The 49,507-nt window shown below is 68.9% G+C and carries 44 protein-coding genes and 1 tRNA gene (1 of these 45 only partly in view); 26 read left to right on the top strand and 19 right to left on the bottom strand.

All coding sequences use genetic code 11. The features are described from left to right. Positions 1-198: 198 nt before the first annotated feature. Entirely contained in the window at positions 199-1,092 is an 894-nt protein-coding gene (locus ACK4ZD_RS00970) for a DMT family transporter (protein WP_409657435.1), read from the bottom strand. A 42-nt stretch (positions 1,093-1,134) separates the two neighbouring features. Next, positions 1,135-1,443, bottom strand: coding sequence for a putative signal transducing protein (locus ACK4ZD_RS00965; protein WP_409657432.1), 309 nt, complete (start codon positions 1,441-1,443; stop codon positions 1,135-1,137). An 84-nt stretch (positions 1,444-1,527) separates the two neighbouring features. On the opposite strand from ACK4ZD_RS00965, the gene ACK4ZD_RS00960 reads away from it, so the two are divergent. Further along, positions 1,528-2,511 (top strand): quinone oxidoreductase family protein, encoded by a 984-nt coding sequence (locus ACK4ZD_RS00960; RefSeq protein WP_409657429.1) that lies wholly within the window; start codon positions 1,528-1,530, stop codon positions 2,509-2,511. Here the strand turns inward: ACK4ZD_RS00960 and ACK4ZD_RS00955 are convergent, their stop codons facing one another. The 9 genes from ACK4ZD_RS00955 to ACK4ZD_RS00915 form a co-directional block, all read right to left on the bottom strand. Further along, positions 2,512-3,318 carry a DUF2189 domain-containing protein gene (locus ACK4ZD_RS00955; RefSeq protein ID WP_409657426.1) on the bottom strand — a complete coding sequence of 269 codons (807 nt, stop codon included), beginning with the start codon at positions 3,316-3,318 and terminating at the stop codon, positions 2,512-2,514. A gap of 80 nt (positions 3,319-3,398) precedes the next feature. Continuing rightward, on the bottom strand, positions 3,399-3,899 hold the full coding sequence (gene lspA / locus ACK4ZD_RS00950) for a signal peptidase II (RefSeq protein WP_409657423.1): 501 nt from the start codon (positions 3,897-3,899) through the stop codon (positions 3,399-3,401). Continuing rightward, positions 3,899-6,778 (bottom strand): isoleucine--tRNA ligase, encoded by a 2,880-nt coding sequence (gene ileS / locus ACK4ZD_RS00945; protein WP_409657420.1) that lies wholly within the window; start codon positions 6,776-6,778, stop codon positions 3,899-3,901. The genes lspA and ileS overlap by 1 nt, the downstream gene beginning before the upstream one ends. Before the next feature lie 90 nt (positions 6,779-6,868). Further along, positions 6,869-7,867 (bottom strand): bifunctional riboflavin kinase/FAD synthetase, encoded by a 999-nt coding sequence (locus tag ACK4ZD_RS00940; protein ID WP_409657417.1) that lies wholly within the window; start codon positions 7,865-7,867, stop codon positions 6,869-6,871. Between the two features lie 9 nt (positions 7,868-7,876). Continuing rightward, positions 7,877-8,584 carry a pseudouridine synthase gene (locus ACK4ZD_RS00935; protein ID WP_409657414.1) on the bottom strand — a complete coding sequence of 236 codons (708 nt, stop codon included), beginning with the start codon at positions 8,582-8,584 and terminating at the stop codon, positions 7,877-7,879. A 66-nt stretch (positions 8,585-8,650) separates the two neighbouring features. Further along, entirely contained in the window at positions 8,651-9,793 is a 1,143-nt protein-coding gene (locus ACK4ZD_RS00930; RefSeq protein WP_409657411.1) for an acyl-CoA dehydrogenase family protein, read from the bottom strand. Position 9,794: 1 nt separating this feature from the next. Then, positions 9,795-10,991 (bottom strand): acyl-CoA dehydrogenase family protein, encoded by a 1,197-nt coding sequence (locus ACK4ZD_RS00925; protein ID WP_409657408.1) that lies wholly within the window; start codon positions 10,989-10,991, stop codon positions 9,795-9,797. Positions 10,992-11,124: 133 nt separating this feature from the next. Beyond that, complete coding sequence (locus ACK4ZD_RS00920) at positions 11,125-11,778, bottom strand: TIGR02281 family clan AA aspartic protease (RefSeq protein ID WP_409657405.1); 654 nt, start codon at positions 11,776-11,778, stop codon at positions 11,125-11,127. A gap of 6 nt (positions 11,779-11,784) precedes the next feature. Beyond that, positions 11,785-12,273 carry a YajQ family cyclic di-GMP-binding protein gene (locus tag ACK4ZD_RS00915; RefSeq protein WP_409657402.1) on the bottom strand — a complete coding sequence of 163 codons (489 nt, stop codon included), beginning with the start codon at positions 12,271-12,273 and terminating at the stop codon, positions 11,785-11,787. Between the two features lie 47 nt (positions 12,274-12,320). Between ACK4ZD_RS00915 and murB the strand changes: the two genes are divergently transcribed. Beyond that, positions 12,321-13,337, top strand: a complete 1,017-nt coding sequence (murB, locus tag ACK4ZD_RS00910) for a UDP-N-acetylmuramate dehydrogenase (RefSeq protein ID WP_409657399.1) — start codon at positions 12,321-12,323, stop codon at positions 13,335-13,337. A 127-nt stretch (positions 13,338-13,464) separates the two neighbouring features. Here the strand turns inward: murB and ACK4ZD_RS00905 are convergent, their stop codons facing one another. Next, positions 13,465-13,785, bottom strand: coding sequence for a pyrimidine/purine nucleoside phosphorylase (locus tag ACK4ZD_RS00905; protein WP_409657396.1), 321 nt, complete (start codon positions 13,783-13,785; stop codon positions 13,465-13,467). Between the two features lie 224 nt (positions 13,786-14,009). Next, a complete protein-coding gene (gene argG / locus ACK4ZD_RS00900; RefSeq protein WP_409657393.1) occupies positions 14,010-15,365 on the bottom strand; it encodes an argininosuccinate synthase in 1,356 nt (451 codons plus the stop codon). A 66-nt stretch (positions 15,366-15,431) separates the two neighbouring features. Between argG and ACK4ZD_RS00895 the strand changes: the two genes are divergently transcribed. From ACK4ZD_RS00895 to ACK4ZD_RS00860, 8 genes are all read left to right on the top strand, one after another. Then, complete coding sequence (locus ACK4ZD_RS00895; RefSeq protein WP_409657391.1) at positions 15,432-16,745, top strand: replication-associated recombination protein A; 1,314 nt, start codon at positions 15,432-15,434, stop codon at positions 16,743-16,745. 267 nt (positions 16,746-17,012) lie between these two features. Then, complete coding sequence (locus ACK4ZD_RS00890) at positions 17,013-17,942, top strand: branched-chain amino acid ABC transporter permease (RefSeq protein ID WP_409657388.1); 930 nt, start codon at positions 17,013-17,015, stop codon at positions 17,940-17,942. 18 nt (positions 17,943-17,960) lie between these two features. Continuing rightward, positions 17,961-19,049, top strand: a complete 1,089-nt coding sequence (locus ACK4ZD_RS00885; protein ID WP_409657384.1) for a branched-chain amino acid ABC transporter permease — start codon at positions 17,961-17,963, stop codon at positions 19,047-19,049. A 13-nt stretch (positions 19,050-19,062) separates the two neighbouring features. Next, positions 19,063-19,842 (top strand): ABC transporter ATP-binding protein, encoded by a 780-nt coding sequence (locus ACK4ZD_RS00880; RefSeq protein ID WP_409657381.1) that lies wholly within the window; start codon positions 19,063-19,065, stop codon positions 19,840-19,842. 26 nt (positions 19,843-19,868) lie between these two features. Beyond that, positions 19,869-20,582, top strand: coding sequence for an ABC transporter ATP-binding protein (locus tag ACK4ZD_RS00875; RefSeq protein ID WP_409657378.1), 714 nt, complete (start codon positions 19,869-19,871; stop codon positions 20,580-20,582). Between the two features lie 135 nt (positions 20,583-20,717). Further along, positions 20,718-21,920, top strand: a complete 1,203-nt coding sequence (locus ACK4ZD_RS00870; RefSeq protein ID WP_409657375.1) for an ABC transporter substrate-binding protein — start codon at positions 20,718-20,720, stop codon at positions 21,918-21,920. 100 nt (positions 21,921-22,020) lie between these two features. Further along, a complete protein-coding gene (locus tag ACK4ZD_RS00865) occupies positions 22,021-23,226 on the top strand; it encodes an ABC transporter substrate-binding protein (protein WP_409657372.1) in 1,206 nt (401 codons plus the stop codon). Between the two features lie 121 nt (positions 23,227-23,347). Further along, positions 23,348-24,358, top strand: coding sequence for a hypothetical protein (locus tag ACK4ZD_RS00860; protein ID WP_409657369.1), 1,011 nt, complete (start codon positions 23,348-23,350; stop codon positions 24,356-24,358). On the opposite strand, the gene ACK4ZD_RS00855 is transcribed toward ACK4ZD_RS00860, so the two are convergent. Then, entirely contained in the window at positions 24,337-25,698 is a 1,362-nt protein-coding gene (locus tag ACK4ZD_RS00855) for a spinster family MFS transporter (RefSeq protein WP_409657366.1), read from the bottom strand. The two genes, ACK4ZD_RS00860 and ACK4ZD_RS00855, sit on opposite strands and share 22 nt — an antisense overlap. A gap of 241 nt (positions 25,699-25,939) precedes the next feature. On the opposite strand from ACK4ZD_RS00855, the gene ACK4ZD_RS00850 reads away from it, so the two are divergent. Genes ACK4ZD_RS00850 through ACK4ZD_RS00835 form a run of 4 tightly spaced genes read left to right on the top strand, consistent with a single transcriptional unit; the run spans position 25,940 to position 31,181 of the window. Beyond that, complete coding sequence (locus tag ACK4ZD_RS00850) at positions 25,940-28,093, top strand: thiamine pyrophosphate-dependent enzyme (protein ID WP_409657362.1); 2,154 nt, start codon at positions 25,940-25,942, stop codon at positions 28,091-28,093. A gap of 53 nt (positions 28,094-28,146) precedes the next feature. Further along, positions 28,147-29,133, top strand: a complete 987-nt coding sequence (locus tag ACK4ZD_RS00845) for a Bug family tripartite tricarboxylate transporter substrate binding protein (protein ID WP_409657359.1) — start codon at positions 28,147-28,149, stop codon at positions 29,131-29,133. Positions 29,134-29,146: 13 nt separating this feature from the next. After that, a complete protein-coding gene (locus ACK4ZD_RS00840; RefSeq protein ID WP_409657356.1) occupies positions 29,147-30,748 on the top strand; it encodes an indolepyruvate oxidoreductase subunit beta family protein in 1,602 nt (533 codons plus the stop codon). 13 nt (positions 30,749-30,761) lie between these two features. Further along, positions 30,762-31,181: an acyl-CoA thioesterase gene (locus tag ACK4ZD_RS00835; protein WP_409657353.1), complete on the top strand. Its 420-nt coding sequence runs from the start codon at positions 30,762-30,764 to the stop codon at positions 31,179-31,181. A gap of 14 nt (positions 31,182-31,195) precedes the next feature. On the opposite strand, the gene ACK4ZD_RS00830 is transcribed toward ACK4ZD_RS00835, so the two are convergent. Further along, on the bottom strand, positions 31,196-32,878 hold the full coding sequence (locus tag ACK4ZD_RS00830) for a SulP family inorganic anion transporter (protein WP_409657351.1): 1,683 nt from the start codon (positions 32,876-32,878) through the stop codon (positions 31,196-31,198). A gap of 156 nt (positions 32,879-33,034) precedes the next feature. Between ACK4ZD_RS00830 and ACK4ZD_RS00825 the strand changes: the two genes are divergently transcribed. The 4 genes from ACK4ZD_RS00825 (at position 33,035) to ACK4ZD_RS00810 (ending at position 39,344) form a co-directional block, all read left to right on the top strand. Continuing rightward, the gene (locus tag ACK4ZD_RS00825) at positions 33,035-34,336 is read left to right on the top strand and encodes a glycerate kinase (protein ID WP_409657348.1); all 1,302 of its coding nucleotides are present in this window, start codon (positions 33,035-33,037) and stop codon (positions 34,334-34,336) included. A gap of 282 nt (positions 34,337-34,618) precedes the next feature. Beyond that, a complete protein-coding gene (locus ACK4ZD_RS00820) occupies positions 34,619-35,554 on the top strand; it encodes an ABC transporter ATP-binding protein (RefSeq protein WP_409657345.1) in 936 nt (311 codons plus the stop codon). Further along, positions 35,547-38,369 (top strand): Gldg family protein, encoded by a 2,823-nt coding sequence (locus ACK4ZD_RS00815; protein WP_409657342.1) that lies wholly within the window; start codon positions 35,547-35,549, stop codon positions 38,367-38,369. Before ACK4ZD_RS00820 ends, ACK4ZD_RS00815 begins: the two co-directional genes overlap by 8 nt. Positions 38,370-38,372: 3 nt before the next feature. Next, positions 38,373-39,344, top strand: a complete 972-nt coding sequence (locus ACK4ZD_RS00810; RefSeq protein ID WP_409657339.1) for a DUF4340 domain-containing protein — start codon at positions 38,373-38,375, stop codon at positions 39,342-39,344. A gap of 22 nt (positions 39,345-39,366) precedes the next feature. Here ACK4ZD_RS00810 and ACK4ZD_RS00805 read toward each other — a convergent pair whose 3' ends face one another. Together ACK4ZD_RS00805 and radC are read right to left on the bottom strand one after the other, a co-directional pair. Further along, positions 39,367-40,017: a Smr/MutS family protein gene (locus ACK4ZD_RS00805; RefSeq protein ID WP_409657336.1), complete on the bottom strand. Its 651-nt coding sequence runs from the start codon at positions 40,015-40,017 to the stop codon at positions 39,367-39,369. Beyond that, complete coding sequence (radC, locus tag ACK4ZD_RS00800) at positions 40,018-40,692, bottom strand: RadC family protein (RefSeq protein ID WP_409657333.1); 675 nt, start codon at positions 40,690-40,692, stop codon at positions 40,018-40,020. 97 nt (positions 40,693-40,789) lie between these two features. Here radC and ACK4ZD_RS00795 point away from each other — a divergent pair, with 97 nt between their 5' ends. The 6 genes from ACK4ZD_RS00795 (at position 40,790) to ACK4ZD_RS00770 (ending at position 44,663) form a co-directional block, all read left to right on the top strand. Continuing rightward, positions 40,790-41,233, top strand: coding sequence for a peptidylprolyl isomerase (locus tag ACK4ZD_RS00795; RefSeq protein ID WP_409657330.1), 444 nt, complete (start codon positions 40,790-40,792; stop codon positions 41,231-41,233). Next, positions 41,233-42,234 (top strand): 4-hydroxy-3-methylbut-2-enyl diphosphate reductase, encoded by a 1,002-nt coding sequence (gene ispH, locus ACK4ZD_RS00790; RefSeq protein ID WP_409657327.1) that lies wholly within the window; start codon positions 41,233-41,235, stop codon positions 42,232-42,234. The genes ACK4ZD_RS00795 and ispH overlap by 1 nt, the downstream gene beginning before the upstream one ends. A gap of 27 nt (positions 42,235-42,261) precedes the next feature. Beyond that, positions 42,262-43,557, top strand: a complete 1,296-nt coding sequence (gene serS / locus ACK4ZD_RS00785; protein ID WP_409657324.1) for a serine--tRNA ligase — start codon at positions 42,262-42,264, stop codon at positions 43,555-43,557. A 55-nt stretch (positions 43,558-43,612) separates the two neighbouring features. After that, positions 43,613-43,703: transfer RNA gene (locus ACK4ZD_RS00780), tRNA-Ser, on the top strand. 383 nt (positions 43,704-44,086) lie between these two features. Then, the gene (locus tag ACK4ZD_RS00775; RefSeq protein ID WP_409657321.1) at positions 44,087-44,308 is read left to right on the top strand and encodes a hypothetical protein; all 222 of its coding nucleotides are present in this window, start codon (positions 44,087-44,089) and stop codon (positions 44,306-44,308) included. Further along, entirely contained in the window at positions 44,274-44,663 is a 390-nt protein-coding gene (locus ACK4ZD_RS00770; protein ID WP_409657318.1) for a hypothetical protein, read from the top strand. Before ACK4ZD_RS00775 ends, ACK4ZD_RS00770 begins: the two co-directional genes overlap by 35 nt. Before the next feature lie 85 nt (positions 44,664-44,748). Here ACK4ZD_RS00770 and ACK4ZD_RS00765 read toward each other — a convergent pair whose 3' ends face one another. After that, complete coding sequence (locus ACK4ZD_RS00765; protein WP_409657315.1) at positions 44,749-44,937, bottom strand: PLDc N-terminal domain-containing protein; 189 nt, start codon at positions 44,935-44,937, stop codon at positions 44,749-44,751. A gap of 187 nt (positions 44,938-45,124) precedes the next feature. Here ACK4ZD_RS00765 and putA point away from each other — a divergent pair, with 187 nt between their 5' ends. Both putA and ACK4ZD_RS00755 read left to right on the top strand, forming a co-directional pair. Beyond that, positions 45,125-48,844, top strand: coding sequence for a trifunctional transcriptional regulator/proline dehydrogenase/L-glutamate gamma-semialdehyde dehydrogenase (gene putA / locus ACK4ZD_RS00760; protein WP_409657312.1), 3,720 nt, complete (start codon positions 45,125-45,127; stop codon positions 48,842-48,844). Between the two features lie 94 nt (positions 48,845-48,938). Next, positions 48,939-49,094, top strand: a complete 156-nt coding sequence (locus ACK4ZD_RS00755; RefSeq protein ID WP_409657309.1) for a hypothetical protein — start codon at positions 48,939-48,941, stop codon at positions 49,092-49,094. A gap of 6 nt (positions 49,095-49,100) precedes the next feature. On the opposite strand, the gene ACK4ZD_RS00750 is transcribed toward ACK4ZD_RS00755, so the two are convergent. Beyond that, a protein-coding gene (locus ACK4ZD_RS00750) for an aldo/keto reductase family oxidoreductase (protein WP_409657306.1) crosses the window boundary here: on the bottom strand, positions 49,101-49,507 show its end. The gene runs 478 nt beyond the window's last position; 407 of the gene's 885 nt are visible here — the last part of the coding sequence; the start codon falls outside the window, past its right edge; its stop codon occupies positions 49,101-49,103.

Here is a 49,507-nt window from a genome sequence, read left to right as displayed (position 1 = left end):
GCGGTGAACTTGCCGGCGGCGGTGAACCGGCTGTACAGCCCGGCGCTCAACGGCTTCGATGCACGCTGCTGCGCTTATGCGGTGACACACTCGGGCCGGAGCCGGCGCCTGCCTCAAACCGCAATGTCTGGGCTTAGCCGCTGGGGCGCTGAAGTCGGCGCGGATGACGACCGGGGCGTGCCAGCTAGCTGTCCCCGCTTACCGCCGCGACGACACCACGATGCCCGCAGCGATGAGCACGAAGGCCGCCCCGTGGAACCAGCGCGGCGGGTCGCCCAGCAAGGCGGCGGACATCACCGCCGCGAAGACGGGGGTGAGGTTGCCGAAGAAGGCAGCGATCGTGGGGCCGAGGGCTGCCACGCCCAGGCCCCAGCAGCGGTAGGCGATCAGCGAGGGGCCGATGGCCACATAGGCCAGCAGCACCAGCACCCAGCCGTTCCACGCGAGATGGGCGGACCCGGCCGCCCATTCGCCCAGCGCGGCACCACCCGCCCAGAGCAGGCCGATGGCCATCTGCGCCATCAGGAACTCGGCCCAGGGCCACTCACGCTCGCCGGGCCCGGGCCGAGCCAGCATCCAGCTGTAGAAGGCCCAGGCGATGACGGCCGCCAGCATGTAGAGATCGCCGGGCACCAGCCGCACTTGGCGCAGGGTGTCCCAGTCGCCACGCGACAGCACTAGCAGCACCCCGGCCAGGGAGAGCAGCGCGCCCAGCATTTGGGCGTGCCGCGCCCGCTCGCCATAGCACAAGGCTCCCACGGTCAGCATCCACACCGGCATGCTGGCGGCGATCAGCGTGACGTTGATCGGGCTGGAGGTGGTCAGCGCCAGGTACTGCAGCGCGTTGTAGCTGCCCATGCCCAGCAGGCCCAGCACCGCAAAACGCCTCCAGCGCGGCCACAGCGGGCTGCCCGCCTTCAGGATGCGCCAGCCCAGCGGCAGCAGGATCAGGGCGGCGATCGCCCAGCGCACGGCATTGAGCAGCAGGGGCGACACCGAGCCCACGGCCAGGCGGCCGGCCACGGCATTGCCGGCCCACAGCAGGGGCGGCAGGATGAGCCACAGCAGGGTCAGGGGGGTGATGCGGGCCATGGGGGACGGGACGCCCCGAGGCAGTCCGGGACAACGCAGGGATCAGGGACGCGGCATGTTAGCGCCACATCGCCAGCATTGCTCGAAGGGCCCGTCGATGCGCTCACCGCACGTGAGGCAGGTCCAGTGCAGCTCGTGCGGGTGCTGCAGGGCGTCGAGCAGTTCGCGGGCACGGGCCCATTGCTCTGGGTGCTCGATCCAGACCTCCGGCAGGCTCTGGTCCGGCGGGATCTCGCCGGTGATGCCGCTGGCGAAGTAGCGCTGCACGCTTGCCTGAACGCCGGCGCGCGTGAGCCAGTCCGCCCACAGCGTGGCGATGGTGACGTTGGGCGCCTGGGCGAGCCGTTTCATGAGCGGGATCATGCCCCCAGTCGTGCAAATCCGTCCATGCGGGCTTATGGTGTGGGGTGATCCCCCTGCACCGAGGAGAACGACATGCCCAAGGCCATCCAGATCCGGCAGTTCGGCGGCCCCGAACAGCTCCAGCTCGTCGACGTGGACGTCGGCGAACCCGGCCCCGGCGAGGTGCGCATCCGCCACCATGCCTGCGGCCTGAACTTCATCGACATCTACCAGCGCACAGGCCTGTATCAGGGGGCTTTGCCGCTCACGCTGGGCATGGAGGCCGCCGGCGTGGTCGAGGCCGTGGGCGAGGGCGTGACCCATTTGACACCCGGCATGCGTGTGGCTTACGCCAGCCAGCCCCCTGGCGCCTACTGCGAGCTGCGCGTGATGCCCGCGCGCTGCGTGGTGGAGCTGCCTGACGGCATCGACTTCGAGACGGGCGCGGCCATGATGCTCAAGGGCCTGACGGTGCAGTACTTGCTGCGCAAGACCCAGCCCCAGGGGGGCCTGCAGCCGGGCGACCACGTGCTCTTCCATGCCGCAGCCGGGGGCGTCGGCCTGATCGCCTGCCAGTGGGCGCGAGCGATGGGTTTGCGGCTCATCGGCACGGCCGGCAGTGAGGAGAAGTGCGCGCTGGCCCGCGAGATGGGCGCAGCCCATGTCATCAACTACAACCGGGAAGACTTCGTCGCCCGTGTGAAGGAGATCACCGGCGGCCGCGGCGTGAAAGTGGTCTACGACTCCATCGGCAAGGACACCTGGGACCGTTCGCTGGACTGCCTGTGTCCGCTGGGCCTGATGGTGAGCTACGGTAACGCCTCGGGCCCGGTGCCCCCGGTTCAACTGAGCACGCTGGCGGCCAAGGGCTCGCTGTACGTGACCCGGCCCACGCTCTTCACCCACCTGGCCACGCGCGAATCCACCCAGGGCATGGCCGACGACCTTTTCGAGATGGTGGGCAGTGGCCAGGTGAAGATCCGGGTGGACCAACGCTACCCGCTGGCCGAGGTGGCCCAAGCGCACCGCGACCTGGAAGCGCGCAAGACCACCGGCTCGACCGTGCTGCTGCCCTGATCAGCCCCCCGGGGCAGTCGTGTCCTGCCCCGGGTGGTGGCCCACCGCGCCGCGATAAGCGTGCCAACTGGCATGACCGAGCACCGGGCCGATCACCAGCAGCCCCAGGAAGGCCGGCAGCAGCGCCAGCACCACGAGCCCTGTGATCAGGAAGTCCCACCAGAGCATCACGCCGGTCTGGGTCAGGCACAGCCGCAGGCTGGTGAGCGCGGCCGAGATCGCGTCGGTCTGCCGGTCCAGGATCATCGGCAGGCTCACCACGCTCACGGCAAAGATCAGTGCCGCGAACACCCCGCCGACGGCCACATAGGCGACGATGAAGTTCAGGTGTTCCGGGGCGAGCAGCGTCCACAGCGAGCCCTGGAAGTCGGGCATGTGATCGAAGCTCACCGCGAAGACCACCAGCGAGGCCCGGCCCCAGAGCATCTCGAGGATCAGCAGCACGCCGCCGAAGATCGCCATCGTGCCCACCTTGGCCTCCCAGGCCAGCAGCGAGCTGCCCAGGTCCGGGCGCAGGCCTTGCTCGAGCCGGCGGCTGGCCTCGTACAGGCCCAGGCACAGGAAGGGCCCCATCAGCAAGAAGCCGGCGCTCAGCGCCAGCGTGTAGGCCGGGGCGTGCTGGTAGACGGCCAGCAGCAGCCAGCCCATCCCCGCGAAGCAGGCGCCGTAGAACAGCCCCAGGCCCGGGCAACGGGTGAAGTCCTTCCAGCCGCGGGCCAGCCAGCGCAGCGGGTCGCGCCAGCCCAGCGGATGCAGCGGCAGGTCGAAGACGGTGGGAGGCGGAGGCGAGACCTCGGGGGCGTTCATGGCTGAACCGTCGGCGCGGGGATGTCGACGATTGTCGCAAGCCCGTGCCCCCTGGGCGCCCGGGACTTCCCCGGGACGCTTCAGCCGGCGCGCTCGCGCCGCACGCGGCGGATCTCGTCGAGTATCAGCAGGATGGCACCCAGGGTGATGGCGCTGTCGGCCAGGTTGAAGGCCGGGAAGTGGCGGCCGCCGGCATGGAAATCGAGGAAGTCCACCACGTAGCCGTGCCAGACACGGTCGATCACGTTGCCCACGGCCCCGCCCAGAATGAGGCTCAGGGCTGCGGCGAAGAGCGACTCATGACCATGGCGCCGCAGCAGCCAGACGATGAAGACCGATGCGGCCAGTCCCAGCGCGATGAAGAACCAGCGCTGCCAGCCCGAGGCCCAGGCCAGGAAAGAAAACGCCGCCCCGGGGTTGTGCACGCGCACGATGTTGAAAAAGGACGTGACGGGCGTGCTGTCGCCCAGCTGGTAATGCTGCAGGATCAGGGCCTTGGTGAGCTGGTCCAGCACGATGATGACCAACGCGATGCCGAGCCAGCGGCCCAGGCCTGGGGTGGTTGCGGTTTTGGCGTCCATCAAGCCACCTCGCGGGTTTCACCCGTACCGAAGAGGTTGCTCACACAGCGTCCGCACAGGGTGGGGTGCTCGGCGTCGATGCCGACGTCGTCACGGTAGTGCCAGCAGCGCTCGCATTTCGTCGCGGTGCTGGGCGTGACCTGCACGGCCAGCTCAACGCCTTCGGTGACCGTGGCGGCCGAGGTGATGAGCACGAAGCGCAGATCCTCGCCGAGGCTTTTGAGCAGGGCATGGTCTTCGGGGCCCGCGGTGATGTGCACCGTGGCCTGCAGCGAGGCGCCCACCTGTCCGGCCGAACGCACCGCCTCGATCTCCTTGTTGACCACATCCCGGATCTCGCGGATGCGCGCCCATTTGGCCAGCAGCGCCTCGTCGCCCGCGGCCGGAAAGCCCCAGAAGGTCTCGGTGAAGATCGACACCGACGCGCCCGGTGCGAACACTTGCCAGGCCTCTTCGGCGGTGAAGCTCAGGAAGGGCGCCATCCAGCGCAGCATGCCGTGGGTGATGTGCCACAGCGCGGTCTGGGCCGAGCGGCGCGCACGCGAGCCCGGCGCGGTGGTGTAGAGCCGGTCCTTCAGCACGTCGAGGTAGAAGGCGCCCAGATCCTCCGAGCAGTACACCTGCAGCTTGGCCACCACCGGGTGGAACTCGTAGACGTCGTAGTGCGCCAGGATCTCGGCCTGCAACTGGGCCGCACGCGCCAGGGCGTAGCGGTCCACCTCCAGCATCTGCTCGACGGGTACGGCGTCCTTCGAGGGGTCGAAGTCGCTGGTGTTGGCCAGCAGGAAGCGCAGGGTGTTGCGGATGCGTCGGTAGGCATCGACCACTCGGGCGAGGATCTTGTCGTCGATGCCCAGGTCGCCGGAGTAATCAGTGGAGGCCACCCACAGGCGGATGATCTCCGCGCCGAGTTTGTCGCTCACCTCCTGCGGCACCACGACGTTGCCCAGCGACTTGCTCATCTTGCGGCCCTGGCCGTCCACCGTGAAGCCGTGGGTGAGCAGACCGCGGTAGGGCGCGCGGCCGTACATGGCGCAGGCCGTCAGCAGCGAGGAATGGAACCAGCCGCGGTGTTGGTCGTGACCTTCCAGGTACAGGTCGGCCTCGGGACCGCTGTCGTGGCCGGCGCCGGCATGGCTGCCTTTGAGCACCGTGGTGTGCGTGGTGCCGGAATCGAACCACACCTCCAGGATGTCGGTGCTCTTGGTGTACCGGGCCGGGTCGGTGGTGTCGCCGATGCGCCGCAGGATCTCGGCCGTGGTGAGCTTGCTCCAGGCCTCGATGCCGCCGGCCTCCACCACGTCGGCGGCCAGGTCGATGATCTCGGGCGTGCGCGGGTGCGGCTCGCCGCTGTCCACGTCCAGCAGGAAGGGCAGGGGCACGCCCCAGCTGCGCTGGCGGCTGATGCACCAGTCGGGCCGGTTGGCAATCATGTCGCGCAGCCGAGCGCGGCCGTTCTCGGGGTAGAACTGCGTGTGCTCGATGGCTTCCAGCGCCATCTGGCGCAAGGTCTTGGGCGCCTTGTCGGTGGTGAAGATGCCCTCGCCCTCGTCCATGCGCACGAACCACTGGGCGGCTGCGCGGTAGATCACCGGCGTCTTGTGGCGCCAGCAGTGCGGGTAGCTGTGTGTGATGGTCTCGGTGGCGAAGAGCCGGTCGTGCTCGCGCAGTGTCTCGATGATGGCCGGGCAGGCCTTCCAGATGTTCTGGCCGCCGAACAGCGGCAGTTCGGCCTCGTACTGGCCATTGCCCTGCACGGGGTTGAGGATCTGGTCGTAGGCCAGGCCATGGGCGACGCAGGAGTTGAAGTCCTCCACCCCGTAGGCCGGTGCCGAGTGCACGATGCCGGTGCCGTCGTCGGCGGTGGCGTAGTCGGCCAGATAGATGGGCGAGAGCCGGTCGTAGCCCGGATGCACATGCGCCAGCGGGTGGTGGAAGTGGATCCTCTCCAGCGCACGCCCCTTTGTGGTGGCCAGCACGCGGCCTTCCAGGCCATAGCGCTTCAAGCAGGCCTCCACCAGTGATTCGGCCAGCACCAGCAGGCCGCGCGGGGTCTCCACCAAGGCGTAGACGATCTCGGGGTTGAGGTTGAGCGCCTGGTTGGCGGGAATCGTCCAGGCGGTGGTGGTCCAGATCACCGCATACATCGGCCGGCCTTCCAGACCCTGCGGGCTGCCGTGGGGCAGGCCGGTGTCGCGGAAGAAGGCCTGCAGCAGCTTGGCCGGCTCAGCGCACAGGAAGCCCACATCCAGGGTCTGACTTTTCTTGTCCTGGTACTCGATCTCGAACTCGGCGAGCGACGAGCCGCAGTCGAAGCACCAGTAGACGGGCTTGAGGCCGCGGTAGACGAAACCGCGCTCCATCACGCGCTTGAAGGCGCGGATCTCGTTGGCCTCGGTCACGAAGTCCATCGTGCGATAGGGCGCATCCCACTGGCCCAGCACGCCCAGGCGCTTGAAGTCGGCCATCTGCTGCGCGATCTGCTCGGTGGCAAAGGCGCGGCTCCTGGCCTGCATTTCGTCGCGCGGCAGGTGGCGGCCGTGCAGCTTCTCGATGGCGTTCTCGATGGGCAGGCCGTGGCAGTCCCAGCCGGGGATGTACTGCGCGTCGAAGCCGGCGAGCTGGCGCGCCTTGACGATCATGTCCTTGAGCACCTTGTTGACGGCATGCCCGATGTGGATGCGGCCGTTGGCGTAGGGGGGGCCGTCGTGCAGCACGAACTTCGGGCGTCCGCAGCGGGCCTCGCGAAGGCGCCGGTACAGGCCCTGCTCATCCCAGGACTTCACCCAGCCCGGCTCTCGCTTGGGCAGGTCGCCGCGCATGGGGAACGGGGTGTCGGGCAGGTTCAGGGTGGATCGGTAGTCTTTGGCGTCGCTCATGGTCGTGGGGCGCGCAGGGCGCACATCAGGGTCTCGGGCCCGATGGGGGCTGGGCAGGCGTGGGCCCGATCTCGCCGCGCAAGGCGGGCGTCAAATTCGGTCGCGAGTGGTCTGGCGACGCGTCTGACCGTGCAGCGAGGCGAAGTAGGCGCGTGCGTCGGCCACGTCCCGGTCGATGGCGGCCTTCAGGGCCTCCAGCGTGTCATAGCGGGCCTCGTCGCGCAGTTTGTGCAGCAGTTCCACACGAACGATTTTACCGTAGCCCCCCTCGGGCCCCAGCACCGCCGGCCAGTCCAGGCAGTAGACCTCCAGCAGTACGCGGCCGCTGTGGTCCACCGTGGGGCGCAAGCCCAGGCTGGCCACGCCGTCCAGCGGCGCGTCGGTCAGCCCATGGGTGCGCACGGCAAAGATGCCCTGGGCCGCCGCTTTGGGGTGGGGAAAGCGCAGGTTGAGGGTGCGAAAGCCCAGGTCGCGACCCAGCTTGCGGCCGTGGATCACGTGCCCGCTCAGACTGTAGGGGCGCCCCAGCAGGCTGGCCACTCGCTCCATGTCGCCAGCGGCCAGGGCCTCGCGCACGGCGGAGCTCGACACGCGCAGGCCGTGCACCTCGTAGCTCATCATGCGCGCCACGTCGAAGCCGCGCTGCTCGCCCAGGCGATCGAGCAGGTCGTAGTCGCCGGCTCGCTTGGCGCCGAAACGGAAGTCGTCGCCCACCAGCACGTACTTCGCCCCCAGGCCCCGCACCAGCACCTCGTCCACGAAGGCTTCGGGCGCGAGGCTGGCCAGGCGCTGGTCGAAGGGCAGCACGACCACCTGGTCGATGCCACAGCGTTGCAGTTCGGTGAGCTTGTCGCGCAGCGGGGCGATGCGTGCGGGGGCCAGCTCGGGCTTGGCCAGCGCCTGGGCGAAATGGTCGCGTGGGTGCGGCTCGAAGGTCAGCACACAACTGGGCAGACCGCGGTGCTGGGCCTCGTTGCGCAGCAGTGCCAGCATCGCCTGGTGACCGCGGTGCACGCCGTCGAAGTTGCCGATGGTCAACGCACAGGCGGGGGCCAGGCCCTGGTGGTGGAAGCCACGGAAGATATGCATGGCCGCCGATTATCCGCCGCCCGGGCCGAGGATGTCTTCGGGCCCGGCAAGCCAGCGCCACTGGCCCGGGGTGAGGTCGTCCGGCAGGGCCAGGGCCCCGAAGCGGCTTCGGTGCAGCCGTTCGACGTGGTTGCCCGCGGCGGCCACCATGCGCTTGACCTGGTGGTACTTGCCCTGCGTGAGGGTCAGGCGCAGTGAGCGCTCGCCGGTGGCTTCGCAGGCTGTCGCGCGCACGGGCCGGGGGTCGTCGTGCAACACCACGCCGCCCAGCAGTTCGGCGACCTGCTCGGGGGTTACCGGGTCGGCAGTGAGGGCCTCGTACACCTTGGGCACATGCTTCTTCGGAGAAGTGAGGCGGTGGATCAGCGCGCCGTCATCGGTGAGCAGCAACAGTCCAGTGGTGTCCTGGTCGAGCCGCCCAATGGGCTGTACGCCGCGGGTTCGCAAAGGGCCGGGCAGCAAGCTCATCACGCTGGGCCAGGCCGAAGGCTTGCGGGAACACTCGTAGCCCGCGGGCTTGTGCAGCATCAGCAGGGCTTTGGCGTGGAAGGGCCAGTCCTGGCCTTCTACGCGCAACACCAGGCCACGTGTGTCGACCGTTTCGCCCGGATCTACGCAGACTCGGCCGGCAATAGACACCTCGCCGGCCAGGATGAGGGCATCGCAGTGGCGCCGGGTGCCGAAACCCTGGCTGAAGAGGACGTCGCGCAGTCGCATGATGGGGGGCTGGAAACGAGACAGCCGCCCGCAGGCGGCTGGACCGTGCGCAGTGTAGCCCCGCGATCAGGCGAACACGCCGGCCGTGTCCTGCATGCGCTCCGACACCTCGCCCAGGTGGTGCAGGGTGTCGCCGAAGCTCAGCTCCAGGCAGGTGAGGTGCTTGAAGTAGTGGCCCGCGATGTACTCGTCGGTCACGCCGATGCCGCCATGCAGCTGGATCGCCTGCTGGCCCACGTAGCGCATCGACTGGCCGAGCTGCACCTTGGCCTGCGAGATCGCGCGGCGGCGCTGCTCGTGCGGCTCGCCCAGCTTGAGCGTGGCGTAGTAACTCATCGAGCGGGCCAGTTCGAGCTGCATCTTCATGTCGGCCACGCGGTGGCGCAGGGCCTGGAAGGTGCCGATGGGCACGCCGAACTGCTTGCGGGTGTTGAGGTAGTCCACCGTGATCGCAAAGAGCTGGTCCATCGCGCCCACGGCCTGGGCGCACTGGGCGGCGATGGCCACGTCGGCCATGGCTTCCAGCGCTTGGAGGCCCTCGGCCGGGCCGGCCAGCAGCGTGGCCGGGGTGTTGGCGAAGCTGACCTCGGCGGCCCGGCTGCCATCCTGGAGCGCGTAGCCGCGCGTGCCCACGCCGGCGGCGCTGCGTTCCACCAGGAACAGGGCGATGCCCTCGGCCGCATCGTCGGTGCCCGAGACGCGGGCCGGCACCAGGTAGGCGTCGGCCTGGTCGCCCACGGGCACCACGCTCTTGGCGCCGGTCACCGTCCAGGCGCCCTTCGCCTCGGTGGCGCGGGTCTTCACATGGCGCAGCACGTGGCGGGCCTCGCGTTCCTGGTGGGCCAGCACCACGAGGGCCGAGCCCTCGGCGATGCGCGGCAGCCACTGCGCCTGCACCGCGGCGCTGCCGTAGACCGCCAGACCGCTGGTGGCCACGAGCGAGACGGCGGCATAGGGCTCGAGCACGATGCCGCGGCCCAGTTCCTCCATCACCACCATGGCCTCGACCGGGCCGAAACCCATGCCGCCGTGGGCCTCAGGGACTGCCAGGCCCATCAGGCCCAGCTCGGCCATCTCGCCCCAGGCTTCACGGGAGAAACCGCCGGCCTTGACGATGGCGCGGCGGCGCTCGAAGCCATAGGCCTTGCCGACCCACTTCCTGACGGCATCGCGCAGTTGTTCCTGGTCGTCGGAAAAATCGAAGTCCATCTCACACCCCCAGGGTCATCTGCGCCACGATGTTGCGCTGCACCTCGTTGGAGCCGCCGTAGATCGTGGTCTTGCGCATGTTGAAGTAGGTCGCGGCCAGCGGCGCGCAGTGCATCGCGCCGACGTAGTCGCCCTGCCAGCCGGCTTCCATGGCCTCGAAGATGTAGGGCAGCGCGTAGGGGCCTGCGGCCAGCATCATCAGCTCGGTGTAGCGCTGCTGGATTTCCGAGCCGCGGATCTTCAGCAGGGCCGCCACGTCCAGCGCCTTCTTGCCGCCGCGTTCGGCCGAGAGCACGCGCAGCACCATCATCTCCAGCGCGACGATGTCGACCTCGAGCTGGGCGATCTGGTCGCGGAAGCGCGGGTCGTCGATGAGCGCACGGCCGCCGGAGCGCTCGGCCTTGGCGATGCGCTTGAGCCGCTCGAGTTCGCGCTTGGCGCGGTTGACGTCGGCGATGTTGGTGCGCTCATGGGCGAGCAGGTACTTGGCGTAGGTCCAGCCCTTGTTCTCCTCGCCCACCAGGTTCTCGGCCGGCACCTCGACGTTATCGAAGAAGACCTCGTTGACCTCGTGCTCGCCGTCGAGCGTGATGATGGGGCGCACCGTGATGCCGGGCGACTTCATGTCGATCAGCAGGAAGCTGATGCCCGTCTGCGGCTTGCCCGAGGTGTCGGTGCGCACCAGGCAGAAGATCCAGTCGGCGTGCTGGCCCAGCGTGGTCCAGGTCTTCTGGCCGTTGACGATGTACTGGTCGCCGCGACGCTCGGCGCGCGTCTTGAGCGAGGCCAGGTCGGAGCCGGAGCCGGGTTCCGAGTAGCCTTGGCACCACCAGACCTCGCCGCTCATGATGCCCGGCAGGAAGCGCCGGTGCTGCTCGGGCGAACCGAAGGCCATGATCACCGGGGCCACCATCACCGGCCCGAAGGGCACGATGCGCGGGGCGCCGGCCAGTGCACATTCCTCTTCGAAGAGGTGTTTTTGCACCGCGTTCCAGCCCGGGCCGCCAAACTCCTTGGGCCAGCCGTAGCCGTGCCAGCCCTTCTTGCCAAGGATCCGGGCCCAGCGTTGCAGGTCGTCCTTGGTGAGCCGCAGGTCGTTGTGGACCTTGTGGGCGATGTCCTGGGGCAGGTGGGCCCGCACCCAGGATCTCACCTCGTCGCGGAAGGCAAGCTCTTCCGCCGTGAAGTTCAAATCCATGGCTGTCTCCTGATGGCGCCGCCGGCGGCAGCGCCGGTCGCAGCGGACAGTTTACGCACGATCGTTCGAGACCTGCTGTCCCAGGAGCGACATCGGGGGAGGCGCGGACAGGGTCATTCCGCAGCGCAGACCGTCAGTAGCGGCGGTCGAGGAAGAGCAGGTCGTTCTCGCGCTTCATCTGGAAGCGCGACAGGAAGCTGTTGCCCAGCAGGACATAGGGCATGTCCTGGGGCACGACCAGGGCCTCGACGCTGCGCACCTCCACGTCGCCGATGCGCACCGACCCGAGGGTGACCCGATGGGCCGCGGCGGCGCCGTTGGCGGTGTGGACCCGCGTGGGGGTGCCCTGGCTCAGGTCCACACCCAGACGCTGGGCCTCGCCGCGGCCGAGGGCCACCGCGGTGGCGCCGGTGTCGACCAGGAACTGGGTGGCCCGGCCGTTGATCGCCCCCTGGGCCTGGAAGTGGCCGCCCGAGCCTGCGCTGAGCACGATGCGCGAGCCGCTGCCCGCGGCCGCACCGGCGCTGCCCACGCTCACCGGGGAGGCGCCCAGCACGACGGTGCGGCGCTGGCCGGCGATCTCCACGACCGCGTCGGTGGGCGAGACGCTCAGCACCTTCACCCCTTGCACGGTGCTGCCCGCTGCCACCGCGCGCGGCGCGCCGCCGTCGATGACCAGCAGGGCCTTCGAGCCCATGCGGCCTGTCATGGCCACGGTCTGGCCCCAGGCGGGCAGGGCGAAGGGGGCGGTGGCCAGCGCCACGACGAAGACGATGGCGCGGCGCATGGGGAATCAGTCGCGGAAGTTGGTGAAGCTCAGAGGCACTTCGGTGACCTCCTTGCGCAGCAGGGCGATCGCCGCCTGCAGGTCGTCGCGCTTGGTGCCGCTCACCCGCACGGTGTCGCCCTGGATGGCCGCCTGCACCTTGAGCTTGCTGCCCTTGATGAGCTGCTGGATCTTCTTGGCCAGGTCGGATTCGATGCCGGCCTTGACTTTCACGAGCTGCTTGACCTTGTCACCGCCGATCTTCTCGACCTTGGCACTGGTGTCCAGGAAGCGCACGTCCACGCCGCGCTTGGCGAGCTTGGCCACGAGGATGTCCATCACCTGGCCGATCTGGAAGTCGCTGTCGGCGTAGAGCGTGATGTCCTTGTCCTTCAGCTCGATCTTCGCGCTCGACCCCTTGAAGTCGAAGCGGGTGCCGATCTCCTTGTTGGACTGGTCCACGGCGTTGCGGACCTCGACGAAATCGGGCTCGAGGACGGTGTCGAAACTGGGCATGGCGGGGACGCGTCTCGCAGGAGGTGGCAATCGGGGAAAATTCTGCCATGCAAATCGAGACGGGCGTGAGCCTGAAGCCCTACAACACCTTCGCCTTGCCGGCGCTGGCGCACACCTTGGTGCGCATCACCGGCGATGCCGACGTGCGCGCCGTGCTGGACCATCCCCGCCTGGGCCCGGCACCGAAATTCGTGCTGGGTGGCGGCAGCAACATCGTGCTCACCCGCGACCTCACGCCGGTGGTGCTCAAGGTCGAGGTGCGCGGCCGGCGGGTCGTGGAGGAGCGGCCCGACGCCTGGATCGTCGAGGCCGGTGCCGGCGAGTCCTGGCACGATCTGGTGGCCTGGACCCTGGACCAGGGCATGCCGGGCCTGGAGAACCTGGCCCTGATCCCCGGCACCGTGGGCGCGGCGCCGGTGCAGAACATCGGCGCCTACGGCCTGGAGCTGAAGGAACGCTTCGAGTCCCTCGACGCGGTGGACCTGGTGACCGGACGCAGCGTGACGCTGGACGCGGCGATGTGCCGCTTCGGCTACCGCGACAGCATCTTCAAGCAGGCCCTGGCGGGCAAGAGCCTGATCACCAGGGTACGCCTGCGCCTGCCGCGGCCCTGGCAGCCGGTGCTGGGCTACCTGGACCTCGAGCGACGCATGGCAGACACCGGCATCACCGCGCCCGATGCGCGGCAGGTTTTCGATTGGGTCTGCGAGATCCGGCGCGCCAAGCTGCCGGACCCGGCCGTGATCGGCAACGCCGGCAGCTTCTTCAAGAACCCGGTGGTCACGCCCGAGCAGTGCCGCGACATCATCGGCCGCGACCCGGCCATCGTGCACTATCCCATGCCCGACGGCAGCTACAAGCTGGCCGCGGGCTGGCTCATCGATGCCTGCGGCTGGAAGGGCAAGACGGTGGGCCGCGCCGGCGTCTACGAGAAGCAGGCCCTGGTGCTGGTCAACCTCGGCGGTGCGCGCGGGGCCGAGGTCGTCACGCTGGCCCGTGCCATCCAGGAAAGCGTCTACGGCCGCTTCGGCATCCGGCTGGAGCCCGAGCCGGTCGTGGTCTGAGCCTCCATCCGGCCGTTGGCCGCTTGAGACGGCATGCGGCTTCGTCCGACCCCCATGCGAGAAGCCGCAAACGGACCTCACGCACTCGCGCGGCGCGTGATCCGTTCGCGGCTTGCGGGCCCGGGTCTCAGCCGAAGTGGCAGACGTAGTGGAAGGGAGTGCCCTCCACGCGGATCTGGAAGCTGGCGTGGCCTGGCACGGAGAAGGACTGCCCGGCCTCGAAGCGCTGCCATTGTGACTGGCCTGGCAGCAGCACCTCGCAGGCGCCGGCCACGGCTTCCATCACTTCGGGCTCGCCGGTGCTGAAGGTCAGCGTCGAAGGCAGGATGACGCCCACGCTCTTGCGCGTGCCGTCGGCCAGGGTGAGGGTGTGGGAGATACACCGTCCGTCGAAGTAGACGTTGGCCTGGGTGCTGACGGTGACGTTGGCGATCTGGGTCGTGGTCATGGTGAGATGGTGGTCGGTGCGGAAAGCGGCAACGGGGCCGGGGGTGTCTGTCCCCCTCACGAGGGATGGTCGAGCGGTGCCCATGATGGAACACTCTCGGGCACGCTGCTGGCGAACGATTCCTCGGGAGCGGTCAGAAAAACGGGGCGAATCCTGAACAAAGGCAGGGTTCGATCAGGGAGGTGACCGCCTTCCCGGGGGCCCGCCGGCCCCCGGTGGCTGCCTCACGACGACGAGTCCCCCGGGCGGCTGCCGGTGAGCAGCGGGATGCTGCCGTCGCTGGCCGGGCCCAGCAACCCGGTGCGGCTGTAGATGCCCAGCTTGTCGCGCGTGTCGGCGATATCGAGGTTGCGCATCGTGAGCTGGCCGATGCGGTCGGCCGGCGTGAAGGGGGCATCTTCCACCTTCTCCATCGACAGGCGCTCGGGTGCGTAGGTGAGGTTGGGGCTTGCGGTGTCGAGGATGGAGTAGTCGTTGCCGCGGCGCAGCTCCAGCGTCACCTCGCCGGTGATGGCGCGCGCCACCCAGCGCTGGGCGGTCTCGCGCAGCATCAGGCACTGCGGGTCGAACCAGCGGCCCTGATAGAGCAGGCGGCCCAGGCGCAGGCCGTTGATGCGGTACTGCTCGATGGTGTCCTCGTTGTGGATGCCGGTCACCAGGCGTTCGTAGGCGATGTGCAGCAGCGCCATGCCCGGGGCCTCGTAGATGCCGCGGCTCTTGGCCTCGATGATGCGGTTCTCGATCTGGTCGCACATGCCCAGGCCGTGGCGTCCGCCGATGGCATTGGCCTCGGCAAAGAGTTCGACGGCGTTGGCGAAGCTGCGGCCGTTGAGCGCCACCGGCACGCCGTCCTCGAAGCGCACGGTCACGATCTCGGGCTTGATCACCACGTCCTCGCGCCAGAAGGCCACGCCCATGATCGGATTGACGATGGTGATGCCCTTGTTCAGGAACTCCAGGTCCTTGGCCTCGTGGGTGGCGCCCAGCATGTTGGAGTCGGTCGAGTAGGCCTTCTCGACGCTCATCTTGTAGTCGAAGCCGTTGGCAATGAGGTACTCGCTCATCTCCTTGCGGCCGCCGAGCTCGTCGATGAAGGTCTGGTCCAGCCAGGGCTTGTAGATCCTGAGCGCCGGGTTGGCCAGCAGGCCGTAGCGGTAGAAGCGCTCGATGTCGTTGCCCTTGAATGTGGAGCCGTCGCCCCAGATGTTGACGCCGTCCTCGCGCATGGCTACCACGAGGGCGGTGCCGGTGACCGCGCGGCCCAGCGGGGTGGTGTTGAAGTAGGTCGCGCCGCCGGTGCGGATGTGGAAGGCACCGCACTGGATCGCGGCGATGCCCTCGGCCACGAGCTGGGCACGGCAGTCCACCAGGCGGGCGATCTCCGCGCCGTAGGCCTTGGCCTTGCGGGGAATCTCCTCGTAATCGGACTCGTCGGGCTGGCCCAGGTTGGCGGTGTAGGCGCAGGGGATGGCACCCTTGCTGCGCATCCAGTGCACGGCGGCGCTGGTGTCCAGGCCACCGGAGAAGGCGATGCCGACGCGCTCGCCGACGGGGAGTTTCTGCAGGATGGTCGCTGCCACGGGAGGTCTCCAGGAAAACCTCGTGATTCTAGGCGCCCCGTCGCGCGGGCCTGCCACAATGCCTGCATGGCCGACCTGTTTTCCACGCCCGACGCTGCCGATGACTCCCCCTTGGCCGAGCGCCTGCGGCCGCGTTCGCTCGACGAGGTGATCGGCCAGTCCCACCTGCTTGGCCCGGGGCAACCCCTGCGCGTGGCCTTCGAGTCCGGACGGCTGCACTCGATGATCCTGTGGGGGCCGCCCGGGGTGGGCAAGACCACGCTGGCGCGCTTGATGGCCGACGCCTTCGACGCGCAGTTCCTGCAGATTTCGGCCGTGCTGGCTGGGGTCAAGGACATCCGCGAGGCGGTGGAGCAGGCCCAGGTGGGGAAGAGTCAGGGCCGGCGCACGATCGTCTTCGTCGATGAGGTGCACCGCTTCAACAAGGCCCAGCAAGATGCCTTCTTGCCGCATGTGGAGTCGGGCCTGTTCACCTTCATCGGTGCGACCACCGAGAACCCTTCCTTCGAGGTGAACTCGGCGTTGCTGTCGCGCGCCACGGTGCACGTGCTGAAAGCGCTGAGTGAGGAGGATCTGCGCATCCTGCTCGACAAGGCCCGCGATGTGCTGCAAGCCCCTGCACTGAGCGAGGCGGCCTGTGCGCGGCTGCTGGTTTATGCCGATGGCGATGCGCGCCGCCTGCTCAACACCTACGAGAACCTCGTGCGGGTGGCACGGCCGCAAGGGCTGACCGAGCTGGACGAGGCGCTGCTCGAGCGCGCACTGGGCGAGCAGCTTCGCCGCTACGACAAGGGAGGCGAGCAGTTCTACGACACCATCTCGGCGTTGCACAAGTCGGTGCGCGGCTCCGACCCCGATGCCGCGCTGTACTGGTTCGTGCGCATGCTCGACGGCGGCGCAGACCCGCGCTACATCGCGCGACGGCTGGTGCGCATGGCCAGCGAAGACGTCGGTCTGGCCGACCCTCGGGCCCTGCGCCTGACGCTCGACGCCGCCGAGGCCTACGAGCGCCTGGGCTCGCCCGAGGGCGAGCTGGCCCTGGCCCAGGCAGTGGTCTATCTGGCGGTGGCGCCGAAGTCGAACGCCCTCTACACCGCCTACAAGGCCGCCCGCGCCTTCGTGATGGCCGACGGCACCCGCCCCGTGCCGCTTCATCTGCGCAATGCCCCCACGCGGCTGATGAAGGATCTCGGCTACGGCCGCGACTACCGCTACGCCCACGACGAGGAGGATGGCTACGCCGCGGGGGAGCGCTACTTTCCCGACGCGATCGAGCCTCAGCGCTTCTATCAACCCGTGAACCGGGGGCTGGAGATCCGTATCGGTGAAAAACTCGAAGAACTGCGCGCAAAGGATGAACAGTCGCGCAAAAGACGATGATTTTTCAGAATCTTCGTTGGAATCACTGCGTTTGAAGGGAAAACCCCGAAGATTTCACCATCGGGGCGGTCGCTACAATCCGCGCCACTTTTCGAGCCGACCGCTTGGGGGGCGGGATGTCCCCTCATGGTCGGCTTCGCTTTAGCGCCTAGAGTCGTCGCGGCAGGGCGCGTGTCGATGCAAGGGCGGCACTGGCCCGGAACTTGCAGCCCACGCGCCGGCCGTGGCAAACGCGGCGTCGTCTTGGTTTTCGTCGGAGACCGACTGATGGATATCTTGATACAACAGGTCATCAACGGCCTGGTGCTGGGCAGCATGTATGCCCTGGTGGCACTGGGCTACACGATGGTCTACGGCATCATCAGCCTGATCAACTTTGCCCATGGCGAGGTGTTGATGGTGGGGGCGATGACGAGCTGGATGGTCGTCACCCACCTGCAAGAGGCGGCGCCGGGGATGCCCGGCTGGGCGATGATGCTGATCTCGCTGTTGTGCGCCATCGTCGTGTGCGCGACGCTGAACTTCACGATCGAAAAGGTGGCCTACCGGCCGCTGCGCGGCCAGCCCCGGCTGGCGCCTTTGATCACCGCCATTGGCATGTCCATCTTGCTGCAAACGCTGGCGATGATCATCTGGAAGCCCAACCCCAAGCCCTATCCCCAGTTGCTGCCCACTGAGGCCATCCCGATCGGCGGCGCAGTCATCACGGTCACGCAGGTCGTGATCCTGAGCGCCACGGTGGTCTTGCTGGCCACGCTGCTGTGGCTGGTCAACCGCACCAAGCTGGGCCGCGCAATGCGGGCCACCGCCGAGAACCCGCGTGTGGCCAGCCTGATGGGCGTCAAGCCCGACATGGTGATTTCGGCGACCTTCATCATCGGTGCCGTGCTGGCGGCGGTGGCCGGCGTGATGTGGGCCGCCAACTACGGCACCGTCCAGCACACCATGGGCTTTCTGCCCGGCCTGAAGGCCTTCACGGCTGCCGTGTTCGGCGGCATCGGCAACTTGACCGGCGCGATGGTGGGCGGTGTGTTGCTGGGCCTGATCGAGGCCATCGGCGCGGGCTACCTGGGCGTGCTGACCGGCGGTGTGCTGGGCAGTCATTACTCGGACATCTTCGCCTTCATCGTGCTCATCTTGGTGCTCACGCTGCGCCCCTCGGGTCTGCTGGGCGAGCGCGTGGCCGACCGGGCCTGAGGCTGCCGGAGACACATCATGACTCAACACAACAAGTTCATCGTGATGATCGCGGCCGCGCTCGGCCTGCTGATCCTTCCGCATGTCGCGCTCTACTTCGGCCAGGGCTGGGTGCGCATCATCGACCTGGCCCTGCTGTACGTGCTGCTGGCCCTGGGCCTGAACATCGTGGTGGGCTATGCCGGCCTGCTCGACCTGGGCTATGTGGCCTTTTATGCCGTGGGGGCCTACATGATGGCCCTGCTGGCCTCACCGCACCTTTGGGAGACCTTCCCGGCGATCGCTGCCATGTTCCCCAACGGCCTGCACACGCCGATCTGGGTGGTGGTGCCCCTGGCCGCTGGCCTGGCAGCCATTGCCGGCGTGATCCTGGGCACGCCGGTGCTGCGCCTGCGCGGAGACTACCTGGCCATCGTGACGCTGGGCTTCGGAGAGATCATCCGGGTGTTCATGAACAACCTGGAGCATCCGGTCAACATCACCAACGGCCCGCGCGGTATCAGTGCGATCGACTCGATGCGCATCTTCGGCTTCGATTTCGGCAAGGCATTGACGATCGGCGACTACCGACTGCCGCCGGTGGTGTTGTATTACTACCTGTTCCTGCTGCTCGTGGTGGCCAGCATCATCATCTGCCATCGCCTGGAAACCTCGCGCATCGGCCGGGCCTGGATGGCCATCCGAGAGGATGACGTGGCTGCCAAGGCCATGGGCATCAACGTGCGCAACATGAAGCTGCTGGCCTTCGCGATGGGCGCCACCTTCGGCGGTGTGGCCGGCGCGATGTTCGCGTCCTTCCAGGGCTTCATTTCGCCGGAGTCCTTCGGCCTGATGGAGTCCATCATGTTGGTGGCGATGGTGGTGCTGGGCGGCCTGGGCCACCTGCCGGGAGTGATCCTCGGAGCGCTGCTGCTGGCGGCCCTGCCAGAGGTGCTGCGTTACGTGGCCGGGCCCTTGCAGAACATGACCGGCGGGCGGCTGGATGCCGCCATCTTGCGCCAGCTGCTGATCGCGCTGGCCATGATCACGATCATGCTCATTCGGCCGCGCGGCTTGTGGCCCGCGCGCGAGCATGGCAAGGCTGCGCCCAACCCGGTGGCGAAGTGAGGAGACGCACCACATGAGCACCGACATCGTTCTCAAAGTCCAGGGAGTGTCCAAGCGCTTCGGCGGGTTGCAGGCCCTGTCCGACGTGGGCATCGAGATCCACCGCGGCCAGGTCTACGGTCTGATCGGCCCCAATGGCGCGGGCAAGACCACCTTCTTCAACGTGCTGACTGGGCTGTACACGCCCGACTCGGGCAGCTTCGAGCTGGAGGGCAAGCCTTACAAGCCCACCGCGGTGCATGAGGTGGCCAAGGCCGGCATCGCCCGCACCTTCCAGAACATCCGGCTGTTCGCCGAGATGACCGCCCTGGAGAACGTGATGGTGGGCCGCCACGTGCGCACGGGCACTGGCGTGCTCGGCGCGGTCTTCCGCACCGCTGGCTTCAAAGCCGAGGAGAAGGCCATCCGCGACCGGGCCATGGAGCTGTTGGCCTACGTGGGCATCGAGAAGTACGCCGATTTCCGTGCCCGTACGCTCAGCTATGGTGACCAACGCCGCTTGGAGATCGCGCGCGCCTTGGCCACCGACCCGAAGCTGATCGCGCTGGACGAGCCCGCAGCCGGCATGAACGCCACCGAGAAGGTGGTGCTGCGCGAGCTGATCGACCGCATCCGCAACGACGGGCGCACGATCCTGCTGATCGAGCATGACGTGAAGCTCGTGATGGGCCTGTGCGACCGCGTGACCGTGCTCGACTACGGCAAGCAGATCGCCGAGGGCACTCCCTACGAGGTGCAGCGCAACGAGAAGGTGATCGAGGCCTACCTCGGTGCCGGCCACAAGGCGCATTGAACCCCAAGCACGCGGAGCAAGTACACATGAGCCAAACGATGCTGAAAGTCAGCGGGCTGCGGGTGGCCTACGGGGGCATCCAGGCCGTCAAGGGCGCCTCGCTGGAAGTGCGCCAGGGCGAACTCGTCAGTCTGATCGGCGCCAACGGCGCGGGCAAGACCACGACGCTCAAGGCCATCACCGGCATCCAGCCGGTGGCCGAGGGCGACATCGAATACCTCGGTAAGTCGATCAAGGGCCAGGGGGCCTGGGATCTCGTCAAGCAAGGCTTGGTGATGGTGCCCGAGGGCCGCGGCACCTTCACGCGCATGACCATCACCGAGAACCTCCAGATGGGGGCCTTCACGCGAAGCGACAAGGAGATCGAAGCCGACATCGAGAAGGTTTTCACATTGTTCCCGCGGCTGAAGGAGCGTCGCAACCAGCTCGCCGGCACGATGTCCGGCGGCGAGCAGCAGATGCTGGCCATGGGACGGGCATTGATGGCGCGTCCCAAGGTGCTGCTGATGGACGAACCTTCGATGGGGCTGTCGCCCATCATGGTCGACAAGATCTTTGAGGTGGTGGAGGACATCCACAAGCAGGGCGTGACCGTGCTGCTGGTCGAGCAAAACGCTAGCCGGGCGCTGCAACTGGCCGACCGGGGCTACGTGATGGAGTCCGGCGAGATCACCATGGACGGCGAGGCCAAGGCCTTGCTGAACGATCCCAAGGTGCGCGCGGCCTACCTGGGCGAGTGAACCCACACCGCGGGCTGCGGCGTGATGCATCTCACCGTCTTGGCTGGGACACGCGGGTTTGCCTGAGGGCCCGCGGCAGCCCGGCGATGGCACCATCGCGCCGCCGCGCCTTGCGCGCACGACCGAGGAGATGTGATGTTGGGACGGTTCCTGATTTCCTGGATGCTGGGGGCCAGCCTGGCCGTGGCGGCCCAAGCCCAGACGGGCAAGCCGGTGCGCATCGGCCTGATCGCGCCGCTGACCGGCGGCTCGGCCGACTTCGGTAACAGTGTGCGCTACGGGGCCGAGCTGGCCATCAAGGAGATCAACGAGGTGGGAGGCTTCCTCGGCCGCCCGCTGGAGCTGGTCGTTCGCGACGACAAGGCCGTGCCCGACGAGGGTCGCCGGGTGTCGGAGGACCTGGTGCTCAAGGAGAAGGTCGATTTCACGATCGGCTTTTGCAACACCGGCGTGGCCATGCGCTCGCTCGACGTGTTTCAGGACAACCGGCACCTGCTGATGGTGCCGTGCTCCCAGGGCACCGCGGTGACGACCAAGTACCCGCCGGCGCAAAGCTACATCTTCCGCGTGGCGCCGCCGGACATCCTCAATGCCCGCTTCCTGGTGGGCGAGATCGTGGACCGCCGCAAGCTGCGTCGCGTGGCCATCCTGGCCGACCGCACCGGCTACGGGGAAGGCGGGGTCAAAGACATCAGCGACGAGCTGGCCAAGCGCAACCTGCAGCCGGTGTTCGTGGGCCGTTTCGACCTGGGCGTGAAAACCTTGGTGGAGGAGCTGCGTGCCGCCCAGGCCGCCGGAGCCGAGGCGCTGGTGGTCTACACCGTCGGGCCCGAGCAGGCGGCGGCCGTGCGCAGCCGCGCCGAGCTACGCTGGCAGGTGCCTTACTTCGCGCCATGGCCGCTGTCGTTTCGCAGCGTGCTCGAGCAGGCCGGAGCCGAGGCCCTGGAGGGCACGATGATGGCGCAGACGATCATTCAGGATGTCGCCAACGAACGCCGCACATCTTTTTTGGCGAGCTACTTCCGTCACTCGAAGGAAAAGCGCATCGGCTCATTGATGGCCGCGGCCCAGACCTACGATGCGGTCTACTTGATGCTGCGTGCGCTGTTCCAGACCAAGGGGGACGTCTCCGGCGATGCGCTGAAGAAGGCGCTGGAGAATTTCGATCGCCCGCACCGGGGCGTGGTCACGACCTACAGCGATCCTTTCAGCGCGAGCGACCACGACGCCTTCTCGGTGAACATGATCTGGCTGGGTGTGTGGCGGCGCGGGGAAATCCAGTTCTATTACCCAGAGGACGCCAAGCGCTCGGCCTTCATCCGACGCAAAGAGTCCTGATCCGGCGGGGACGGCACGGGGGCGCACGAACGCAGAGGAAAGTGGCGGCATGTGTCTTGCAAGACCGCGCCAGGGTGGACTGCACTGGAGGGTGGATCCGATGACGAGACGACGGCGATGGACGATGGCGCTGCTGGGGGCGTGCCTGTGCGCGACGGGGTGGGCCCAGCCGGCCGCGCCCGTGAAGGTGGGACTGATCGCACCGCTGAGCGGTGGCTCCTCGGACCTGGGGCTGAGCATGCGTCATGCGGCCGAGCTCGCAGTCAAGGAGATCAATGCCGTGGGCGGCTACATGGGCCGTCCGCTGGAACTGGTGGTGCGCGACGACCAGTCCGATCCTCAGCAGGGGCGGCAGGCGGCGCAGGAGCTGGTGCAGCAGGAGAAGGTGGCCTTCACACTGGGCTTTTGCGACACCGAGGTGACGGTGCAGGCCTTGGAGATCTTCCAGTCGCGGCGCCACGTGCTGATGGTGCCGTGCGACCAGGGCACCGCAGTGATGGCGCGGCCGCCCGCTGGCGGGGGCTACGTTTTTCGCTTGGCGCCGCCCGACGAGCTGACCGCGCGGGTGCTGGTGGGCGAAATCGTCGATCGGCGCAAGCTGCGCAAGGTGGCGGTGCTGGCCGACCGCACCACCCATGGCGACAGCGGTCTGAAGGATCTGGGGGAGGAGCTGGCCCAGCGTGAGCTCAAACCGGTCTACGTCGGGCGCTTCGATCGCGGGGTGAAATCGCTGGTCGAGGAGATGCGCCAGGCCCGAGCGGCCGGCAGTGAAGCGCTGATCGTCTGGGCGCGCGCGCCGGATCAGGCGACCGCCTTGCGGGCCCGGTCGGAGCTGCGCTGGGCGGTGCCGTACTTCGCGCCGCCCACGCTCGCCTCGCGCAAGGCGCTGGAGGGCGCCGGCGTGGCCGCGCTGGAAGGCGCGGTGATGACCCAGACGGTGCATCTCGATGCGGCCAATGAACGCCGGGCGACCTTCCTCACCAGCTATTTCGCGCACAGCGGCGAAAAGCGCATCGGCTCGTTGACAGTGGCCGCTCAGACCTATGATGCGGTCTACCTGCTCGTGGCGGGGTTGTTCCAGTCTCGCAGCCCCGAGGGGGGCGAGCCGCTGAAGTTGGCTCTGGAAAACCTCGAGCGTCCGCACCGTGGGGTGGTCACCACCTACGAGCGCCCCTACACTGCGCGCGACCACGAAGCCTATTCGATCAACATGCTCTGGCTGGGCGTGTGGCGCGGCGGCGAGGTGCAGTTCCTCTATCCCATCGACGCGCAGCGCGCCAGCGTGATCCGGCGCAAGGAGTTCTGATCGCTTGCCGGGGCGGGCCCGGCGCCTAGAATCCGCGGCGCGCCCCGCTTCTTGCCGGCGCATGCCTGCCATGGATGCCCCGCCCCTCACTTTCTCCGTGCCAACCCAGCAGGACGGCCGCATGCCTGTCGCTGCCGCCGACGCGCTGCGCTGTTGGCACGACAGGCCGGCGCTGGCCTGGCCGACGCGAGCCGGCCACGAGACGGTGCTGGGGGTGATCTGCCATGGTGGCGCGACCGATGAAGCCCAGGCGGCCCCCGAACCCCTGTGGCCGCCGTACCCCGTGCCGGAACGCTGGCAGGTGCACGGGCCGGTGCGCCAGGGGCGGCTGGGCTGCGTGCGCTATCGTAGCAACGGGGTTTGGGTGTTCGGCACGGCCCGGGCCGACGACCGCAGCCCCGGGGGCATGGAGGCCGCAGCCTGGCGGGCCTATGCCGACCTGTTCCGGGTGCTCGAACGAGAGGGGTGTGCTCACCTGCAGCGCCTGTGGAACTACCTGCCCGACATCCATGGCCTGGACGACGGCCTGGAGCGCTACCGCCGCTTCAACCTGGGTCGGGCGCGCGCCTTTGCTGAGGCCGGGCGCGGCCTGGGGGCGGGGGCGCCGGCGGCCTGCGCGATGGGCACGCGTACCGGGCCGCTGACGGTGCATTTCTTGGCTGGGCGGCAGCCGGCGCGGGCGATCGAGAACCCGCGCCAGGTCAGCGCCTACCACTATCCCCGGCGCTACGGGCCGTGCAGCCCCACCTTTTCGCGTGCGGCCCTGGCCGATCTGGGCGGGGGCGTGCGCGTGCTGTTCATCTCGGGCACGGCCAGCATCGTGGGGCACGAATCGGTGCATCTGGGCGATGTGGCCGCCCAGACGGCCGAATGCCTGCGCAACATCGATGCCGTGCTCGGGGTGGCCCGGGAGCACCTGGCCAGCTCATGGAGTTTGGAGGCGCTGCGCGGGCGACTGGAATGCACGGTCTATGTGCGCCGGCCGGCGGATCTCGATCTCGTCCGCGCCGTCGTGACCTCCCATCTGGGGGCCACCTCGCCGGCGGCGCAGGCGGCCACCTACCTTCGCGCCGATGTGTGCCGCGCCGAGCTGCTGGTGGAAATCGAGGCTCAGCTGGCGCTGGGCGGCTGAGCCCAGGCTTCGGCCTGGAGGGTGGCCTCGCGCAACGGCCGCAGGCTCATCGCCAGGGCAGCCACCGACACCGGCAGTGCCAGCGCAAAGGTCAGCGCCAGTGCGTGGCCAATGCGTTGCTCGTCGGCGAACACGAAATCGGTGCAGGCCGCCACGAGGCTTGGGCCCAGCACCGACCCGAGGACGGTGGTGAGCATCAGGCCCAGGGCCGAGACCTGGCCGCGCATCTCATTGGGGGTGACGAGTTGGATCGTCGAGTTGCCCAGCGAGACGAAGAGGCTCGACAGGAACAGGCCCGGGCCGAAGGCCAGCAGCGAGGCGGTCGGGGAGGGCAGCAGCGGCGTGGCCACCAAGAAGGGTGTGGCGGCTGCCAGGCTCCAGGCGGCGGTGCGCAAGGTCGCATCGCGCCGCCCCCGGCGCAGCAGGAGGCCGGCCCACCAGCCGCCCACGACGATGCCCAGGGTGCTCAGGCCGAGGATCATGGCCCCCAGCACCGGGCCGATGCGCTCCACCGGCAGGCCATGCACGCGGACATAGAAGGTGGCCATCCACGCCAGCAGTGCATAGGTGACGCAAAACGCCAGGCTGATCCCGACCACGTAGCCCAGCGCCAGCCGCCGCCGCTCCCGCAGGAAACGCACGACGGCCGAGACGGGCAAGGGCCGTCCTGCGGCCACGGTGTGACGCCGCAGGGGTTCGCGCACGGTGAGCATCAGGGCGGCCACCAGCAGCCCGGGCAGGCCCACGAGCATGAAGGCGAGCTGCCAGCCCTTGACCGCGCCCAGCAGCGGCAGCACGACGTCTGCGCGTTGGGCCAGGCCGCCCACCAGCCCGCCGATGGCAAAGGCCGCCCCTGAGCCGAAGGCCGTGCCCAGCGTGAACACCGACAAGGCCAAGGGCAGGCGGTGACGCTCGAAATAGTCGCTGATGATCGAATAGGCGGCCGGCCCCAGCGTAGCCTCGCCCACTCCCACGCCCGCACGGGTGAGAAAGAGCTGCCAGTAGTGCTGCGCCAGACCGGCCGCGGCGGTCATCAGGCTCCAGAAGGTGATGCCCGCGGCCACGATGTTGCGCCGGTTGGCGCGATCGACGAGCCACCCCAGCGGCAGCCCGGCCAGGCAGAAGAACAGCGAGAAGGCCAGGCCCTGCAGCAGGCTGATCTCGAAGTCGCTGATGCCCAGGTCGCGCCGAATCGGCTCGACCAGGAGCCCTACGAGCAGTCGGTCCACCAGGGACACCACGGCGGCCAGCATCAGCACGAACACCACATACCAAGGATAGGTGCTGCCGGCTGGGTGCGGCTGAGCCTGGGACGACGCGAGGGCACCCGGAAGGGTCATGAAGCGGCGGGTGAGGGCGATGACGTCGCCAGCGTAGCAGAGCCGGGGATGGCCCGCGAGGGCCGCCCGCATCGGGCGGTGCGGAGATGGGAGTCATGCACGGGAAGAATAAGACTTAGTCGCTCCATGCGCTGGATGGATTCGAAGGGCCTCCCTACAGTGGCGATCCAGATCCCACACGGCCCCAGCGGGGCCGGTCCCACGATGAAACCGGCGAGCCCGCCGGCCGGAGACAAGACGCATGGAAGTGTCCTTCAGCAAGGAAGTCCAGGCCCTGCGCCTGGGGGCCGGTGACACCTTTCACGGCGAGGGCATCCTGGCCATCACCAAGGCCTTGCTGCAGTCGGGCGTGGCCTACGTCGGCGGCTACCAAGGCGCGCCGGTGTCGCACCTGCTGGACGTGATGATCCAGGCCAAGGACTACATGCAGGAACTGGGCGTGCATGTGGAGGCCTGCTCGAACGAGGCCTCGGCGGCCGCGATGCTCGGCGCCTCCATCCATTACCCGCTGCGTGGGGCGGTGACCTGGAAGTCCATCGTCGGCACCAACGTGGCGGCCGATGCGCTGTCAAACCTCGCCTCGCCGGGCGTCAAAGGGGGGGCGTTGATCGTCGTGGGCGAGGACTATGGCGAGGGCGCCAGTGTGATCCAGGAGCGCACGCATGCCTATGCGCTGAAGTCCTCGATGCTGATGCTCGATCCGCGGCCCGATCTGGCCAATATGGTGCGTTTGGTCGAGGAGGGCTTCGCGCTGTCCGAAGCCTCGAACATGCCGGCCCTTTTGGAACTGCGCATCCGGGCCTGCCATGTGCGCGGCAGCTTCGTCTGCAAGGACAACGTCCCGCCGCCGCTGTCGACCCGGCATCTCATCGAAGAGCCGGCGGGCTTCGACTACATGCGCCTGGCGCATCCGCCAGTGACCTTCCGCCACGAGAAGCTCAAGGTGGAAGAGCGCCTCCCGGCCGCACGACGCTACATTGCCGAGCACTGTCTCAACGAGTGGTTCACGGGCCGGCGCGACGATGTGGGCCTGATCGTGCAGGGCGGGCTATACAACTCGTTGATCCGCGCCCTGCAGCTGCTCGGCCTGGCCGATGCCTTTGGCAGCAGCGAGCTGCCCATCCTCGCGCTCAACGTCACCTTCCCGCTGGTGCCCGAGGAGATCGCGCGCTTTTGCGCCGGCAAGCGCGCCGTGCTGGTGCTCGAAGAGGGCCAGCCCGAGTACATCGAGCGCGACATCCTGGGCCTGCTGCACCGGCGCGACCTCCAGACCCCGCTGCACGGCAAGGACCTGCTGCCGGCCACCGGCGAGTACACGGTGGAGGTGATGGCCGCGGGGCTGGCGACGTTCGTGGCGAGGTACCTGCCCGACCATGCTCTGGAGAGTGCGCGTGCCTGGCTGGAGGGCAACGCCAGGCGCCGCCAGGACGTGGCGCAGCAGCTCGGGGCGCCGCTGCCGGCACGCCCGCCCGGCTTCTGCGTCGGCTGTCCCGAGCGGCCGGTGTTCGCCGCGCTCAAGCTCGCGCAGCAGGACGTGGGCCCGGTGCACATCGCCGCGGACATCGGCTGCCACGCGCTGGCCACCTTCGAGCCCTTCTCGTCGGGCCACTCCATCCTGGGCTACGGCATGAGCCTGGCCAGCCGCGCGGGCGTGTCGCCGGTGATGCAGCGCCGCGTGCTGTCCATCATGGGCGACGGGGGCTTCTGGCACAACGGCCTGCTCACCGGCGTGCAGAGTGCGCTCTTCAACGGTGACGACGCGGTGCTCGTCATCATGAAGAACGGCTACACCTCGGCCACCGGCACGCAAGACATCATTTCTACGCCCGACGAGGAGGTCAAGGCGCGGGCCGAGGACAAGCAGCAAAGCCTGGTGGACCGCAACACCACGATCGAGTCCACCCTGCGGGGCCTGGGCGTGCAGTGGATGCGTACGGTGCACACCTACCACGTCGATGCGATGCGCAAGACGCTGCAGGAGGCCTTCACCACCGACTTCAACGGCTTGAAGGTGATCATTGCCGAAGGCGAATGCCAGCTCGAGCGACAACGCCGCATCAAACCCTGGATCGCCGAGTTGCTCAAGGCTGGCCGGCGCGTGGTGCGCGTGAAGTACGGCGTCGACGAGGACGTGTGCTCGGGCGACCACGCCTGCATCCGCCTGTCGGGTTGCCCCACGCTGACGCTCAAGGACAGCCCCGACCCGCTGAAGGCGGACCCGGTGGCGACCGTCATCGACGGCTGTGTGGGCTGCGGCCTGTGCGGCGCCAATGCGCACGCGGCCACGCTGTGCCCGTCGTTCTACCGCGCCGAGGTGGTGCGCAACCCGAGGTGGCACGAGCGGCTACTTGCGGCCGTGCGTCAGACCGCCTTGCGCTGGCTGCAGCCGGCCTGAGCACGGCGCCCCTGCGATTCTTCGTCCCACAACACACCAAAGGAGACTCTGCCATGACGACCTGGATCTCGTTTGCTGCACTCACCCGTCGCGCGCTGTGCGCCGCGCTGTTGGGGGTGGCGGCCGCCTCGGCGGCGGCCCAGGACTATCCGACCCAGCCGATCCGGATGATCGTGAGCTTCCCGCCCGGTGGCGCAGCCGACGTGATCGGCCGCGCCATCGCCACCGGACTGAGCGAGACCTTCAAGCACAACGTCATCGTCGAGAACCGGCCCGGCGCCAATGGCAATATCGGGGCCGACGCGGTCGCCAAGGCCGCACCCGATGGCTACACCCTGCTGATGAGCTCGGGCGGCACGATCACGGCCAACCCCTTCTTGTTCAGCAAGATGTCCTTCGACCCCGAGAAGGACCTCACCCCGGTTGCCTCGACAGCCGTCGTGCGCCCGTACCTGATGGTGCATCCCTCGCTGCCGGTCAACACCGTGCAGGAGTTCATCGCCTATGCCCGCGCCAACCCGGGCAAGCTCAGCTATGGCTCGGCCGGCAACGGCAGCTCGCTGCATCTGGCCGGCGAGATGCTCAAGCGCGAGGCGAAGATCGAGGCCACGCATGTGCCCTACCGCGGCGCAGCGCCGGCGCTGAACGATCTGCTGGCCGGACAGGTGCACTTCATGTTCGACTCCGGGCCGGGCCTCAAGCATGCCGAAGCCGGCAAGCTCAAGCTGCTGGCCGTGGGCAGCCCGCAGCGCGCCCCCCAGCAGCCCAAGACGCCCACCCTGGCCGAAGCCGGCCTGGCCGGATTCGACGCGGACACGGTGTTCGGCATCTACGCTCCGGCCGGCACGCCGCCGGCCATCGTCAACATGCTCAATGCCGAGATCAACAAGGTGCTGCGCACGCCGCAGGCCGTGGCGGCCATCAACGCCATCGGGGCTGACATCCAGACGATGAGTGTCAAGGAGTTCGCCGATCGCCTGCGCGCCGAGCGTGCCCGATTGGGCGCCTTCATCAAGCAGGCCGGCATCAAGCTCGACTGAACCAACGAAGACCATGTCCCCGACCTCTCGTGCCGACCGTCCCGTCACCGTCCTGATCTGCGCTCTTGGCGGTGAGGGCGGCGGAGTGCTCTCGCAGTGGCTGTTCGAGACGGCGCTGCACTGCGGCCACAGCGCGCAGAGCACCTCCATTCCCGGCGTGGCCCAGCGCACCGGTGCCACCACCTACTACCTGGAGATCCACCCGCGACCCGATGCCGAGTTGGGGGCACGCCGTCCCGTCTTCAGCCTCTACCCGGTGCCTGGGGCGCTGGATCTGCTGGTCTCCTCAGAGTTGCTGGAGACCGTGCGACAGATTGGCCTGGGGATGGTCAGCCCCGAGCGCACCACCGTGATCAGCTCCAGCAGCCGCGTGCTGACCGTGGCCGAGAAGATGCAGCTTGGCGACGGCCGCGCCAGCACGGACCAATTGCTGGCGATGGTGCAGCGTTACAGCCGCGAGGCGCGCGTTTTCGACATGGCGGCGATGGCCCAGCAGTCCGGCACCGTGATCAGCGCGGTGCTGCTGGGGGCGGTGGCGGCCAGCGGCCTGTTGCCGTTTACCCGCGACGCCTATGAGGCAGTGATCCGCGCGTCGGGCAAGGGGGTGCAGGCGAGCCTGCGGGGTTTCGGGCAGGCCTACGACACCGTGGCCAGCGCGAGAGTGCAGCAGGCCGTGGTGCTGCAGGCGGCCCAGGCTGCCGCGGCGTCGCGGGCGCCCGCGCAAGCGGCGCTGCCGGCCGAACTGGCGCTGCGCTTTCCCGCCGCCACCCACGAGATGATCGCCGCGGGTCATGCGCGCATGCTCGAGTACCAGGATGCCGCCTACGCGGCGCTCTACATCGAGCGCCTCGGCCGGGTGCTGCAGGCCGAGCGCAGCATCGACCCCCAGGGCGCGCACGGATGGGCCATCACCCGCGAGACGGCACGCTACCTGGCGCTGTGGATGGCCTTCGACGACATCGTACGCGTGGCCGACCTCAAGTGCCGCGCCAGCCGTTTCGAGCGCGTGCGTCGCGAGGTGCAGGCGGCCGATGGGGAGCTGGTCTACCTCTACGACCACTTCAAGCCGGGCGTGCCAGAACTCGCCGCCTTGCTGCCCCAAGGTCTGGCCCGACCCCTGCTGCGATGGGACCGGCGCCGCATCGCCGCCGGCAAGGAGCCTTTCGCCCTGGCGCTGAAGATTGGCACCCACACCTTCGGCGGCGTGCTGGCCCTGCGGGCGCTGGCCAGCCTGAAGGGGCTGCGCCGCCGCGGCAGTCGCTTCGCTCTGGAGCAGTCCCTGATCGAGCGCTGGCTGGCCGGCGTGGAGCAGGGCACGCGCGCGCTGTGGCGGCTGGGCTACGAGATCGCCGAATGCGGCCGGCTCATCAAAGGCTATGGCTCGACCAACGAGCGCGGCAAGGACAACTTGCTGCACATGCTCGATCACTTGGCGACGACGGCGTCATTCGACACCCCCGAGCAACGTGCGGCCGCCATCCACGCGGCTCGTGTGGCGGCCCTGGCCGACGATGCCGGCAAGGCACTGGACCAGGCCCTGGTGCGGCATGGTGCGCCACCGCGTCCCCTCAAGCCCCAACCCATCCGGTGGTACAAACGGCGCCCTGCTTCCTGAGATCCTGTCCGCCATGAGCCGCATCCATCACCTGCCCATCCATGTCGAGTTTGGCGACTGCGACCCGGCCGGTATCGTCTGGTTTCCCAACTTCTTCCGCTGGTTCGACGCCGGTTCGCGGCGCTTCTTCGTCGCCTGCGGCGTGCCGCCCTGGAAGGAGCTGGAGAAGACCACGGGCATCATTGGCACCCCGCTCGTGGACACGCAGGCGCGCTTCGTGCGCCCGGCCAGCTACGGCGACGAGATCGTGGTGGAGACCCACATTCCCGAGTGGCGGGCCAAGAGCTTCGTGATGAAACATCGCATACTGCGCGGCGAGGAACTGTTGTGTGAGTGCACGGAGGTGCGCGTGTTTGCGCAGCGCACCGGCGCCGACCCGCATGCCATCCGCGCCGTGCCCATCCCCGAGGACATCCGCGCCCTGTGCGGCTGATCTCCAGCTGATCCTCAGGCTGCTGCGGCCACCGCGGCGTGCAAATCGGGCACGAGGTTGTGCGCACCCAGGTGGGCGGCAAAGCCCGAACGATCCATCAGGCTGCGCGGCTGTTCGTTCAGGTCGCACAGCACCAGGCGGATGCCCCGGCGCTGCAGGTTGCGGTGCAACTGCTCCAGCGCGTCCAGGCCGGTGGTGTCGATGGAGATCAGGCGGTGCATTTCCAGCACGAGCACCCGCGTGTCCGGGTGCAGTCGCTGGGTGATGGCCTCCACCTTGGCCACGGCGCCGAAGAAGAGCGCGCCGTAGAGCTTCATCGCCTGCACCGTGCAGGGCACGCCGGCCGGCAGGGGCAGCGGTTCGATGCGAAACAACGTGCTCATGCGGTAGATGAAGAACACGCAGGCCATCACCAGACCGACCTCCACTGCCACGGTGAGGTCGAACACCACGGTGAGCACGAAGGTGCCCACCAGCAGCACGCGGTAGGGCACCGAGAACTGGCGCAAGCGCACGAACTCGCGCCATTCGCCCATGTTCCACGCCACGAAAAGCAGGATGCCGGCCAGAGCCGCCAGCGGTACATGCGAGGCCAGCGGCGCGGCCACCAGCACCACGGCCAGCAGCGTGAGCGCATGCACGATGCCCGCCACCGGGCTGGTGGCGCCCGAGCGCACGTTGGTGACCGTGCGCGCGATCGTGCCGGTGGCCGGAATGCCGCCGAAGAAAGGCACGACCATGTTGGCCACGCCCTGACCCATCAGCTCCTGATTGGGGTCGTGGCGGGGGCGTTCGCTCAGGTTGTCGGCCACCCGTGCGCACAGCAACGACTCGATGGCGCCCAGCATCGCAATCGTGAGTGTGGGAATGAAGAGCTGGCGGATCCCGTCCCACGAAAACGCCGGCCATTGCAAGGTGGGCAAGGACTGGGGAATGCCACCGAAGCGCGAGCCGATGGTTTCCACCGGCAGCGCGAACAGGGCCGTGAGCGCGGTGGCCAAGCTCAGCGCCACGATGGTGCCGGGCAGACGGGCCACCACCTTGAGCCCGCGTTGCATGGGCGAGCGGGCGATGGCCGGCAGCGCATAAAGCTTGGGCCAGAGGATGACGATGGCCAGGCAGGTCAGGCCCAGGCCCAGCGCCATCGGATTGAAGCCGTGCAGGTGGCGGCCCAGCGTCGCGATCTGGCTGAAGAAGTCGGCCGGCAGGGCATCGATCGACAGGCCCAGCAGGTCTTTCACCTGCGACAGCGCGATCAGCACCGCGATGCCGTTGGTGAAGCCGATCACGATGGTGACCGGGATGTAGCGCACCAGCACCCCGAGCTTGAACAGGCCCATCAGGAACAACAGACCACCGGCCAGCACGGTGGAGATGAGCAGGTTGCCCAGGCCGTAGCGCTGCACGATGCCGTAGACGATGACGATGAAGGCACCGGCCGGCCCGCCGATCTGCACGCTGGAGCCGCCCAGGGCCGAGATGAGGAAGCCGGCGATGATCGCGGTGATGAGGCCCTGCTCGGGCTTGACGCCCGAGGCGATGGCAAAGGCCATGGCCAACGGCAAGGCCACGACGCCGACGGTCAGGCCGGCCGAGACGTCGCGCGCGAAGCGTTGACGGCCGTAGTCCTTCAGTTCGTCGAGGAGGCGGGGGCGGAAAGAGGCGAGTTCGAGTCCGGCGGGAAGTCGTATGCCCATGGTGTGTTCGGCAGATCCTGGCGAGCCCTGCTCCGTCAGAGCGTCATCTTCGAGCCTTCTGGCAGGCCTGGTCAAGCATGGACGAGCGTCGTGCTCCACCTTGTTCACCGACTGAGGTAGGCTCGCCGCTGCCGATCTTGCCGATGGAGCCTGCCGATGCCCGCCTCTGCCCGCCTCGATGATCCTCGCGCCTTGCTGCGCCACCTGCTCGATGCGGCCATCGCACGCGCGCAACCCCACCGGTGCCTGGCTGGGCGTCTGCCGCCGCCTCCGCGCGGGCGCACCCTGGTGCTGGGCGCCGGCAAAGCCGGTGGGGCGATGGCCGCCGCGGTCGATGCCCTGTGGCCGAAGGACGCTCTGCTGGACGGCCTGGTGGTGACGCGCTACGGCCATGTGCCCCCGGCCTACCGGGCGGCGCCCGGGCGCATCGAGGTGGTGGAGGCGGCTCACCCGGTGCCGGATGCCGCTGGCGAAGCTGCGGCGCAACGCATCATCGACCTCACCCGCGGCCTCACGAAGGACGACCTCGTGCTGTGCCTCATCTCCGGCGGCGGCTCGTCCCTGCTCAGCGCGCCCGCGCCGGGCCTGACTCTGGCCGACAAGCAAGCCCTCAACCGCGCGCTGCTCGACAGCGGTGCCTCGATCGGCGAGATGAACTGCGTGCGCAAGCACCTCTCGGCCCTGAAGGGCGGGCGGCTGGCGGCGCTGTGTGCGCCGGCCCGGGTGGTCACACTCGTGATCTCCGACGTGCCCGGCGACGACCCCAGCGTGATCGCCAGCGGCCCCACGGTGCCCGATGCCACGACCTGCGCCGATGCCCTGGCCATCGCGCGCCGCTACGGCTTGGCGCTGCCCGCGGGCATCGAAGCCGCCTGGGGGCGTGGCGAGCTGGAGACGCCCAAGCCGGGCGATCCCGTCTTCGACGGCCACGAAGTGCATCTGATCGCCACGCCGCAGCAGGCCTTGGAGGCCGCCGCCGAGGCGGCTCGGGCGTTGGGCATCGCGGCGCACATCCTCAGCGACGAGATGGAGGGCGAATCGCGCGTGGTGGGACAGGTGCATGCCGCCCTGGCCCGTCAGGTGGCCCGGCGCGGCCAGCCCTTTGCGCGGCCCTGCGTGATCCTCTCTGGCGGGGAAACGACGGTGACCGTGCGTGCGGCGGGCGGCCGGGGTGGCCGTGCCACCGAATTCCTGCTGGGAGCGGCCCTGGCTCTGCGGGGCCAGCCCGAGGTGTTCGTGCTGGCCGCCGACACCGATGGCATCGATGGCGTGGAGCACAATGCCGGCGCCCTCGTCACGCCCGACACCCTGGTGCGCGGCGAGGCCTTGGGTCTCAAGGCCCGCGACGCCCTCGACCGCCACGACGCCTACCGCTATTTCGAGGCCCTGGGCGACCTCGTGGTCACCGGGCCCACCTACACCAACGTCAACGACTTCCGGGCGATCTGGATCGCGTGAACACCGGGGGCTTGAACTTTTTCGGCCGAGGCCCATCTGAGGCGGCGGATCGTCCCGTCACGGTTTCCTGAGCTGTCCTTCATCCTCATGAACTCGACACTCATGCCACCGCCGTTCCGGCCCTGCTTCGGCTTGTCCAAGGCTTTGCGCGCCGGACCGCCCTGAGGCCCGGCGCTCAGCGCCCGCCAAGGCGCCGCGTTTCCATTCGCATTTGTCCTGCCCGCCGGGGTGCATTGCGCAACCCGGCGTGCTCCCGTTCCTTCCGAGGAGGAGCCTCCCATCATGATCCAGGTGGAACACCTGACGCGCCGCTATGGCGCTCTGACCGCGGTGGACGATGTCAGCTTCGACATCGCCCGCGGCGAGGTGGTGGGCCTGCTGGGCCACAACGGCGCCGGCAAGACCACCATCATGAAGATGATCACCGGCTACCTCGAGCCCACGTCGGGCTCGGTGCGCGTGGACGGCCTGGAGGTGGGCCGGGACCGGCGCGCGGTACAGGCGCGCATCGGCTACCTGCCCGAGAACTGCCCGGTCTGGCCCGAGATGACGGTGATCGACTACCTGGATTTCCAGGCCGCATTGCACGGGGTGGCGCCCGAGCGGCGCGAGCGCGCCGTGGCCCGTGCGATCGCACGCACCGCGCTGAAGGACAAGGCCACGGCAGCGATCCAAACGCTCTCGCGCGGCTACCGGCAGCGCGTGGGTGTGGCCCAGGCCCTGCTGCACGAACCCGACATCCTGATCCTCGACGAGCCCACCAACGGCCTGGACCCGACGCAGATCCTGCAGATGCGCGAGCTCATCGGCGAGCTGGCGCGCCAGGCCACGGTGATCGTCTCCACTCACATCCTGCAGGAGGTGCAGGCCAGCTGCGAGCGGGTGCTGATCATGCGCGCAGGCCGGCTGGTGCTCGATGCCCGGCTCGACGCGCTGCAGCGCGGCGCCGGCCTGTTCGTGCAGGCCGAAGGCGATGTGGCCGGAGCCTTGCGCGAGGTGCCGGTCGTGCAAGGCGTGAGGGCCCAGGCCGGCGAGGCGTCCCCGCGATCCTGGTGTGTCGATGCACCGATCGACGCGGCTCCGGCCGTGGCCGAGGCGCTGGCACGTGCCGGCGTGCGCCTGCACGCCCTGCAGCCGCGCCGGCGCGACCTGGAGACCGTGTTCGCCGAGGTGAACGGCCTGACCTCTGCGACTGACCGGGAGGTGACCCATGCGTGAATGGCTGCGGGAAATCGGGCGCATCGCCCGCAAGGAGTTCCGGGGGCATTTCGCCAGCCCGGCGGCTTATCTCTTCATCGCGGCCTTCCTGGCGGCGACGTTGTTCGTCGTCTTCTGGGTCGAGGCCTATTTCGCGCGCAACATTGCCGACCTGCGTCCGCTGTTTCGCTGGATGCCGCTGCTGCTGATCTTCCTCGTCGCGGCCCTCACGATGCGCAGCTGGTCCGAGGAGCGCCGAGCCGGCACGCTGGAGAGCCTGCTGACCGCGCCGGTGCGGCCGGCGAGCCTGGTGCTGGGCAAGTTCCTCGCCACCTGGGCGCTGGTGGCGCTGGCCCTGGCGCTGACCTGGCCGCTGGTGTTCACCGCGGCCTGGCTCGGGCCGCTGGATCCGGGCCCCGTGGTGGGCGGCTATGTGGCCACGCTCTGCCTGGCCGCCGCCTATGTGGCCATCGGCCAGACCCTGAGCGCGCGCACCGACAACCCCGTCGTCGCCCTCATCCTCACGGCCGCAGTGTGCGGGCTGTTCTACCTGGTGGGTGCCGACTTCTTCACTGCGCTGTTCGGCCATGGCGTGGCCGGCGTGCTCGCCCTGCTGGGCAGCGGCTCGCGTTTCGAGTCGATCACCCGTGGCGTGCTCGATCTGCGCGACCTGTACTACTACCTCTCGATCGTCGGTGTCTTCCTGCTGCTCAACCTCTATGGCCTGGAGCGCCTGCGCTGGGCCGGCAACCCCTCGCAGCCGGCACACCGCCGCTGGGCCTGGGCCCTGGGCCTGGGCGTGGCCAACCTCGTGGCCGCACACCTGTGGCTCGCGCCGCTGTCGCTGGCGCGGCTCGACCTCACCGAGGGCCGCCAGTACAGCCTGTCCGAGGCCACGCGGGCCCAGCTCGCGGCGCTGGAGGAGCCGCTGCTCATCCGCGGCTATTTCTCGTCGCGCACCCATCCGCTGCTGGCCCCGCTGGTGCCGCGCATGAAGGACGTGCTCGAGGAATACGCCGCGGCCGCCGGGGGGCGTGCCCGCGTCGAATTCGTCGACCCGCAGCGCGACCGCCAGGCCGAGGAGGAAGCGGCCTCGCGCTACGGCATCCGGCCCGTGCCCTTCCAGACCGCCAGCCGCCACCAGGCCGCGGTGGTCAGCTCCTACTTCGACGTCGTCGTGGCCTATGGCGACCAGCACGAGACCCTGGGCTACCGCGACCTCATCGAAGTGAAGGCCCGCGGCGAAGGCGAACTCGACGTCGTGCTGCGCGACCCCGAATACGCTCTGACGCGTGCCATCCGCAAGGTGGTGCAGGCCTACGAGGCCGGTGGCAACCCCTTGGAGCGGCTGGAGCAGCCGGTGCGCCTGGCCGCCTATGTCTCGCCCGACGAGCGCCTGCCCGATCCGCTGCGGGAACTGCGCGGTCACCTGGCGGCCCTCGGCGAATCGCTGCGCGAGCGCTCGCAAGGCAAGCTCGAGCTGCACTTTGCCGACCCCGACGCCGACGGCGGCGTTCTGGCGCGCGAGCTCCAGCAGCGCTACGGCTTCGGCCCGCAGGTGGCCAGCCTGGTCGACCCCAAGCCCTTCTGGTTCTACATGGTGCTCGAAGGCGGCGAGGGCCAGGCCGTGCAGGTGCCGCTGCCCGAGCCGCTGGAGCGCGAGGCCCTGCAGCGCAACCTCGATGCCGCCTTGCAGCGCCTGGCGCCGGGGTTCCTGCGCACGGTCGCGGTGTGGCGCCCGCAAGGCTATGGCAGCCCGGGCTTCGGCCGGCTCACCGACATGCTGGGCGAGGGCGCGCGTGTGCTCGACACCGATCTGAGCGACGGCCGCGTGCCTGCCCAGGCCGACCTGCTGCTCGTGCTCAGCCCCGAGAACCTCAACGACAGGCAGCGCTTCGCGATCGACCAGTTCCTGATGCGCGGTGGCAGCGTCGTGCTGGCCACCTCACCCTTCCAGGTCGAGGTGGGCGGCAGCCTCACCGCGCGGCGCCAGACGTCCGGCCTGGAAGATTGGCTCGCCCACCATGGGCTTCGCATTGGCGCGCAGATGGTGCTCGACGAGCGCAACGCCGCACTGCCCGTGCCCGTGGAGCGCAGCCTGGGCGGCCTGACCGTGCGCGAGATCCGCATGCTGCCCTATCCGCACTTTCCGGACCTGCGCGGCGAGGGCCTGGACGCACGGCATCCCATCACTGCCTCGCTGCGCCAGCTCACGCTCAACTGGGCCTCACCCATCGAGGTGGACGAGGCCCGGCAGGCCGGCCGGCAGGTGGCCCGGCTGCTGCGCAGCTCCAACGCGAGCTGGGTGTCCGACAGCCTCGAGGTGCTGCCCGACTATCGCAGCCACCCCGAGACCGGCTTTGCCGTGCAAGGCGAGCGCGGCCCGCGGCTGCTGGCCGTGGCCCTGGAGGGCCGCTTCGAGTCCTACTACCGCGGCAAGGACTCCCCGCTGGCCGAGGACGGAGCCTCCCGGGCCCTGGGCGTGATCGAGCACTCCCCGGACTCGGCGCGGCTCGTGCTGGTGGCCAGCAATGCCTTTGGTTCGGACGCCGCCATCGACCTGGCCTCGCAGGGCCTGAACACCCTGTACCTGCAACCTGTGGCCTTCGTGCAGAACGTCATCGACTGGGCGCTGGAAGACCGCGCGCTGCTGGCCCTGCGCGGGCGCAGCCAGTGGGCGCGCACGCTCGAACCGCTGCCCGAGGGCCATGCGGCACGCTGGGAGGCGGCCAACTACCTGCTGGCCGCGCTGGGCCTGGCCGTGGTCGTGCTGTGGCGTCATCTCGTCGCGCGCGCCGACCGGCGCCGCCATCAACGTGTCCTCGCGGAGGTCTGAACGATGATCCAACCACGCACCTTGTGGATCCTGGCGGGGCTGCTGGGCGTGCAACTGCTGCTGGCCCTGGCGCTGGGCCTGTCGGGACGTGACGATGCCCTGCGGGCTCCTGCCCGCGAGCCCGTGCTGGCCCTGTCGGCCGACCAGGTGGACCGCCTCGTGATCGAGGCCCGCGGGCCCGGCGAGCGCATCGAACTGCGCCGCCAAGGCGAAGGCTGGCTGCTGGCCGGCGGGCCCGAGCCCTTCCCGGCGGCTCCGGGCGAGGTGCAGCGGCTGCTGGAGCGGCTGCTGGCGCTGCGCCAGGGCGTGCCGGTGGCCACCCGGGCCGAGGCCCACGAACGTTTCGGGCTCACCGACGACCGCTACGAGCGCCGCATCGTGCTGGCCCGTGGCGACCAGACGCTGGCCACGCTGGTGCTGGGCAGCTCGCCGGCGCTGCGCCAGTCGCATGCGCGCGTGGCCGGGCGTGACACCGTGCATGTGGTCGAACTGCCGGCCTACGAGGTGTCGGTGCGCGCCGATGACTGGCGCGATCTCGGCCTGCTGGCCGTGGCGCGCCAGCGACTCGAGCGGATCGAGGTGGCCGGCCTGGTTCTGCGGCCGGCCGCCGACGACGCTGCCGGCGAAGGCCGCGAAGGACCCCGCTGGCAGGCCCAGGGTCTGCCCGAGGGGCGACGCCTGGACCCGCAGGCGGCCGAGCGCCTCGCCGGCCTGCTGGCGACCCTGCGTGTCAGCCGCGTGCTGGCGCACGACGACCTGCCGGCCCAGGCCTGGCAGTCACCGCAGGCGCGCTGGAGCCTGGTGCGCCAAGGCGAATCCTCGCCGGTGGACTACGTCCTGGCGCGCGGGGCCGCGGACGATGCCTATCGTCTGAAGGTGTCCAGCCGTCCCGAGGTCTTCGAGCTGCCGGCCGCCACCGCCACGCAGTGGATCGAGGCCACCCGCCTGGACCGCCTGGCGCCGGCCGGCGGCTGAGCCTCTCGTGCGCCGGCCGGCTTCACGGGCCGCGCCCGCCCGAGGGCCGCAGCAGCACCACCAGGGCGCCCGCGCCCCCGTCCAAGGCGCGCGCCTGGGTGAAGGCGATCACCTCGCTCTTCTGCACCAGCCAGGACTTCACCTTGGCCTTGAGCACGGGCTCACGCCCCGGCGAGCCGTTGCCCTTGCCATGCACCACCCGCACGCAGCGCAGGCCCTGCCTGACGGCCTCGCGCAGGAAGGCGGCGAGCTGCTCGCGCGCTTCGTCGCGGCGCAGGCCATGCAGGTCGATCTGGGCCTGGATCACCCAATCGCCGCGGCGCAGGCGGCGCACCACCTCCGGCCCCACGCCGGGGCGGCGGAAGGACAGGGCCTCGTCGGTGTCCAGCAGGGTCTCGACGTCGAACTCGTCGGAAATCGCCTCGCGCAGCACCGAGCGTTCATCCAGGGCGCGCTGCTGGGGGTGCGGCGCGGGCCGGGGGCGCTGCAACTCGGCGCGTCCGCGGTCCTTCAGGACCTGCACCGGCCCCACGCTGCGGGCGAACAGCTCGCGTTCGCGCCGCTCGCGTGCCTCCTGCTCGCGCCGCCTCGCCTCGCGCTCGGCGGCCTCGCGCGCCTGCGCCTGCAGCACCTGCTTGATCGCGGCCAGGTCGGCCAGGCTGCGGGCTTTCATCTACAGCAAACCCCGCTCGGCAAACGACACCACCTGCTCGCGCGCCACGACGAAGTGGTCCAGTACCCGCACGTCCACCAGGCCCAGGGCCGATTGCAGCGTGCGCGTCAGGTATTCGTCGGCCTTGGACGGCTCAGCCACGCCGGAGGGGTGGTTGTGGGCCAGCATCACGGCCGCCGCGTTCAGCGCCAGGGCCCGCTTGACCACCTCGCGCGGGTAGACGCTGGTCTGCGTGAGCGTGCCGCGGAAGAGCTCTTCCATCGCCAGCAGCCGGTGCTGGGCATCCAGGAAGAGCACCGCGAACACCTCGTGGGGCAGGGCGGCCAGCTTCAGGCGCAGGTAGTCCTTCACCTGGGTGGGCGACTCGAACACCGGCCGGGCCTGCAGCGCCTGGGCCAGGGCCCGACGGGCCAGCTCCAGCACGGCCACGAGCTCGGCCCGCTTGGCCGGGCCCAGGCCCTTGACGCGCTTGAGCTCATCGGCCCCCGCATGCAGCAGCCCGGCCACGCCGCCGAAGCCCTGAAGCAGTTGCTGGGCCAGTTGCAGCACGGGCGTGCCCTTCAGGCCGGTGCGCAGCAACAGGGCCAGCAGTTCGGCGTCGGCCAGGGCGGCGGGGCCCAGGGCGAGCAGTTTTTCACGCGGGCGGGCGTCGGTGGGCAGATCCTTGATCGACATGGGTGATCCGGGGCAGGAGGCCGTCCGAGGGGCACGGCCGGGGGATGGGGCCGGACTTCTACAATGTCAGCCAGTCTACAAAACCGGAACGCGCGCCGTGGCCACCGTCCAACCCGGGTCCTTCCTGACCCTGCATTACCGCCTGGCCGGCCCCGACGGGGCCGACATCATCAACACCTTCCACGACAAGCCCGCCACGCTGTCGCTGGGCACGGGCGAACTCGCCCCGGCCATGGAACAGCGCCTGCTGGGGCTGGAGGAGGGCACCCGCCGCGTCTTCGAGATTCCGGCCGGCGAAGCGTTCGGCGAGCGCAATCCCGAGCTGCTGCAGCGCGTCAAGCGCAGCCTGATGGATGAGCTGGGCGATCCCGACGCCGACTACCACCCCGGCGACGTGGTGCAGTTCCCCACGCCCGATGGCACCGGCCGCTATGCCGGTGTGGTGCGCGAGGTCGGCGACGACTGGATCCTGTTCGACTTCAACCACCCCCTAGCCGGTCTGCCAGTGTCCTTCGAAGTGCAACTCATCGGGGTGCTGTGATGGCGGCGGTCGAACGGGCATCGTTGCAGGAAGTCGTCCTGGCCGAGCCGCGCGGCTTCTGCGCGGGCGTCGACCGTGCGATCGAGATCGTCGAGCGCGCGCTGCTGAAGTACGGTGCGCCGGTCTACGTGCGCCACGAGATCGTGCACAACACCTATGTGGTCAACGACTTGAAGGCCAAGGGCGCCATCTTCATCGAGGACTTGGCCGAGGTGCCCGAAGGCGCCACGCTGGTCTTCAGCGCCCACGGCGTGCCCAAGGCCGTGCGCGAGGAAGCCCAGCGCCGCGGCTTCACGGTGTTCGACGCCACCTGTCCGCTGGTCACCAAGGTGCACGTGGAAGTGGCCAAGCTGCACAAGGAAGGCTACGAGTTCCTGATGATTGGCCACAAGGGCCACCCCGAGGTCGAAGGCACCATGGGCCAGTTGCACGACGGCATCTACCTCGTCGAGGACGTGGCCGATGTCGAGCGGGTGCAGGTCAGGAACCCGGCCCGCTTGGCGGTCGTGACCCAGACCACCCTGTCGGTGGACGACGCCGCCGAGATCCTGGCGGCCGTGCGCCGGCGTTTCCCGCAGGTGCGCGAGCCCAAGCAGCAGGACATCTGCTACGCCACGCAGAACCGGCAGGATGCCGTCAAGCTGCTTGCCCCGCAGGTGGACATCGTGATCGTCGTGGGCAGCCCCACCAGCTCCAACAGCAACCGCCTGCGTGAGCTGGCCGATCGCCTGGGCACCCCGGCCTACATGGTCGACCGCCCCGACGACCTGCGTCCCGAGTGGTTCGCGGGCAAGCAGCGCGTGGGCCTGACGGCCGGCGCCTCGGCGCCCGACATCCTGGTGCAGCAGGTCATCGCGCGCCTGCGGGGCCTGGGGGCCACCGCGGTGCGCCGCATGGACGGCATCCAGGAAACCATGCGCTTTCCGCTGCCGCGCGGCCTGGGCGACAAGTCCATGGGCCAGCCGCCCAGCCCCTCCCATCTGCACGCCAGCCCACGCTGATCCCCTCCCCCAGAAGACGATCACACCATGCTCGACATCAACCTGCTGCGCAAAGACCTCGACGCGGTCGTGCAGCGCCTGTCCACCCGCAAGTCGCCCCAACCCTTCCTCGACGTCGAGCGCTTCACCGCGCTGGAAGCCGAGCGCAAGTTCATCCAGACGCGCACCGAGGAACTCCAGGCCAAGCGCAATGCGCTGTCCAAGCGCATCGGCCAGCTCAAGGCCCAGGGGCAGGACACCGCCGCGACCATGGCCGAGGTGGCCGGCATCGGCGACGAACTCAAAGCCAGTGCCGAGCGGCTCGACGTGGTGCAGCAGGAACTCAACGCGCTGCTGATGTCCGTGCCCAATCTGCCGCACGACAGCGTGCCGGTCGGCGCGGACGAAACGGCCAATGTCGAGGTGCGCCGCTGGGGCACACCCCGCCGCTTCGACTTCCCCGTGAAGGACCATGTGGACCTGGGCGCCCCCCTGGGCCTGGACTTCGAGACCGGCGCCAAGCTCTCTGGGGCGCGCTTCACCTTCATGCGCGGCCCCATCGCGCGGCTGCATCGGGCCTTGGCCCAGTTCATGCTGGACGTGCATACCACCGAGCACGGCTACACCGAGTGCTACACCCCCTACATCGTCAACCGCGAGGTGCTGGAAGGCACGGGGCAGCTGCCCAAGTTCAAGGACGACATGTTCTGGGTTCTGCGCGGCGGGGATGAACAGTCGCACGAACAGTACCTCATCTCCACCTCGGAGATCTCGCTCACCAACACCGTGCGAGAGCAGATCCTGCCGCTGGAGGCCCTGCCGATCAAGCTCACGGCCCACAGTCCGTGCTTCCGCTCCGAGGCCGGCAGCGCCGGGCGCGACACCCGCGGCATGATCCGCCAGCACCAGTTCGACAAGGTCGAGATGGTGCAGATCGTCCATCCCGACAAGAGCTACGAGGCGCTGGAGGAGATGGTGGGCCATGCCGAGGCCATCCTCCAGAAGCTAGGCCTGCCCTACCGTGTGATCACCCTGTGCACCGGCGACATGGGCTTCGGTGCGGCCAAGACCTACGACCTCGAAGTGTGGCTGCCCGCACAGGGCACCTACCGTGAGATTTCGAGCTGCTCCAACTGCGAAGCCTTCCAGGCCCGCCGCATGCAGGCGCGCTTCAAAAACGCCCAGGGCAGGAACGAACTCGTGCACACCCTCAACGGATCGGGCCTGGCCGTGGGCCGCACGCTCGTGGCCGTGCTCGAGAACTACCAGCGCGCCGACGGCAGCATCGAGGTGCCTGAGGTGCTGCGGCCCTACCTGGGCGGACTTGCCGAGCTACGAATCTGACAAGCTATAATGCAAAGCTTCGCTCGCGGTAGACCGCCCGCGAGTGAAGCACCCAGGAAAGGTGGCAGAGTGGTCGAATGCGCCGGACTCGAAATCCGGTATACGGGTCTCCCGTATCGAGGGTTCGAATCCCTCCCTTTCCGCCAAGCCCCTCACTACAGGGCTGCCAACGATGGATCTGCGCACTCGATTCAGTGTCTCCACACGAGGGATTTCTGTGCCAGGGGCACCCATCTTGAAGAACGGCCACTGCTGCGCTGTGCCGAACCGCAGCAAACCGGAGCCAATTCGGCCGTGGCCCGTTACCGTCAAATTCCTGCCGTAGAACCCCCGCGACTCGTACTGCACCTGCATACCTGATGGCCGGTCGAGTCGTAGATGTCAATAGAGCAGGTGCGAGCAGCACCAATGAACGAGTCCCTTCGTGGGAAATCACTGACAGATGCAGGGCATACGATTTTGCTACGATCGATGCAACTGGCAGCCCAGCATCCTGACACGATCAGGAATCGCAGGAAGGAGCGACGACATGGAACACCTACGCAACCTGATCATTGGGGTGGGTGACGTGCTGTCTGCATTCGGGACGGCTCCGAAATACCGTTATCCGAGCCCAGGTGACCGTACTGCCGACATGAGAAACATCGCTGGCGACATCAAGCGGGTTGGCGTTGACATGAAAAGGGCCGCAACGAAGGCCTTGAGGGAGGAGCAGCGTGGGAAGGTCGACTACGGCACAACTCAAGGATAGAGAGCGGCACGTCACGCTGTCTCAGCACGAGACGGACGCACCCATTCTGCCCATCGCACAGATCGAGAAGCTCCGGGAACTTGCGCCCGGCAGGGTTGAGTGGTTCTTCGACGAAACCACAAAAGAGGGCGATTTCCGCAGGGCTGAAACGAGCCGGGTGAACAGCTTCGTGTTCGTGGAGCGATTGCTGGGAATCCTGGCGGGGCTTTTCATTGGCTCGTCCGCGTTGTACGCCTCATACCACTTGGCCATGGCTGGGCACGACTGGGTCGCGGCAATCATCGGTGGAACGACAGTGGTCGGACTTGTGTCGGCGTTCGTCGTGGGCGTCAAGCGACGAACGGAGCGCAGTTGACGCTGCGCCGGACCGATTGCCCCAACGACGACGGATATTCGCGGCAAGTCACACAAGGTGACCTGACTCTGCGGGCATCGGCCGCCTACCGGGACGGCGACTTCGGCCCCGCAATGAACCACGCAATGACGCCGATCACGGGCAGCACGATGATCAGCACGATCCAGAACACCTTGGATCCGGTGCCGGCGCCGCTGCCGGCCACCTTCACGATCGCGTAGACGACGACGATCAGCCAGAGCAGGCCGAAGAGTCCGCCAACTTCGATGCCCATGGGGGCCTCCCTCGGAAGTGGATGGAGCCGCCACGATAACAGGGTCAGGTGGGGGCGCCATCGCCAGATTTTCTTCGGTACCGACCATCACCGATCTGACTTGGATCCGGCACGAGGTGTCGAAAACCACCAACAATCCATTCGCGGCAGGCGCACCATGGCGGCAATCGTCACCCTGGTCCGTGCCATGAACCCGTCACTCCTTGCCCCTTTGCCGTTCCATACCCCGAGCCCGATGGCCGATGCGCCCCTGAGGCGTGCCATCACCGCGGCCGCGCGCCGGCCCGAGCCGGAGGTGATGGCGAACCTGTTGGAGCGTGCTCGGCTGCCGCAGGGCTTGGCCGCCCCGGTCGAGGCCCTGGCCCGCCGCCTCACGCAGCGTCTGCGCGAGCGCCAGGCGGGCGCCGGGCGGGCGGGTCTGGTGCAGGGCCTGCTGCACGAATACTCACTGTCGTCACAGGAGGGCGTGGCGCTCATGTGCCTGGCCGAGGCCTTGCTGCGCATCCCCGATGCCGCCACGCGCGATGCGCTGATCCGCGACAAGATCGCGCACGGTCAGTGGCAGGCCCATCTGGGACGCAGCCCCTCGCTCTTCGTGAACGCAGCCACCTGGGGCCTCTTGATCACCGGCAAGCTCGTGGCCACCCACAGCGAGACGGGCCTGTCGGCCTCGCTCACGCGACTGGTCGCCGCCGGCGGTGAGCCGCTGATCCGCAAGGGGGTGGACCTGGCGATGCGCCTGATGGGCGAGCAGTTCGTCACCGGCGAAACCATCGGCCAGGCGCTGCAGCGCGCGAAGGCGCGCGAGGCCGAGGGCTTCCGCTATTCCTACGACATGCTGGGCGAGGCGGCGATGACGGCCGGCGATGCGCGACGCTACGCCCAAGCCTACGAGACGGCCATCGAGGCCATCGGACGGGCTTCGGGTGGGCGCGGTGTGATCGACGGGCCGGGCATCTCGATCAAGCTGTCGGCCCTGCATCCGCGCTACCACCGTGCGCAGCGTGAGCGGGTGATGGACGAGCTTTATCCCGTGCTGCTGGGCCTGGCACAGCGGGCCAAGGCGCACGATCTGGGCCTGAACATCGATGCCGAGGAGGCCGAGCGGCTGGAACTCTCGCTCGACCTGCTGGAGCGACTGTGCGGCGAGCCCACGCTGGCCGGGTGGCAGGGTCTGGGCTTCGTGGTGCAGGCCTACCAGAAGCGCGCGCTGCCGGTGATCGAGCACCTGATCGACCTGGCCCGGCGCCACCGGCGGCGGCTGATGGTGCGACTGGTGAAGGGTGCCTACTGGGACAGCGAGATCAAGCGCGCCCAGGTGGACGGCCAGGACGACTACCCCGTGTTCACGCGCAAGGTGCACACCGATGTCTCCTACCTTGCGTGCGCGCGTGCCTTGCTCGCGGCTCCCGAGGCGGTGTACCCGCAGTTCGCCACGCACAACGCGCAGACGCTGGCGGCCGTCTACCACCTGGCCGACCCCTCGCGCTGGCAGCCGGGGCAGTACGAATTCCAGTGCCTGCACGGCATGGGTGAGCCCTTGTATGCACAGGTGGTGGCCCCGCCCGAGGCGGGCGGCCTGGGGCGCCCCTGCCGCATCTACGCGCCAGTGGGCACGCACGAGACCTTGCTGGCCTACCTGGTGCGCCGCCTGCTGGAAAACGGCGCCAACACTTCCTTTGTGCACCGCATGGCCGACACCGCCGTGCCGCTGGACGAGCTGGTGCGCGACCCGGTGCAGCAGGTGGAGCAGGCGGCGTCGCAGGAGGGGGGGCTGGGTCGGCCGCATCCGGCCATCGTGTTGCCGCGCGATCTCTTTGGCGCGGCCCGGCGCAATTCGCGCGGGCTGGACCTGGCCGACGAGCGCGTGCTGGCGACGGTGTCCGAGGCCCTGGAGGCGACGCGGCGACAGGCCTGGCGTTGTGCACCCCTGGTGGCCGATGGCACGACGATCGAGGGCGAGGTCGTGCCGGTGTGCAACCCGGCCGACCCCGAGGACCGGGTGGGCACGGTGGTCGAGGCCTCGTCCGAGCTCGTCGATCGGGCCGTGCAGCAGGCCCGCCCCTGGGGCTCGACGCCCGCGCGCGAGCGTGCCGAAGTGCTGGACCGCGCCGCCGACGCACTGGAAGCCCGCATGCCCATGTTGATGGGTTTGCTGATGCGCGAGGCGGGCAAGACGGCCGCCAATGCCGTGGCCGAGGTGCGCGAGGCGGTGGACTTCCTGCGCTTCGATGCGGCCCAGCTGCGCGCCGAGTTCGACGGTGTGGACCACGCCCCCCTGGGCCCGGTGGTGTGCATCAGTCCATGGAACTTCCCGCTGGCGATCTTCGTGGGGCAGGTGGCGGCTGCACTGGCGGCGGGCAACGCGGTGCTGGCCAAGCCGGCGGAGCAAACCCCGTTGATTGCCGCGCAGGCGGTGCAGATCCTGTGGCAGGCGGGCGTGCCGCGCGAGGCCTTGCAATTGCTGCCGGGCCGTGGCGAGACGGTGGGCGCGCGCTTGGTGGCCGATGAGCGCATCCGAGGGGTGCTGTTCACGGGTTCGACCGAAGTGGCCAGGCTACTGCAGCGTGCCCTGGCCGGCCGGTTGGACGATCGCGGCCAGCCGCTGCCACTCATTGCAGAGACGGGGGGGCAAAACGCCATGATCGTCGACTCCTCGGCCTTGCCCGAGCAGGTGGTGGCCGATGTGCTGGCCTCGGCCTTCGACAGCGCGGGGCAGCGTTGTTCGGCGTTGCGTGTGCTGTGCCTGCAGGAGGAGGTGGCCGACACCATCCTCACCATGCTGAAGGGGGCGATGGAGGAGCTGGCGCTCGGCCGCCCCGACCGCCTGGCCGTGGATGTGGGTCCGGTGATCGATGCCGATGCCCGCGCGCGCATCGAGGCCCACGTCGAGGCCATGCGCGCACGGGGCCGCCGCATCCACTCGCTTCATGAGCGTCATGGCGGGCCCTTGCCGGCCGGCTATTTCGTGCCGCCCACGCTGATCGAGATCGAGCGGCTCGATGAACTCCAGCACGAGATCTTCGGCCCGGTGTTGCATGTGCTGCGCTACCGGCGCGAGGCGCTGGACGAGCTCATCGCGCAGATCAACGCCACCGGCTACGGCCTCACGCTGGGCCTGCACACTCGCATCGACGAAACCGCGGAGCATGTGCTGCGCAGCGCGAACGTGGGCAATGTCTATGTCAACCGCAACATGATCGGTGCGGTGGTGGGTGTCCAGCCTTTCGGTGGCGAAGGCCTGTCGGGCACCGGACCTAAAGCGGGCGGGCCGCTGTACCTGTACCGCTTGCTGGCGCGGGGGCCGGGCGAGGTGCTCGCGCGGGCCCTGCGAGGCCACCCCGCGTCGATGCCGCCAGCGCTGCAGGCCCTGCACGACTGGGCCTTGCGCGAAGGGGCCTTCGAGCAGCCCGCGCTGGCCGACGTCTGCGAGCGCCTGGCGGCGGCATCGCGGGTGGGCCTGGTGCAGACCCTGCCGGGCCCCACCGGCGAGCGCAACACCTATCGCCTGTCGGGTCGCCACGCGGTGCTCTGTCTGGCCGATGCCGATGCGGACCGTCTGGTGCAACTGGCCGCGGTGCTGGCCGTGGGGGCGCACGCCGTCTGGCCCACCGACGCTGCTGCGCTGGCCGCTCGCCTGCCGGCTGAGGTGGCCCGGCATGTCGAGCTGCGCGCCGACGCCCTGCAGGCCCCGGGCCGGCTGGATGCCGTGCTCCTGCACGGCAGTGCGAACTCGGCGCTGACCGTGCAGCGGGCCCTGGCGGAACGCCCGGGCCCGGTGGTGAACCTGACGCGCCTGGCGAGCGGCGAGACCGCAGTGCCCCTGGAGCGCCTGGTTCTTGAGCGCTCGGTGAGCGTGAACACGGCCGCCGCTGGTGGCAACGCGTCCCTGATGACGCTGGCGTGACGGCCCAGCCCACACTGACGGTGTCATCGGCGTTTCATCGCGGGAGGCGAGGATGGTCAGGCTACCGGGCTGCGTTGGCCCTGCAGGAGTTGCCATGCTTCCCGCCGTTGGACCTCGGGCTGTTCTCATCCCCGTCCAGACGCCGGCTGGCCGCCGTTGGCGTCGGGTCGGGCGCTTCCTGCGCGACATTGCGCGCGGTCTGGCCACGCTGGCGTTGGGCTATGCCCTGGTGATCGTCGTTTTTGCTTGAAGGCGATCAGGGCACCGGGCGACCGGTGCTGGCCGTCCATAGCGCATGCCAGGTCGGCGCATCCAGCGGCAACGACAGTGCCGCCACCGCCTCGCGCATCGCCTCGATGCGGCGCGAGCCCACGATGGGGTGGGGCCGGCAGGGCAGTCGCAGCAGCCAGGCATGCGCCGCCGTGGCCGCGCTGCAGCCGTGCTCGCGTGCCACGGATTCCAAGGCGGCCCGCACGCGCCGCTCGGGCTCGCCTTCGCCGGTGAAAAGCCGGCCGCCGGCCAGCGGCGACCAGATCATCGGTGACAGCCGCAGTCGCTGCATTTGATCGAAGGTGCCATCGTGCAAAGGCGCCAGGTGCAGCAGCGAGCACTCCACCTGGTTCGTGACCAGGTTCGTGCGGCTGGCCAGCAACTCGAACTGCG

It is taken from the genome of Caldimonas sp., assembly GCF_046291045.1.
In the GTDB taxonomy this organism is placed as follows: domain Bacteria; phylum Pseudomonadota; class Gammaproteobacteria; order Burkholderiales; family Burkholderiaceae_C; genus Caldimonas.
The sequence above is the reverse complement of the archived record's forward strand: the minus strand, read 5'-3'. Positions and strand labels throughout refer to the sequence as shown.

What these genes read in the sequence shown, in the direction of transcription:
- ACK4ZD_RS00765 (WP_409657315.1), bottom strand. Translation starts at nt 44,937, where the DNA reads ATGGGCATCGAAGTTGGCGGACTCTTCGGCCTGCTCTGGCTGATCGTC.
- ACK4ZD_RS00925 (WP_409657408.1), bottom strand. Translation starts at nt 10,991, where the DNA reads ATGGATTTGAACTTCACGGCGGAAGAGCTTGCCTTCCGCGACGAGGTG.
- ACK4ZD_RS00885 (WP_409657384.1), top strand. Translation starts at nt 17,961, where the DNA reads ATGACTCAACACAACAAGTTCATCGTGATGATCGCGGCCGCGCTCGGC.
- ACK4ZD_RS00810 (WP_409657339.1), top strand. Translation starts at nt 38,373, where the DNA reads ATGATCCAACCACGCACCTTGTGGATCCTGGCGGGGCTGCTGGGCGTG.
- ACK4ZD_RS00960 (WP_409657429.1), top strand. Translation starts at nt 1,528, where the DNA reads ATGCCCAAGGCCATCCAGATCCGGCAGTTCGGCGGCCCCGAACAGCTC.
- ACK4ZD_RS00835 (WP_409657353.1), top strand. Translation starts at nt 30,762, where the DNA reads ATGAGCCGCATCCATCACCTGCCCATCCATGTCGAGTTTGGCGACTGC.
- ACK4ZD_RS00805 (WP_409657336.1), bottom strand. Translation starts at nt 40,017, where the DNA reads ATGAAAGCCCGCAGCCTGGCCGACCTGGCCGCGATCAAGCAGGTGCTG.
- ACK4ZD_RS00820 (WP_409657345.1), top strand. Translation starts at nt 34,619, where the DNA reads ATGATCCAGGTGGAACACCTGACGCGCCGCTATGGCGCTCTGACCGCG.
- ACK4ZD_RS00915 (WP_409657402.1), bottom strand. Translation starts at nt 12,273, where the DNA reads ATGCCCAGTTTCGACACCGTCCTCGAGCCCGATTTCGTCGAGGTCCGC.
- ACK4ZD_RS00870 (WP_409657375.1), top strand. Translation starts at nt 20,718, where the DNA reads ATGTTGGGACGGTTCCTGATTTCCTGGATGCTGGGGGCCAGCCTGGCC.
- ACK4ZD_RS00815 (WP_409657342.1), top strand. Translation starts at nt 35,547, where the DNA reads ATGCGTGAATGGCTGCGGGAAATCGGGCGCATCGCCCGCAAGGAGTTC.
- ACK4ZD_RS00935 (WP_409657414.1), bottom strand. Translation starts at nt 8,584, where the DNA reads ATGCGACTGCGCGACGTCCTCTTCAGCCAGGGTTTCGGCACCCGGCGC.
- ACK4ZD_RS00880 (WP_409657381.1), top strand. Translation starts at nt 19,063, where the DNA reads ATGAGCACCGACATCGTTCTCAAAGTCCAGGGAGTGTCCAAGCGCTTC.
- ACK4ZD_RS00875 (WP_409657378.1), top strand. Translation starts at nt 19,869, where the DNA reads ATGAGCCAAACGATGCTGAAAGTCAGCGGGCTGCGGGTGGCCTACGGG.
- ACK4ZD_RS00920 (WP_409657405.1), bottom strand. Translation starts at nt 11,778, where the DNA reads ATGCGCCGCGCCATCGTCTTCGTCGTGGCGCTGGCCACCGCCCCCTTC.
- ispH (WP_409657327.1), top strand. Translation starts at nt 41,233, where the DNA reads ATGGCGGCGGTCGAACGGGCATCGTTGCAGGAAGTCGTCCTGGCCGAG.
- ACK4ZD_RS00905 (WP_409657396.1), bottom strand. Translation starts at nt 13,785, where the DNA reads ATGACCACGACCCAGATCGCCAACGTCACCGTCAGCACCCAGGCCAAC.
- ACK4ZD_RS00840 (WP_409657356.1), top strand. Translation starts at nt 29,147, where the DNA reads ATGTCCCCGACCTCTCGTGCCGACCGTCCCGTCACCGTCCTGATCTGC.
- ACK4ZD_RS00860 (WP_409657369.1), top strand. Translation starts at nt 23,348, where the DNA reads ATGCCTGTCGCTGCCGCCGACGCGCTGCGCTGTTGGCACGACAGGCCG.
- ACK4ZD_RS00855 (WP_409657366.1), bottom strand. Translation starts at nt 25,698, where the DNA reads ATGACCCTTCCGGGTGCCCTCGCGTCGTCCCAGGCTCAGCCGCACCCA.
- ACK4ZD_RS00865 (WP_409657372.1), top strand. Translation starts at nt 22,021, where the DNA reads ATGACGAGACGACGGCGATGGACGATGGCGCTGCTGGGGGCGTGCCTG.
- ACK4ZD_RS00830 (WP_409657351.1), bottom strand. Translation starts at nt 32,878, where the DNA reads ATGGGCATACGACTTCCCGCCGGACTCGAACTCGCCTCTTTCCGCCCC.
- ACK4ZD_RS00825 (WP_409657348.1), top strand. Translation starts at nt 33,035, where the DNA reads ATGCCCGCCTCTGCCCGCCTCGATGATCCTCGCGCCTTGCTGCGCCAC.
- ACK4ZD_RS00890 (WP_409657388.1), top strand. Translation starts at nt 17,013, where the DNA reads ATGGATATCTTGATACAACAGGTCATCAACGGCCTGGTGCTGGGCAGC.
- ACK4ZD_RS00850 (WP_409657362.1), top strand. Translation starts at nt 25,940, where the DNA reads ATGGAAGTGTCCTTCAGCAAGGAAGTCCAGGCCCTGCGCCTGGGGGCC.
- ACK4ZD_RS00895 (WP_409657391.1), top strand. Translation starts at nt 15,432, where the DNA reads ATGGCCGACCTGTTTTCCACGCCCGACGCTGCCGATGACTCCCCCTTG.
- ileS (WP_409657420.1), bottom strand. Translation starts at nt 6,778, where the DNA reads ATGAGCGACGCCAAAGACTACCGATCCACCCTGAACCTGCCCGACACC.
- murB (WP_409657399.1), top strand. Translation starts at nt 12,321, where the DNA reads ATGCAAATCGAGACGGGCGTGAGCCTGAAGCCCTACAACACCTTCGCC.
- serS (WP_409657324.1), top strand. Translation starts at nt 42,262, where the DNA reads ATGCTCGACATCAACCTGCTGCGCAAAGACCTCGACGCGGTCGTGCAG.
- ACK4ZD_RS00845 (WP_409657359.1), top strand. Translation starts at nt 28,147, where the DNA reads ATGACGACCTGGATCTCGTTTGCTGCACTCACCCGTCGCGCGCTGTGC.
- lspA (WP_409657423.1), bottom strand. Translation starts at nt 3,899, where the DNA reads ATGGACGCCAAAACCGCAACCACCCCAGGCCTGGGCCGCTGGCTCGGC.
- ACK4ZD_RS00965 (WP_409657432.1), bottom strand. Translation starts at nt 1,443, where the DNA reads ATGAAACGGCTCGCCCAGGCGCCCAACGTCACCATCGCCACGCTGTGG.
- putA (WP_409657312.1), top strand. Translation starts at nt 45,125, where the DNA reads ATGAACCCGTCACTCCTTGCCCCTTTGCCGTTCCATACCCCGAGCCCG.
- ACK4ZD_RS00775 (WP_409657321.1), top strand. Translation starts at nt 44,087, where the DNA reads ATGGAACACCTACGCAACCTGATCATTGGGGTGGGTGACGTGCTGTCT.
- ACK4ZD_RS00940 (WP_409657417.1), bottom strand. Translation starts at nt 7,867, where the DNA reads ATGCATATCTTCCGTGGCTTCCACCACCAGGGCCTGGCCCCCGCCTGT.
- ACK4ZD_RS00755 (WP_409657309.1), top strand. Translation starts at nt 48,939, where the DNA reads ATGCTTCCCGCCGTTGGACCTCGGGCTGTTCTCATCCCCGTCCAGACG.
- ACK4ZD_RS00955 (WP_409657426.1), bottom strand. Translation starts at nt 3,318, where the DNA reads ATGAACGCCCCCGAGGTCTCGCCTCCGCCTCCCACCGTCTTCGACCTG.
- ACK4ZD_RS00970 (WP_409657435.1), bottom strand. Translation starts at nt 1,092, where the DNA reads ATGGCCCGCATCACCCCCCTGACCCTGCTGTGGCTCATCCTGCCGCCC.
- ACK4ZD_RS00930 (WP_409657411.1), bottom strand. Translation starts at nt 9,793, where the DNA reads ATGGACTTCGATTTTTCCGACGACCAGGAACAACTGCGCGATGCCGTC.
- radC (WP_409657333.1), bottom strand. Translation starts at nt 40,692, where the DNA reads ATGTCGATCAAGGATCTGCCCACCGACGCCCGCCCGCGTGAAAAACTG.